The sequence below is a fragment of the Sphingomonas panaciterrae genome, assembly GCF_036890205.1.
GTDB classification, from domain to species: domain Bacteria; phylum Pseudomonadota; class Alphaproteobacteria; order Sphingomonadales; family Sphingomonadaceae; genus Sphingomonas; species Sphingomonas panaciterrae.
Genome location: NZ_JAKNQR010000002.1, coordinates 336,123 through 391,278 on the forward strand (window position 1 = coordinate 336,123; position 55,156 = coordinate 391,278).

The following is a 55,156-nucleotide window of genomic DNA, read 5'->3' on the forward strand; positions in this document are numbered from 1 at the left end:
CGCCCGATTCCTCGGCGAGGTCGGCTTCCGAAATGACGGCCTGGTACCAGGCGGCGAAATCCGCCTCGCGCGTGACGGGGAGTGCATGCTTGATCATCAGGCGCGGATAGCTTCTCGCGCGGTCGCTCGCTAGGGCCTGTTCCAATGGGTCAGGATAACGTTGTTCGCGCCATCGGCCTGCGCCTTACGTCCGTCGCGCTGTTTGCGACGATGAACGCGGTGATCAAGGTGGCGGAGGCTGAGGGTGCGGGGCTGGGCGAGATCCTGTTCTGGCGGCAATTCGGCGCGGCGTTGCTGGTGGTGTCGATCGTCGGGACGGGGCCGGGATTTGCCTCGCTCAAGACGCAGCGGTTCGGGGCGCATGTGCTTCGCTGCGTGATCGGGCTGACGGCGATGACGCTGACCTTCTGGACGTTGCTGCTGCTTCCCTTGGCGGAGGCGACGACGCTGGGGTTCTCGATGCCGATCTTTGCCACGGTGCTGGGCGCGTTGTTGCTGCACGAAGCGACCGGGTGGCGGCGCTGGGCGGCGGTGCTGGCGGGGTTCGTCGGGGTGCTGATCGTGACTCAGCCGGGGGACGGCCATATCCCGCCGCTGGGCATCGCGACGGGCCTTGGCGCGGCGTTCGGCACCGCGTGCATCTCCATCCTGCTGCGGACGCTGGGCAAGTCGGAGGCGGGGCTGACCACCGTGTTCTGGTTTTCCACGCTGTCGCTGGTGCCGCTGTCGGTGGTGTACGCCGTGTCGGTGAAGGCGCATCCGCCGCTGGTGTGGGTGCTGCTGCTTGCGATCGGCCTGCTGGGCGGGGTGGCGCAGATCGCGATGACGCGGTCGCTGCAACTGGGTGACGTCAGCCTGGTGGTGCCGATGGATTATACCGCGCTGCTGTGGGCGACGCTGTTCGGCTGGCTGGTGTTCGGGATGCTGCCGGTGCCGAGCACCTGGCTGGGCGCGCCGATCATCATCGCATCGGGCCTTTACATCGTGTGGCGCGAGCATGTGCGGCGGCAGAAGGAGACGAAGGGCGCGATTTCGATGGAGTGACGGCTTGCGGGGATGGTGATGATCGGACACCTAGCCTGACATGCCCTTCGTCACCTCGCTGGCGCTTGTCGCCGCCGCCGTCGCCCCTGCCCCTGCCGCCACCGCCGCGGATGCCGCCTTTGACGCGATCTGGCGCGCGGAATGGGCGTGGCGACAAAGCGAGGGACTGGCGGATGCTGGTCCGGGCGTGGTGGATGACCGCCTGCCCGACGTGTCCGCCGAGGCGCACGCCAGGCGGCTCGCTTATTGGAAGGGGACGCTGGCGAAGCTCGACGCGGTCGATACCAAGCGGCTGTCGCCCGACACGCTGATCGACTGGCAGGTCTATCGCGCGCAGATCGCCGCGCTGATCGACGAGGAGCAGTTCCGCGAGTGGGAGAAGCCGCTGAACGGCGACAGCGCGTTCTGGAGCGACCTGCATTATACCGCGCGCGGCAGCTTCGCCGGGGGCGAGAAGGATTATCGGCGCTATCTTAGCTGGCTGCGCACCGTGCCGCGCTACCTGGGCCAGCAGACCGACAATATGCGGCTGGGCCTGAAGCGCGGCTTCACCCCGCCCGCCGTCATCATGCAGGGCCGCGACAAGGCGGTGGAGACGATCGCCACGGCGACCGACCCGACGACGGTGGTCTATTACCAGCCGTTCGCCAAGCTGCCCGCCTCCATCCCGGCCGATCGCCGGGCGGCGTTGCAGGCCGAGGCGCGCGCGATCATCGCCGGGGAGATCGTGCCGGCGCACAAGACGCTGCTGACGTTCCTGCGCGGCGAATATTTCCCGGGCATGACCGACGAGCTGGCGGCGACGCGCTATGACAATGGCCAGGCCTATTACCGCAGCCGGATCCGCGCCTTTACCACGCTGGACATGACGCCCGACGCGATCCACGCGCTGGGCCTGGCCGAGATCGCCAAGATCCGCGCCGAGATGGAGCAGGTGAAGAAGGACGCGAAGTTCGACGGCGACCTGCCCGCGTTCCTGAAGTTCCTGCGCACCGACCCGCAATTCTACCCCAAGACCGCCGACGAGCTGATGAAGGAGGCGGCGTGGCACGCGAAGCGTTTCGACGCGATGGCGGGCAAGTGGTTCGGCCGGCTGCCGCGGCAGCGGTTCGCGATCATCGAGGTGCCGCCCGATATCGCGCCCTTCTACACCGCCGGGCGTGGTGGACCGGGAACGTATCTGGTCAACACCTATGACCTGCCGTCACGGCCGCTGTTCCAGCTGCCCGCGCTGACGCTGCATGAAAGTGCGCCCGGCCATGCGTTCCAGATGCCGCTGTCGATCGAGAACACCACGCTGAAGCCGTTCCGACGCAACAGCTATATCTCCGCCTTCGGTGAAGGATGGGCGCTGTACACCGAGCGGCTGGGCGACGAGATGGGTTTCTATCGCACGCCCTATGAGCGGTTCGGGATGCTGTCGTATCAGGCGTGGCGCGCGGCGCGGCTGGTGATCGATACGGGTATCCACGCCAAGGGCTGGACCCGCGACCAGGCGCTGCAATATTTCCGCGAGAATACCGCGCTGAGCGAGCATGAGATCACGACCGAGGTCGATCGCTACATCGGCTGGCCGGGACAGGCGCTGAGCTATTACCTGGGCCAGCTGGCGGTGCAGCGATCGCGCGCCAAGGCGGAGAAGGCGCTGGGCGACCGGTTCGACATCCGCAACTTCCACGATCTGGTGCTGAGCCTTGGCAGCGTGCCGATCCCGGTGCTGGAGGCGCGGGTCGATCGCTTCATCGCGGAAGGGGGACCATCGCCCTACCCCAAGGAACCCGCCGCCTGACGCCGAGCGTTTAGCCCGGCATGGATGACAATCTGGCGCTGGGCCTAAAACGGTCGGCCGAAATGGCCGCGGTGTTCATGATCGGCGACGGCCTGCTCGGGCTGCTGCAGCCCAAGCGGCATGTCGCGCTGTGGCGATCGGAGGTCGACGCGGTCGACGCGCTGGTCCGCCCGTTCGGCGGCCATCCGGGACGGCGGCGGCTGTACGGGATGGCGCAGATCGGCGCGGGGATCGTGCTGGCGGCGTCGCTCAGGCCGAAGCGAAGCAGCGACTGACGGTTGTCCGATCGGCCGGCGTGATCAGGAGATGATCGCGATCAGGCCGGCGAGCGTGACGGCAAGCGCGAGGCCGAACAGGATCAGCCACGGCCGCAAGGACTGCCCCTGCCGGGCGCGGCGAACCATCCCCAAGGTGCCAAGCAGCGCACCGAGCGCCATCGAGATCGGCACCACGCCGCCGAGCATCGCAATGCCGGGCTTGGGATCATCGTTGAGCGGCGGCAGGCGCAGCACATTATGCCACAAATGGACGAAGAGCAGCGAGGCGAGCAGCCCCAGCGCCGCGCCGCCGACAAGGCCGGCGGTGCCCGCCAGCACCGCCCTGCCCGTCATTTACTCGGCCGCCTCGCTGCTGACGACCGGCGCCTTCCACACCAGCTTCGGCTTGCGCGCGGCCAGCGTCTCGTCGAGGCGGCTGCGCGGCGCGAAGTGCGGCGCGGTCTTGAGGCTCTGGTCACCGGCCTTGGCGCGTTCCGCCACCGAGCGCAGCGCGCCGATGAACTGATCGAGCGCGGCCTTTGACTCCGTTTCCGTCGGCTCGACCAGCATCGCGCCATGGACGACCAGCGGGAAATACATGGTCATCGGGTGGAAGCCCTCGTCGATCAGCGCCTTGGCGACGTCGATCGTCGAGAAGCCTTCGGGGAAGCCTTCGTCCGAGAAGATCGCCTCGTGCATGCACGGGCCGGAGAAGGCGAACGGCGCGTCGAGCGTGTCCTCGAGGCTGCGCAGGACGTAATTGGCGTTGAGCACCGCATCCTCGGCGACCTGACGCAGGCCGTCGGCGCCGTGGCTGAGGATATAGGTCAGCGCGCGGGTGAACATGCCCATCTGGCCGTGGAAGGCGGTCATGCGGCCGAACGTGTCGGGGTGATCGTCGCCCGCCGTCTCTTCCTCGATCAGCGCGATATGGCCGTCCTTCATCCGCGCGGTGAAGGGCAGCGGGCCGAACGGCGCCAGCGCCTCCGACAATACGGTCGGGCCGGAGCCGGGGCCGCCGCCGCCATGCGGGGTGGAGAAGGTCTTGTGCAGGTTGATGTGCATCGCATCGACGCCAAGGTCGCCCGGACGCACGCGGCCGACGATCGCGTTGAAGTTCGCGCCGTCGCAATAGACGTAGGCGCCGGCGGCATGGACCGCATCGGAGATCGCCTTCAGATCACGCTCGAACAGGCCGCAAGTGTTGGGGTTGGTGATCATCACCGCCGCGACATCCGGGCCGAGCCGCGCCTTCAGCGCCTCGGTATCGACGCGGCCTTCCGGCGTTGCGGGGATGTCCTCCACGCTGAAGCCGGCGAAGGCGGCCGTCGCGGGGTTGGTGCCGTGGGCGCTTTCGGGGACCAGCACGACCTTGCGATGGCCCTCGCCACGCTTCTCCAGCGCCGCCTTGATGCACAGGATGCCGCACAGCTCGCCATGCGCGCCGGCCTTGGGGCTCATCGCGACGCCGTGCATGCCGGTCAGCTCGATCAGCCACACCGCCAGTTCGTTGATGACGCCGAGCGCGCCCTGCACCGTATCGACCGGCTGGAGCGGGTGGACGTCCGCAAAGCCCGGCAGGCGCGCCATCTTCTCATTGAGGCGCGGGTTGTGCTTCATCGTGCACGAGCCGAGCGGGAAGAGGCCGAGGTCGATGGCGTAATTCTGCCGGCTGAGGCGCGTATAATGGCGCACCGTCTCCGGCTCGCTGAGGCCCGGCAGGCCGATCGGCGCGGTGCGCGCGAGATTGCCGAGGCGCGCGGTGGAAACGTCGCCGCCAGCGAAGTCGACGCCGGTGGTCTGATCATCGCCGATCTCGAAGATCAGCGCCTCTTCGAGCATCAGCGCCTTGTTGCCGGTGAAGGTGGCGGGGGCGCCGCCTTCATTTGCCTGGGGGGACGTGGGCTTCCAGCCGCTCTGGTTGATGGTCATGCCAGCACCTCCTGAAGCGCGGTCGCCAGCGCCTCGATATCCTCGTCGGTCACGGTTTCGGTCACCGCCACGACCAGGCCATTCTCCAATGCGCCTTCGCCCGGATAGAGCCGGCCGAGCGATACGCCGGCGAGCACGCCGCGATCGGCGAGCGTGCGCACCAGCGGGCGCGCCTCCTGGCCGAGATCGAGCGTGAATTCGTTGAAGAAGCTGTCGTTGACGAGCCGCACGCCCGGCACCTTGGCGAGGCGATCGGCGGCGCGGCAGGCCTGGGCGTGGTTGATCCCGGCCAGCCGTCGAAGGCCAGCCTCACCCAGCAGCGTCATGTGGATCGAGAAGGCCAGCGCGCAGAGGCCGGAATTGGTGCAGATATTGCTGGTCGCCTTCTCGCGGCGAATGTGCTGCTCACGCGTGGAAAGCGTCAGCACGAAGCCGCGGCGGCCGTCGGCGTCCACCGTCTCGCCGCACAGTCGGCCGGGCATCTGGCGGACATATTTGTCCTTGCAGCCGAACAGGCCCACGTAGGGCCCGCCGAACTGGAGCCCGACGCCAATCGACTGGCCCTCGCCGACCACGATATCGGCGTCCATCTCACCCGGCGACTTGATCGCGCCGAGTGCCACCGGCTCGGTGACGACGGCGATCAGCAGCGCCTTCTTCGCGTGGCACGCGTCCGCCAGCGGCTGAAGATCGGTGATGCGGCCGAGGATGTCGGGATATTGGACGACGACGCAGCTGGTGTCGTCATCGATGCTGGCGATCAGCGAGTCGACGTCAGTCTCTGCGGTCAGCGCCGGCAGCGAGGTTTCGAGCGAGTCGCCGGTGTATTTCGCCATCGTCTTGGCGACGGAGACGTAATGCGGGTGGAGGCCGCCCGAGAGGATCGCCTTGGCGCGTTTGGTGATGCGGCGCGCCATGCCGATCGCTTCCCAGCAGGCGGTGGAGCCGTCGTACATCGATGCGTTTGCCACATCGGTCCCCAGCATTCGCGCGACCTGCGTCTGGAACTCGAACAGCATCTGCAGCGTGCCCTGCGCGATCTCCGGCTGGTAGGGCGTGTAGGCGGTCAGGAACTCGCCGCGCTGGATCAGGTGATCGACGCTGGCGGGGACATGGTGGCGGTATGCGCCGCAGCCCAGGAAGAACGGCGCCTCGCCCGCGGACAGATTCTGCCGAGCGAGCTTCGTCATGTGGCGTTCGACCGCCAGCTCGCTCGCGTGCGCGGGGAGGTTCGCGATCGGGCCGGACAGGCGCGCGGATTCGGGCACGTCGACGAACAGGTCGTCGATCGAGCCGGCACCGATGACGGCGAGCATCTCGCGGCGGTTATGGTCGGTAAGCGGTAGGTAGCGCATTCGATACACTCCTCCCCTCCCACCAGCGGGAGGGGCTGACAGGGTGTGTCACCCTCACGCGGCACAGCGCCGGCGGAGAGACCCCACCCCAACCCCTCCCCTGAAGGAGAGGGGCTAGTTGCCAATCACAGCTTCGCGACGAAGGCCTGGTAGGCGGCTTCGTCCATCAGGCCGTCGAGCTGCGACGCGTCGGACAGGGTCAGCTTGAAGAACCAGCCCTCGCCTTCCGGATCGGTGTTCACCAGGCCCGGCTCGTCAGCGAGCGCGGCGTTGCCTTCGATCACGGAGCCCGAGACCGGCGAATAGACGTCGCTGGCGGCCTTCACGCTTTCGACCACGGCTGCCTCGTCACCCTTGACGAGCGACTTGCCGGCTTCCGGCACGTCGACGAACACGATGTCGCCAAGCTGGCCCTGCGCATAATCCGAGATGCCGACCGTGCCGACATCACCGTCGACGTCGATCCACTCATGATCCTCGGTGAAATAACGGCTCATCTTACTTCGCTCCTCGGACATAGCGGTGGGGGACGAATGGCATGGGAGTAACGGTGGCGGCGTGGACCTTGCCACGCTGCGAAAGCTGGATGCGGGTGCCCGGCGTCGCCATCGCGAGCGGAACGTACGCCATGGCGATCGGTGCCCCGACGCTGGGAGCGAAGCCGCCGGACGTGACGTTGCCGACGGTGCTGCCGTCTTCATCGAGCACGGTGGCGCCCTCGCGCACCGGCTGGCGCCCTTCCACCAGCAGGCCGACCCGCTTGGTGACGGGGCCGTTCTCGCGCTCGGCCAGGATGCGCTCGGCACCGGGGAAGCCGCCTTCCTCGCGACGGCGCTTGAACAGCGCGAAACCGAGGTCCGCCATCACCGGGGTGATCTCCGGCGAGAGGTCATGACCGTAGAGCGGGAGCCCAGCCTCGAGGCGCAGCGAATCGCGTGCGCCAAGGCCGATCGGCTTCACTTCGGGCTGTTCGAGCAGCGCATCGGCGAACGCCCCGACGCCCTCCGCCGGGATCGAGATCTCGAAGCCATCCTCGCCGGTATAACCCGAGCGGCTGATCCACAGATCATGCCCCTCCCAGGTGAAAAGCGCCGCCTGCATGAACACCAAAGCATCGACGCCCGGCACCAGCCGCACCAGCGCATCCACTGCCTTGGGGCCCTGCAGCGCCAAGAGCGCATGGTCCTCCATCAGGTTCAGCGTGATGTCGTCGGGCAGATGATCGAGCATGTGCGCGATGTCGTCGTACTTGGTCGCGCCGTTGACGACCATGTAGATGCGCTCGCCATCCTCGTCTGCGGGCAGGCGCGTCAGCATCAGATCGTCGAGGATGCCGCCGTTTTCGTCGAGCAGCAGCGAATAGCGCGCGCGGTTGAGCGCGAGGCCGGCGATGTCGGCGGGCATCATCGCCTCGAGCGCGGGCACCAGCCCCTCGCCGCGGAAGGTGATCTGGCCCATGTGGCTGACATCGAACAGGCCGGCGCTTTCGCGTGTCCACAGATGTTCGGCCATGATGCCTTCGAACTGCACCGGCATCCAATAGCCCGCGAATTCGACCATCCGGCCGCCATGGGCACGATGCCACGCGTCGAGCGGCAGCGTCATGGTTTCGATGATTACGTCTTCGTCGTCGTGATCGCTCATCGCGGATCGTCCGTCTTCAAGGGCGATCGTCCCGCCGTGGTGGCGAAACGAACCGGACCCCCTCTGTCACGGAACCTGAGAGCTTTCGCACGGATAACCCGTGCTTACACCTTCGGTGGGCCACGCGTGTCAGCGGGGCCGCTTTCCAGAGCGTCGATGGGTATGCGCGGTCCCTGCTGCCTGAGAGATTCCGGGGTGGTTGCTCCTTCGGCGGCGGATCATGCCTGAAAGGCCATCCGCGCTCTCCCGCGCGCCCACGCCGGTTGCCCGGCATCGACAATTGCGCCTGTGGCGGCGCACGCGGGGCGAGTCAATCGCCCATCAGTGCTGGCGCGGCCTGCGCGCCGGCAGGGCTTAGCGCTGGGCGTTGTAGCGCAGCTGGTCCTGGGTGAGCTGGAAGCCGACCAGCGCCTCGAAGCTGGCAGCGAGCACGGCCTGACGCACCTCCGGAGTCGCCAGCGGGTCGATCGCGGCATCCTGATCGCCGGCCTTGCGCTTCCGCGTCAGTTGCTCACGAACCGAATCGGGCAAGGTCGCGGCGGCGCGGTTCACGTTTGCGCTCGCCTGGCCTGACGTGCTCGCCAGTGCCTGACCCGGCTCGAAATGGACCGAGACCGCGCCCACGCGCTTCGCCACGACCTGAGTCCCGCCGCGCACGATGGAGATGAAATAGGGCAGCGTCACGTCGCGCGGGCCGTCCGTGCGCGTGCGGCGGGCGCGCACGTCGAAGGTCACGTTGCTGACCACCTCCGCCCCGGTATCGTCGCACGTGCCGCGCACGTTGGTGAGCACCGCCGTCACGTCAATCGCGCTGGCATCGCGGCTGGTCGCCGGATCGAACAGCGTGATGTCCCCCGTGCCGACCGGCACGCCCACGACCGGACAGGCCGAGCGAACCGCCGTGATCCCGACGCCGCCGTCGAGCGAGATGTCGCCGCTCTTGGCACAGCCGCCCGCAAGCAGGAGCAGGGCGAGCGGGGCAACGCCGGCGAACCGAACGGCGGGGCGGCGAGCGTGGGTGCGAAAGGACACGTGCGGAGAAACCTCATGCAATCGGGTACGAAGTGCCCGCGCGCTCATAACCGCCTTCCGTGCGGGCAGGCAATCGCGTAAGCGGCAGGGATGACCGACAAGCCATCGCTCGAACTGCTGATCGCCGCCCCGCGCGGCTTCTGCGCCGGCGTGGATCGCGCGATCCGCATCGTCGAACTGGCGATCGAGAAACATGGCGCCCCCGTCTATGTCCGCCACGAGATCGTCCACAACAAGTTCGTCGTCGACACGCTGAAGGCGAAGGGCGCGGTGTTCGTCGAGGAACTGGACGAGGTGCCCGACGACGCGCCGGTGGTCTTTTCCGCGCATGGCGTGCCCAAGTCGGTGCCGGCCAATGCGGAGGCGCGCGGGCTGGAATATCTCGACGCCACCTGCCCGCTGGTATCCAAGGTGCACCGCCAGGCCGAACGGCTGGTCGCCGCCGGGCGCCACATCCTGTTCATCGGCCATGCCGGCCACCCCGAAGTGATCGGGACGTTCGGCCAGGTGCCCGAGGGCGCGATGACGCTGATCGAGGATGCGGCGGATGCCCAGGCGCTGCAGCCGGCCGATCCCGAGAACCTCGCCTTCCTGACGCAGACGACGCTGTCGGTGGACGATACGGCGGAGGTGGTGCGGATCCTGCAAACCCGTTTCCCGACCATGCAGGCGCCGCGCGGCGAGGACATTTGCTATGCCACGTCGAACCGCCAGGCGGCGGTAAAGGCGATCGCCAGCCAGTGCGATGCCATGCTGGTGATCGGCGCGCCCAATTCGTCCAACTCGCTGCGGCTGGTCGAGGTGGCCGAGCGCGAGGGCATCCGCGCGATGCTGGTGCAGCGCGCCGCGGACCTCGACTGGTCGTTCCTCGAAGGCGTCGGCACCCTGGGGCTGACCGCAGGCGCATCCGCCCCCGAGCTGCTGGTGCGCGAGTTGGTCGACCTGCTGTCGACCCGCTATGCCGTGACCGAGCGGGAAGAGGAAACCACCCGCGAGACGATCGCCTTCAAGCTGCCGCGGTCGCTGGAACAGGCAGCGTAGCATTATCGGACGGACGGCCGTAGCCACGGCCGGGAAGGACGCCCTGTCGATCCGCCGGGGCGAAAAGCGGGGTGTGTGTGGCGGTCTATACTCACGTGTCGGCGGAGGCGCTTGCGACGTTCCTCCTCCAGTACGATGTCGGGGAACTGGTGTCGGCCAAGGGCATCGCCGAGGGTGTCGAGAACTCGAACTACCTTGTCGATACCGCGAAGGGCCGTTTCATCCTGACGCTGTACGAGAAGCGGGTGGCGGCGGACGACCTGCCGTTCTTCATGGCGCTGCTCGACCATCTCGATGCCAAGGGGCTGCCGGTGCCGCCCGCGATCAAGGACCGCGACGGGCGCGAGATCAAGGAGCTGGAAGGGCGCCCCGCCTGCCTGATCAAGTTCCTCCCGGGCGTGTCGCTGTCGCACCCCACGCCGGCGCAGGCGCTGGCCGCCGGCGACGCAATGGGGGCGATGCACCGCGCCGTTGCCGATTTTCCGCTGACGCGCGTCAATTCGATGGGCGTGGAGAGCTGGCGCCCGCTGTTCGAGCGGTGCGGCCGCAGCCTCGATGATATCGCGCCGGGATTGTACGACGACCTCGCCTTCGCGCTGGACCACGTCGAGGCGCGCTGGTTCGCGGGGGAGCTGGACCAGAGCGCGATCCACGCAGACCTGTTCCCGGACAATGTGCTGATGCTGGGCGACAAGGTCACCGGGCTGATCGACTTCTATTTCGCGTGCACCGACATCCGCGTCTACGACCTGGCGGTGATGCACACGGCCTGGTCGTTCGACGCGCAGGGTCGTGGCTTTGACGCGCAGGTCGGCGATGCGCTGATTGCCGGCTACGAGCGGCATTTTCCGCTGTCGTCGGTGGAGCGCGCGCAGTTCACGACGCTCGCCAGCGGATCGTGCATCCGCTTCGCTTTGTCCCGCGCCTGGGACTGGCTCAACACCCCGCCCGACGCCCTGGTCGTGCGCAAGGACCCCCTCGCCTATGTCCGTCGCTTGCAACATTACGACCCCTCGCTGGTGACGCGCCTCGCATGAGTGAGATCACCAAGGTCGAGGCGTTCACCGACGGTGCGTGCAAGGGCAATCCCGGTCCCGGCGGCTGGGGCGCGGTGCTGCGCATGGGCCAGCATGAGAAGGAATTGTCGGGCGGCGAGCCGCTGACAACCAACAACCGCATGGAGCTGACCGCGGCGATCGAGGCGCTGAACGCCTTCACCCGGCCGTGCCATGTCACGGTCTATACCGACAGCCGCTATGTCATGGACGGGCTGACCAAGTGGATCCATGGCTGGAAGCGGAACGGCTGGAAGACGGCGGACAAGAAGCCGGTGAAGAATGCGGAATTGTGGCAGGCGCTGCTGGAGGCGGCGGGCCGCCACAAGGTCGAGTGGCAATGGGTGAAGGGCCACGCCGGGCACCCGGAGAATGAGCGCGCCGACCGGCTGGCCAGCGATGCGGCGGTCGAGGCCGGCAAGCGCGGCTGACCGGCGGCTGCGACGAGGCTAGTCCTTGCGGAAGCGCGCGGGGGCGTAGCGGTCCACATCGATGCCGAGCGTCGGGCGCGCTCCCAGCAGGAGCGATGCGCCGATCGATGCCGCGGCGGGGGCGGTCTGGATGCCGAACCCGCCCTGCCCGCCGAACCAGAAGAAGCCGGGCATGACGGGATCGAAGCCATAGACCGGGAGACGGTCCGGCGCGAAGCTGCGCAGGCCCGCCCATTTGCGCTCCACCTGGACGACGCGCCAGTCGACCGCCTGTTCGAACCGGTCGATCGCGATGGCGACGTCGAGCTCCTCCGGCTGCGCGTCGCCGGGCGTCGCCGGCGTCTCGTCATGCGGGCTGAGCCACAGGCGGCCACCAGCCTCCGGCTTGAAATAGAAATCACCGCCAACATGGACGATGTGGGGGATGCCGGCGGGCGGCGCAGGCTGGGTCGCCAGTTGCACCATGGTGCGGCGATAAGGCTGGATGCCGAGCGGCGCCGCGCCTGCCGTTGCAGCGACCGCATCGGCCCAGGCGCCGGCGGCGTTCACCAGCAGCGCCGCCTGATACCGGCCGCCGGGGGTTTCCAACTGCCACCCCCGGGCCGTCCACGTCGCACCGGTGAGCGGCGCGCGTAGCACCAGGCTTGCTCCGGCCCGCCGGGCGCGAGCGAGCATGGCGGCATGCAGGGCAGCCACGTCGATATAGGCGCAGCTCGGCTCCATGATGCCGATCGTCCAGCCGTCCCGCAGACCCGCGACGTGATCGCGCGGGTCGACCGGCGTCAGCGCCACCCCGCTGTTGGCAAATTCGGTCAGGAACGCATCGGCCGCGGGCGCATCGGTTGCGCGCCCGATGTGCAGCGAGCCGAGCGGCTCAAGGAAGCCTCCGCTGCGCAGCGCGTCGCCAGACGCCGTCGTCAGCGGCTGGATGCCGGCGCCGCCATAGGTTTCGGACCAGAAGGCGGCGGAGCGGCCGGTTGCGTGGTAGCCGGGCACCTCCTCCGCCTCGAGCAGCAGCACGCGCGCGCGGTCGCCGATCTCGGCCGCGAGCGAGGCGCCGGCCATGCCGGCACCGACGATCGCGATGTCGTACGTCATCCGCGCTGCCCGTCGAGGAAGGCATCAATCGCTGCCAGCGCGCGGTTACGCACGGGATCGGCCTCGCGAAGGATTTCGTGCGCCGATTCGGCGCCGAAGCGCTGCACCGTCACGTTGGGCAATCTGTCGGCCACACGCAGCGCGGCGCGCGGGTCAACCAGCCGGTCCTGCTCGGCGACCAGCATCAGGATCGGCAGGGTCAGCGTCTTCAGCCGCGGATCATTCTGCTGCGCCAGGGTGGAGGCAAAGGCGCGGGCCAGCCAGCGCCAGCTTGGCGGGCCGAGCTGAAGCTCCGGCACCTGCTGGTACCACCATTGCTCATCGGCATAGCGATCCGCGTCGGCGGTGAGCAATTGCTGTCGGCCGAAGCGGCTGCCGGGCCGTTCATTGGCCTTCCATGCCGCGCGCGCGGGGTTGCCGATCCTGCACATCGCGCGCGCCACCCAGGCCGCGACATGTGCCGGGAACGGCGAGCGAAGGCCGAGCATCGGGGCGATCAACACCGCCGCCGCCGGATCGATCACCCCGTCGAGGAGGGCGCCGAGCACCAGGTGGCCGCCCATCGAATGGCCCATGACGATGCGCGGGCCGGGCGCGTCCCAGCTGCGCCAGAAGGCGGCGAGATCGTCCACCAGCGGCGCGAAATCCTCGACATGCCCGACATGGGGGTTGGGCGACAGGCGCCCCGACCCGCCCTGCCCGCGCCAGTCGAGCGCGGTGACCGACCAGCCGGCACGATGCCAGTGATCGAACGATTCCAGATATTTCTCGAACACGTCGCCGCGACCGGTCTGGAACAGGATGGCGCCGCGCCCGCTGCCGGGCCAGTCGAAGCGCCGCAGCGGCCAGCCGTCGGGCGCGCGCCAGTAAGACACCGTCGCGTCGTCCGGTATCGCCCGGCGGATCGGGGGATGCGTGTTCATGATGAAGCGGCTTGGTTACGGTTTCGCAAGCCATTCCGTCTAGTGGCCCTTTTCCATGGGGTGGGAATTTCTTTCCTGGGCGCTGCCGCTGGGACTCGCGCTGCTGCTGGTTTCGGCCGGCATCGAAGACGCGCGTGTGCGCGAGATCGCCAATTGGAAGAACGCGGCGATCGCCTTGCTCGCGCCGCTGTGGTGGGTGTCGATCGGCATGGCGCCGTGGCCCGACATGGCGATCCAGGTCGGCGTTGCGCTGATCGTGCTCGCCGCCTTCTGCGTCGCCTTTCACTTCGGGTGGATGGGCGGCGGCGACGTGAAGATGATCGCTGCGCTGGCGCTCTGGGTACCGGTACCGGCGCTGATCCAGATCCTGCTGGTCATGTCGATCGTCGGCGGCCTCATCACAGTCGTGATGCTGATCGACCACAGAATTCGTAAGGCCGCGGGCAATCCCGAAGTCCCTTACGGAGTGGCGATCGCAATAGCCGGACTGATGATCCTGCGCGAACCGCTTCTTAACCACTTTACCTTATGATGCCACAGCATGGACAGAACTGGCCAGCGCTGATGCGAAAGGCACGATGATCAATGGATAGTCGCAAGCTCATATTGCTGGTGGGGGCACTCATCGTTGCGGCGGTGACGGCTTTCATGGCGCGCACGCTGATCATGGGCTCGAGCGCGCCGCAGGCCTCCGCCGTTCCCGGCGATCCGGCGATGGTGCCGCAGGGCCCCAAGGTGCTGGTCGCCACCCGCGCGCTGCCGGTGGGCACGATCATCGATCCGGGCGCGGTCAAGTTCCAGCCGTGGCCGGCCGAACTGGTCGAGGGCGCCTATTTCCAGGAAGGCGCCGAGTTCGACATGAAGGCGGTGATCGGCACCGTGGTGCGCAACCCGATCACGGCAGGCCAGCCGGTGACCCAGGGCGCGCTGGTGAAGCCGGGAGATCGCGGCTTCCTGGCGGCGGCGCTCGGGCCTGGCATGCGCGCCGTCACCGTGCCGGTATCGACGCAATCCTCCGTCGCTGGCTTCGTCTTTCCGGGCGACCGGATCGACCTCTTGCTGACACAGGAGGTCGAGGGTGGTGGCGACGGTCCGCCGCTGAAGGCGGCCGAGACGATCATGCGCAACCTGCGCGTGCTGGCCACCGACCAGCGCACGAGCCAGGAAAAGGACGAGGCCGGCAATACCGTCGTGCAGACCTTCTCCACCGTGACGATCGAGGCGACGCCCAAGATCGCGGAGGAAATCGCCGTGGCGCAGACGCTCGGCTCGCTGTCGCTGTCGCTGCGATCGATCGCCGACAATGCCGCCGAGCTGGAACAGGCAATCGCCTCGGGCGACGTGAAGGTGCCGGATGGTTCCGACGCCAAGGCCGAGCGCGCGATGATGCTGCAACTCGCCAGCGCGCCGCAGACGGGCAATCCCACCTATGCGGTCGGCGCCGACGTGTCGCGCTTCCAGCGCCGCACGGTGCCGGGCCGGACCGAACAGCCGGCGGCGATAGTAAGCACCGCAGGGCCGATAGCGGGGTCACCGCCCGCCACCTATCCGGGAGCGCCAGCGCGCGTGTCGGGCCCGGTGGTCCGCATCGCCCGCGGCAACAATGTGACCGAAGTGCCGGTCGGGGGGAAGAACTGAGATGCGTTTCCGCTCATCAGCCATGAAATGGCCGGCCGCCGCCGCGCTCGGCGTGGTCGCCATCGGGGGAACGCCTGCCGCGGCCCCGGCGCAGAATGCCGCCGCACGGGGGCCGTCCTCCGTCCTGCAGATCGCCACCAATCGCGGCCAGCTGATCACCCTGTCGCGACCGATGAGCGACCTATTCGTCGCCAATCCGGAGATTGCCGACGTCCAGGTCCGCTCGCCCACGCAGCTCTATGTGTTCGCCAAGAAGCCGGGTGAGACGACGATCTCCGCCACGGCGAAGGGCGGCGCGGTGGTGTATGCAAGCACGGTTCGCGTCGGCAACAATTTCGACTCGCTCAGCCAGATGCTGTCGCTCGCGATGCCGGAAGCGGCCGTCACGGCCACGACGATGAACGGCATCATCCTGCTGACCGGCACCGTCGCCAATCCCGAGGATGGCGCCGAGGCAGAGCGTCTGGTCCAGGCATTCGTCGGCGAGGAAGTGCGGGTCGTCAGCCGCCTGCGCACCGCGACGCCGCTGCAGGTCAACCTGCAGGTGCGCTTCGCCGAAGTGAGCCGCAGCTTCGTCAAGAACATCGGCAGCAACCTGTCGACGATCGACGGCTCCGGCGGGTTCAAGTTCGGCATCGGCAGCGGCCGTCCGCCGGCAAGCTACGTGACGACCGATCCCAACCTGCCACTCGGCGTCGGCCAGAGTGTTCAGGGCTATACGATCGACCCGATCACCCGCCAGATTGTGCAGCGCCCCGGGACGACGATCACGCCGGGCCGGGAGCGCACCACCATCGGCTATCTGACTAGGCTTCTTGGTCTCGACCTGGTCGGCGCGCTCGATCTGGGCGAACGGATCGGCCAGGTGACGAGCCTCGCCAACCCCAATCTGACCGCGCTTTCCGGTGAGACGGGCACCTTCCTTGCCGGTGGTGAGATCCCGATCCCGATCGCGCAGGGACTGGGCGGCGTCGGCGTCGAATATAAGCAATATGGCGTCAGCCAGGCGTACACGCCGACGGTGCTGTCGGACGGCCGCATCTCTCTGCGGGTTCGGCCGGAGGTTTCGCAGCTCGATTATTCCAACGCCGTGACCGTGGGTGGCGCCCAGGTGCCCGGCCTGACGACGCGGCGTACCGAAACGACGGTCGAACTCGGGTCCGGCCAGAGCTTCATGATCGCGGGGCTGCTGCAGAACAACCACAACAATTCGATCGAAAAGACCCCGGGCGTCGGTGACATTCCGATCCTTGGCGCGCTGTTCCGTTCCAACGGTTTCCAGCGCAACGAGACCGAGCTGGTGATCGTCATCACGCCGTATCTGGTGCAGCCGGTCAACGGCAACGACATCAAGCTGCCGACCGACGGGTACAAATCCCCCACCGATGTGGAGCGCGTGCTGCTGGGGCAATTGTCGGCCGGTACGACGGGCGGCGAGCGGCCCAAGCCGTCGCTGGAAGCCGGCCCGCCGGTCGCACCCGCAATCGGCGCGGTGACGCCGATCACGCCCGCAGCACCGCCGATGCTGCCCGGCGCCGGACCCGAGCCCAAGGCGGTCGCCGGCGACAAGGGCAAGAAGGACCGCAAGAGCAAGGGCGCCGCCCCTGCCCCCGGCTTCTCGTTCAATTGATGATCATGGTCAGGAACAGCATCATGCTCTCGCGCACTATTCTCCCCTGCCTTGCCCCCGCGCTGCTGCTCAGCGCGTGCGGCGGCACGGCCAACCGCGGCCTGGAATCGGTTCACCAGCCGGTCGTCTCGCGCGCCGACTATGCCTTTGACGTCGGGGCGGGCCCCGAGGGGCTGGCGCCCGGCGAGGCGCAACGGCTTGGCGCCTGGATGGGCTCGCTCAAGGTCGGCTACGGCGATCGGATATCGGTCGATGATCCGGCACGCGATCCGGCGACCCGCGCGGATGTGGCCGCGGCCGCAGCCCGATTTGGCCTGCTCATCGCGGACGAGGCGCCGGTCACCGCTGCGCCGATCGCGGCCGGGACGGCGCGCGTCGTCGTCAGCCGCGCGCGCGCCTCTGTGCCGGGCTGTCCGGACCACAGCCGGATGTACCAGCCCGATTTCGAGGGGCACACCGGGTCCAACCACGGCTGCGCAGTGAATTCCAATCTGGCCGCGATGGTCGCGAACCCGACTGATCTGGTGCGCGGAGAAACCACGCGCGGCCTGTCCGATCCGGCGGTCGCGACCAAGGCGATCGACCGCTTCCGCAAGGCCGAGCCGACCGGCGGCGGTGGCACCGCGGTTCGCAGCGAAAGCACGGGAGGCCAAGCGAAATGAACGCGCCATGGAAGCCGGCGGGCGCCGCCGCTCGCGAGGATTTCGTCGCCTATGTCTGCGACGAGGGGACGGCCAATACGCTGCGACCGATCGTCAGCGAACTCGGCTGGTCGGCGGAGAAGGTGCACAAGGGCGGCCTGCGCAATGCGGTGCAATCCCTGTCGGTCACCGCGTCGCCGCACATCCTGTTCGTCGACCTGGCGGAATCGGGCGATCCGCTGAACGACATCAATTCGCTTGCCGAGGTCTGCGAGCCGGGGACGATCGTGATCGCGGCGGGGCAGGTCAATGACGTCCGCCTGTACCGCGATCTCGTCGCGAGCGGCATCCAGGACTATCTGCTGAAGCCGCTGAGCGGCGACGTGCTGCGCGAGGCATTTTCCCAGGCGCAGGCGCTGCTGAACGCGCCCAAGGTGACCGACACGGCGGCGGAGCACCCGCATTGCTCGGTCGCGGTCATTGGCACGCGTGGCGGCGCCGGCGCGTCGACCATCGCGACGTCGCTGGCCTGGTTGATGAGCCAGAAGGAGCGCCGCTCCACCGCGCTGCTCGATCTCGACGTGCATTTCGGCACCGGTGCCCTCGCGCTCGATCTGGAACCCGGCCGCGGGCTGACCGACGCCATCGAGAATCCGAGCCGCATCGACGGGCTGTTCATCGAACGCGCGATGGTGCGCGCGTCGGACAAGCTGGCCGTGCTGTCGGCCGAGGCGCCGATTAATTCCCCGATCATGACCGATGGCGGCGCATTCCATCAATTGCAGGATGAGATGCGCGCCGCGTTCGAATGCACGGTCGTCGACCTGCCGCGATCGATGCTGGTGAACTACCCGCATCTGGTGAAGGATGCGCAGACGATCGTCATGGTGACCGAGTTGACGCTGGCTGCGGCGCGCGACAGCATTCGCCTGCTATCGTGGCTGAAATCCAATGCGCCGGACGCCCAGGTGCTGGTGCTGGCCAACAAGGTGCATCCCGGCCAGCAGCTGGAGATCAGCCGCAAGGATTTCGAAACCTCGATCGAGCGCAAGATCGACTTCGTGGTGCCGTTCGACCAGAAGCTGGCCGCGCAGGCCGCGAAGCTGGGCAAGCCGCTGTACGAGGTGGGCAAGGCCTCCAAGACGGTGGCGCCGATCGTCGATCTGGTGACGCGCCTGTGCTTCATTTCCGACGATAGTGCGCCGGCCAAGGCCAAGGCGCCACGTCGCGCGGGGACGTCGCTGATGGGCAAGTTTGCCGACCTCAAGGGTCTGGTGCCCAAGCGAGCCGCCAAGAAATGATCCTGCGCGGGCACCCTGAAGAGGGGCCTGCCCTGCTGTTGCCAGGAGAACGGACCAAGACATGCCCCTGTTACCGGTGATCCTTCTCGCGATCGGCGCGCTCACCACATTGGGCCTGTTGTTCTTCGCCTTGAGCGGACCGTCGACGCAGCGCGCCGGCGACCGGCGGCTGTCCGCGGTCCGCGACCGCCACTCGCCCAACGCGAACACCGCGGTCGAAGTGCAGATGCGGCGGATCACCGGGCGAACCGCGACCAGAACCGACCAGGCAGCGATGCGCTTCCTGCCCCGGCCCGAGGAGTTGCAGAAGCGCCTGGCGATGACCGGCAAGCCATGGACCGTCGGCCAATATGGCGCGACGACGCTGGGCATCTTCGTGGGAACGCTGCTGCTCCTGCTGCTGCTGGGCTTTCCGCTGCTGCTGGCGCTCTTTCTGGGCCTCGGCATGGGCGCTGGCATCCCGCACTTCGCGGTCGGCTATGTCATCAATAAGCGTGTGAAGGCGTTCAACGCCAAGTTCCCGGATGCGATCGAGCTTCTGGTGCGCGGCCTGCGCTCAGGATTGCCGATCACCGAGACGATGGCGGTCGTGGGTAGCGAGGTGGAGGGCCCCGTCGGGGAGGAGTTCCGCGCCGTCGCCGACAAGATGAAGATCGGCCGTTCGATGGACGTCGCGCTGCAGGAAACGGCAGACCGGCTGGGCACCAAGGAATTCCAGTTCTTCGTCATCACCATCGCGATCCAGCGGGAGACCGGCGGCAACCTCGCCGAAACGCTGCAGAATCTGGCGACCGTGCTGCGTCAGCGCGCGCAGATGAAGCTGAAGATCAAGGCCATGTCGTCGGAATCGAAGGCATCGGCGATGATCATCGGCGCCCTTCCGTTCATCGTGTTCATCCTGATCTGGTTCGTGAACAGCGCGTACATGCAGAACTTCTTCGTCGACCAGCGACTGATCGTCGCCGGTGTCGGGGGGATGATCTGGATGTCGATCGGCGCCTTCATCATGGCCAAGATGGTCAGCTTCGAGATCTGATATGGAACCCACGCAGACCCCAACGCTGCTCGGTGTCGACGTCCTGTGGGTCGCGACCATCCTGGCGGCGATCGCAGCCGGTGCCGTCCTCGTCGCAATCTATGCCGCGCTCAGCGTCCGCGATCCGATGGCGAAGCGCGTCAAGGCGCTGAACGACCGGCGCGAGCAGTTGAAGGCCGGCATCACCGCCTCGACCAGCAAGCGCCGGGCGAAGCTGGTCCAGAAAAGCGAGAGCGCCGACAAGATCCGCGACATCCTGGAATCGCTGAAGGTCCTGCAGGACAGCCAGGTCAAGGAAGCGCAGACCAAGCTGCTGCAGGCGGGCATCCGCAAGAAGGAATGGGCAGTCGGCGTCATCTTTGGCCGCCTTGTCCTGCCGATCGTCCTGGGCGGCTTCATGGTCTTCGTCGTCTATGGCACCGACACGTTCGGCGACTGGAGCCCGCTGAAGCGCTACGGCCTTGTCGCCTGCACCTTCATCCTCAGCTACAAGGCGCCTGACCTTTACCTGAAGAACAAGATCACCAAGCGGTCGGACGCGATCCGCAAGGGCTTGCCCGACGCGCTCGACCTGCTGGTGATCTGCGCCGAAGCGGGCCTGACGGTGGACGCGGCCTTTCACCGCGTGGCGAAGGAACTGGGCAAGGCCTATCCGGAGCTCGGCGACGAATTTGCCCTGACCGCGATCGAGCTCGGCTTCCTCACCGACCGGCGTGCGGCGTTCGAGAACTTCGCCCATCGCGTGGCGCTGGACGAGGTGAAGGGCATCGTCACCACGATGGTCCAGACCGAGAAGTACGGCACGCCGCTGGCCAGCGCGCTGCGCGTCCTCTCCGCCGAATTCCGCAACGAGCGCATGATGCGCGCGGAGGAAAAGGCGGCGCGGCTGCCGGCGATCATGACGGTGCCGTTGATCCTCTTCATCCTGCCGGTGCTGTTCATCGTCATCCTGGGGCCGGCCGCCTGCTCGATCAGCGACTCCTTCGTCAACGGCAACATATAACAGGCGGGAACGCACGATCCGCGGCATCGTTGAACCTGCGTAACAGGAGGTTCGTCATGCTCTTCAGCACCCCCACGCAGTGGCTGGCGCTTGCCGTCGCGTTGATCGCTGGCTGGCTGTTCGGTCTCGCCAGTCATCCCGGCGGGCGCAAGTGGAAGCAGCGTTATGCCGATGAGCGCGACGTCCACAGCCGCAACCGCAAGGATTTCGACAGCCGCCTGGCGGAGCGGGACGCGCGAATCAAGGAACTGGAGCGCGAGAATGCGCGCCTCGCGGCGGCAACGCCGGGCGCACCGGTTGCGCCCAGCGCACCCGTGGTCACCGAGACGCACGTCCGCGAGCCTGTCGCGCCGAACCGCACGGTGGCGCAATCGGCGGCGCGCCCCGCCGGCACGACGCGGGCGCGCTGGTTCGACTGGAACAATCGCCCCACGACGAGCAGCTGAGCGCGGCGTGATCTGCCGCTGCTGAGCTGGACGTAAAAGAGGCCTCGCCGCGAGGGTTTGCGGCAAGGCCTCTTTTTATGTGGACAGCGGAGCGCATCGGACCGGTTCATCCGGCCCGATCGCTCCGTTGGCACCTTACGCCTTGCGGCCGCTCTTCAGCGCCGCCTGCGCCGCGGCGAGGCGGGCGATCGGCACGCGATAGGGCGAGGCCGACACGTAATCGAGCCCGACGCTTTCGCAGAAGGCGATCGATGCCGGATCACCACCATGCTCACCGCAAATGCCGAGCTTCAGGTTCGGCTTGGTCGCGCGGCCACGCTCCGCTGCCAGGCTGATCAATTCGCCGACACCCTCGACGTCGATGCTGACGAACGGGTCCTTCGGGTAGATGCCCTGTTCGACGTAGGAGCCGAGGAAGCGGCCGGCGTCGTCGCGGCTGACGCCGAGCGTGGTCTGCGTCAGATCGTTGGTGCCGAAGGAGAAGAACTCGCCCGCCTCGGCGATCTCACCCGCACGCAGCGCAGCGCGCGGCAGCTCGATCATCGTGCCGACCAGATATTCGACGGTCTTGCCGTGCTCCTCGAACACCGCCTTGGCAGTGCGATCGACGACGGCCTTCATCAGCTCCAGCTCGCGCTTGGTGGCGACCAGCGGGATCATGATCTCCGGGATCGGCGCCTCGCCCGACTTGTCCGCGACGTCGAGCGCCGCCTCGAAGATCGCGCGGGCCTGCATCTCGTAGATTTCGGGATAGGTCACGCCGAGGCGGCAGCCGCGGTGGCCGAGCATCGGGTTGAATTCGTGCAGCTCTGCAGCGCGACGCTTGAGCACGTCGACGTCAACCCCGGCCGCCTTGGCGACCTCGCTGAACTCCGCCTCTTCGTGCGGCAGGAATTCGTGCAGCGGGGGATCGAGCAGGCGCACCGTGACGGGGAGCCCGGCCATGACCTCGAAGATCTCGGCAAAGTCGCTGCGCTGTTCGGGCAGGAGCTTTTCGAGCGCGGCACGGCGGCCGGCCTCGTCCTCGGCGAGGATCATCTGGCGCACCGCGGTGACGCGATCCGCCTCGAAGAACATATGCTCGGTGCGGCACAGGCCGACGCCCTCGGCGCCGAAATCGCGCGCGGTGCGGCAGTCGAGCGGCGTTTCGGCGTTGGCGCGCACCTTCAGGCGGCGGACCGCGTCGGCCCATTCCATCAGCGTGCCGAAATCGCCCGCCAGTTCCGGCTGGATGGTGGCGACTTCACCCGCCATCACTTCGCCCGTCGCGCCGTCGATGGTGAGGAGGTCGCCCTCCTTCACCTCACGGCCGCCGACGCGCGCGATCTTCGCCTTGGCGTCGATCGAGAGCGCACCGGCGCCGGAAACGCAGGGGCGGCCCATGCCGCGCGCCACCACGGCCGCGTGGCTGGTCATGCCACCACGCGCGGTGAGGATGCCCTTTGCCGCGTGCATGCCGTGAATGTCCTCGGGGGAGGTTTCGGTGCGCACGAGGATCACGGCCTTGCCATCCGCGGCCCACTTCTCGGCCGCGTCGGCGGTGAACACCGCCGCACCGCTCGCCGCGCCCGGCGAGGCCGGCAGCCCCTTGGTCAGCACGTCGCGTGCCGCCTCAGGATCAAGCGTCGGGTGTAGCAGCTGATCGAGCGCCTGCGGATCGACGCGCGCGATCGCTTCCTCGCGGGTGATGAGGCCTTCGGCGGCCATGTCGACCGCGATCTTCAGCGCCGCCTTCGCGGTGCGCTTGCCCGAGCGGGTCTGGAGCATCCAGAGCTTGCCCTGCTGCACCGTGAATTCGATGTCCTGCATGTCGCGGTAATGCCGCTCCAGCTGGTCGAACACGGCGGCAAGCTCGGTATAGGCGGCGGGAAGCGCCTCCTCCATGCTGAGCGGCTTGGCGCCGGCCTCTTCACGCGCGGCCTTGGTCAGATATTGCGGGGTGCGGATGCCGGCGACGACGTCCTCGCCCTGCGCATTGATCAGGAATTCGCCGTAATAGGCATTGTGGCCGGTCGAGGGGTCACGCGTGAAGGCGACGCCGGTCGCCGACGTGTCGCCCATGTTGCCGAACACCATCGCCTGCACGTTGACGGCGGTGCCCCAGCTGCCGGGAATGTCGTTGAGGCGGCGATAGACCTTGGCGCGGTCCGACTGCCACGAGCCGAACACGGCGCCGATCGCGCCCCACAGCTGGTCATGCACGTCCTGCGGGAACGGCTTGCCCTGCTGCTGCTCGACCAGGCCCTTGAACTCGGCGACGAGCGCCTTGAGGTCGGCCGCCGACAGCTCGGTATCGAGAGTGAAGCCCTTGTCTTCCTTGGCGATTTCCAGCGCCTCTTCGAACGCGCCGTGATCGAGGCCGAGCACCACGTCCGAATACATCTGGATGAAGCGGCGATAGCTGTCCCAGGCGAAACGCTCATCGCCGCTGGCGCTGGCGAGCCCCTCGACGGTCTGGTCGTTGAGGCCGAGGTTGAGGACGGTGTCCATCATGCCCGGCATCGAGACGCGGGCGCCGGAGCGGACCGAGACCAGCAGCGGGTCGGTGGCGTCGCCGAACGTCTTGCCGGTGATCGCCTCGATATGGGCGATGCCCTGGGCCACTTCGGCGCGCACGCTGTCGGGAAAGGTTTCGCCTTCCTCATAATAGCGGGTGCACATGGCGGTGCTGATGGTGAAGCCAGGAGGGACCGGGAGGCCGATGGAGGCCATTTCGGCGAGGTTCGCGCCCTTGCCGCCCAAGAGGTTCTTGTCCCCGCTACCACCGTCGGAAACGCCGCCACCGAAGCGGTAGACGTACCGTTCATCCGCCTGGGTCTTGACCGCGGTCGCCATGGGTTATCGCCTCCTGAAACTCGTTATGTGCGTCGCAACACACGCCCGGACGCCGGATTGCAAGTACAAAGCGGCACCCAAACAGATGTAACCGTTTACCCCCTCACCCTTCGATGCGGGAGAAGTCAGCGACCGCGTGAACCGCCGCGCGGACCCGCGCCAACAACGCCAGACGGCCGGCACGTTTTCCGGAATCGGCATCGTTTACGGTCACTTGGTCGAAGAATGCGTCGATCGGCGCGCGCAGAGTCGCGAGCGCAGCCATCCCCGCCTCGAAATCCTCGTTGGCGATCGCATCGGCTGAGGCAGGTTCGGCCGCATCCAGCGCGGCGATCAGCGCCGCTTCGGCCGGTTCCCGGTCATAATCGGCCGCGGATGGCGCGGCGTCGGCCAGATAATCTTCCTTCTTCAGGATATTGGCCGCGCGCTTGTAGCCGGCGAGGAGATTGGCGCCATCCTCGGTCCCGACGAACGACTGCAACGCCTTCACCCGCGCGAGCAGGCGGACGAGATCGTCCTCCCCGCCGAGCGCGAACACCGCGTCGATCAGATCGTGGCGAACGCCGGCTTCGCGCTGCTGAACCTTGAGGCGGTCGGCGAAGAAATCGAGCACGTCGCCGCTGACGATGCGTGACAGCGGGAAGCGGAGGCCGTTGTCGAGGATCAGCGCGAGGATGCCCAAGGCGGAGCGGCGAAGCGCGAACGGATCCTTGGAGCCGCTGGGCTTCAGGTCGGCGCCGAAGAACTGGGTGATGCTGTCGAGCTTGTCCGCCAGTGACACGGCAACCGTTACCGGCGCGGTGGGGACGTCGTCGCCCTGCCCGACCGGCTTATAGTGATCGCGGATCGCTTCGGCGACTTCGGCGGGTTCGCCCTGCGCGGCGGCGTAATAGCCGCCCATCAGGCCCTGAAGCTCGGGGAATTCGCCGACCATGCCGGTGACGAGGTCGGCCTTCGCGAGGCGCGCGGCGCGCTCGGCGAGGTCGGGGTTCGCGCCCTTGACGATGCCTTCCTCGGACAGCCAGCGGGCGAGCTTCGCGACGCGGTCGACCTTGTCGGCGACGGTGCCGAGCTTTTCGTGGAAGACGATCTTTTCCAGCTTCTTCGCCTGATCGGCGAGCGGCACCTTGAGATCGGTCTCGTAGAAGAAGCGCGCGTCGGAGAGGCGCGCGGCGAGCACCTTGCGGTTGCCCTCCACGATCCGCTCGCCGCCGTCCGCGGCATCGATGTTCGCGGTGCAGACGAAGGCGTTGGCGAGCGCGCCGCCGGCGTCGCGGCAGACGAAATACTTCTGGTTCACGCGCGCGGTGAGCTGAATCACCTCGGGCGGCACGTCGAGGAACGCCGCGTCGAAGCGGCCGAGCAGCGGCACCGGCCATTCGGTGAGGCCGGCGTTTTCGCTGACCAGCCCCTCATCCTCGACCAGCGTGAGGCCGGCCATGTTGGCGGCGAGCTTCGCACCGAGCGCGATGGTGGCGCGGCGTTCGTTCTGGTCGACGATGACGTGGCAGGCGCGCAGCTTCTCGACATAGTCGGCGGCGCTGCCGATGGTGATGACGCCGGGGTGATGGAAGCGGTGGCCGACGGTGGCCGCGCCGCTTTCGACGCCGGCGATCGCGCAGGGCACCACATCGTCGCCGAACAGCGCGATGATGCCTTGCAGCGGGCGGACCCAGCGCGGGCTTTCGGTGGAGATCGACGCCTCGCCCCAGCGCATCGACTTGGGCCAGGGGAAGGCGCGGATGATCGTCGGGATTGCGTCGGCCAGCACATCGGCGGTGGCGCGGCCCGGCTTGTCGATCACCGCAAACAAGGTGGCGCGGCCCTTCACCTCGCGGGTCTGGAGCGCGTCGCGGGTCAGGCCGGCCTTGCGCAGGAAGCCCTCGACGGCAGCGTCGGGCGCGTCGGCGGGCGGGCCCTTCAGCTCCTCGCTCACCGCCGCAGTCTCAGCCGGCAGGTCGCGCGCGATCAGCGCGAGGCGGCGCGGCGTCGCGTAGGTGACGAGTTCGGCCGCTTTCAGCCCCGCCTTGGCGAGTTCGGCGGTGAAGAGGCGGGCGAGATCCTCGCGCGCCTTGTCCTGCATCCGCGCCGGGATTTCCTCCGAGCGCAGTTCGAGCAGAAAATCGGTCATGCCGCGCTCCAGTTCGGGAAGCGGGCTTTCCAGCCCTCGGCATTCTTTTCCATATACGCCGTGCAGGCACCCTTCGCGAGATCGCGGACGCGGCCGATATAGGCCTGACGCTCGGCGACGGAGATGACGCCGCGCGCGTTCAGCAGGTTGAAGATGTGGCTCGCCTCGATCGCCTGCTCATAGGCCGGGATCGGCAGCTTCGCGGCGAGGCAATTCTCGCACTCGGCCGCCGCCTTGCGGAACAGGTCGAACAAAGTGTCGGTATCGGCGACCTCGAAATTCCAGGTCGACATCTGCCGCTCGTTCTCGAGGAACACGTCGCCGTAGGAGACGCCGGCGTCGTTGAAGCGCAGGTCGTACACATTGTCGACGTTCTGGATGTACATCGCCAGCCGTTCGAGCCCGTAGGTGAGCTCGCCCGCGACGGGCTTGCAGTCAAAGCCGCCCATCTGCTGGAAATAGGTGAACTGGGTCACCTCCATCCCGTCGCACCACACTTCCCAGCCGAGGCCCCAGGCGCCCAAGGTCGGGCTTTCCCAGTCATCCTCGACGAAGCGGATGTCGTGGCGGGTGAAATCGATGCCGATCGCCGCGAGGCTGCCGAGATACAGCTCCTGCAGATCGGGGGGGCTTGGCTTCAGGATCACCTGATATTGGTAATAATGCTGCAGCCGGTTCGGGTTCTCGCCATAGCGGCCGTCGGTGGGGCGGCGGCTGGGCTGGACGAAGGCGGCGTTCCACGGCTCCGGGCCGAGCGCGCGCAGCGTCGTGGCCGGGTGAAAGGTGCCCGCGCCCATGCGCATGTCATAGGGTTGCAGAATGGCGCAGCCCCGCGCTCCCCAATAGGAATGGAGGCGCAGGATCATGTCCTGGAAGCTTAACGGCGCGTCTGTTGAGGTGGCGTTCATCGCGCGCCGGGCAATGGCGGATGGCTCGCCAACAGGCAAGGCCCCCGCTAGGCTGGCTGCGCCCCGACCAAGGAAGGTTGCCAAGACCCGTGTTACGACCCTTCACCTCTTTGTTCGCCGCCCTCGGCCTTGCCTTCACCCTGCCCGCCTGCGCGCAGCCGGCGCCGGTGGTGCAGCAGGACGCCGACCCCGCGCTGTGGGTGGTGCGCGACAAGGATACGACGATCTACCTCTTCGGGACGATCCACGTCCTGAAGCCGGGCCTGTCTTGGTTCGACGAGGCGGTGAAGAAGGCGTTCGACCGGTCCGGCACGCTGGTGCTGGAGATGGTCGAGCCGGACAAGGAGACGCAGGAGCGTGTCGTCGTGTCCAAGGCGTTCGACCCGTCCGGCCAGTCGCTGATCGAGAAGCTGCCCGAGGACAAGCGCCAGCCGTTCCTGAAGGCATTGGAAGACAACAAGCTGCCGCGCGCGACGTTCGAGCGGATGCAGCCGTGGTTCGCCGCGATCAGCCTGTCGGCGCTGCCGGTGCAGAAGCTGGGCTATGACGCCAGCAACGGGCCCGAAGGCGTGCTGACCAAGGCGGCCAAGGCGCAGAAGAAGCAGGTCATCGGGCTGGAGACGTTCGAGGGCCAGATGTCGATTTTTGATTCGCTGTCGCAGAAGGCGCAGCTCGAGCTGCTGACGTCGACGGTGGAGGAGCTGCCCAAGGCCGGCGAGACGATGGACCGGATGGTGTCCGATTGGGCCAAGGGCAATCCCGACGGCCTGGCCAAGACGATGAACGACAGCCTGAAGGATTCGCCGGAGGTGAACAAGGCGCTGCTGGTCGATCGCAACGCCAAATGGGCGGCGTGGATCGCGGAGCGGATGCGCACGCCCGGCCGCGTCTTCATCGCGGTGGGCGCGGGGCACCTCGCCGGGCCCGACAGCGTTCAGGCGCAGCTGGGCAAGTACAGACTGAAGGCGGTGCGGGTTAAGTATTGAGGCCGGGGCGGCGGCGGGTCCGCGCCAGCGGCGGGGAGTGCCGCGAGGATTGCCTTTCGCGCCCCTCCCCGCTATGCGCGCCCGCTTCCGGCCATGGTCATCCCTGGAGGCGTGGCGCGGAAGGACATACATGAGTTTCGGAGAATATTGATGAGCGACCAGCTGACGCTCGCAGCCGAGACGCGTGACCGGGTTGGCAAGGGAGCCTCCCGGGCGCTGCGTCGTGACGGCCGCGTACCCGCCGTGATCTACGGCCAGAACAAGGAACCGACCTCGATCCATCTCGAGGAAAAGGCGCTTGTGAAGGCACTGGGCACCGGCCACTTCATGAACACCGTCGTGATGATCAACGGTGAGCGCACCCTGCCCAAGGACGTGCACTTCCACCCGGTCACCGACCGTCCGGTTCACGTCGACTTCCTGCGCATCAGCGCGCACACGACCGTCACCGTTGCGGTGCCGGTGGTGTTCGTCGACGAGGAAGAAGCCCCGGGCCTCAAGAAGGGCGGCGTGCTGAACGTCGTTCGTCACGAGCTGGAGCTGGTGTGCGACGCGAGCGACATCCCGTCGGAAGTCACGATCTCGCTGAAGGGCCTGGAAGTGGGCGATTCGCTCCACATTTCGGCCGTGACGCTGCCCAAGGGCACGACGTCGGCGATCGACGACCGCGACTTCACCATCGCGACGGTGGTTGCACCGTCGGCGCTGAAGTCGTCCGAGGGCGACACGTCGACCGAGGCGACCGAGGAAGCTGCGGGCGAGTAATATCGTCCTGTGCCGCCCGGGGCGGCACGGATTCGCGGGCGGGTGGCGGCGACGCCCCCCGCCCGTTTTCGTTTGGGCCAAGCGGCACGCCCGTGACAGGGCGCTGACACGCCAGTGAGACGATGGGATCGGTGATGCAGCTATGGGTCGGCCTGGGCAATCCGGGCCCGCAATATGCGATGCAGCGGCACAATGTCGGCTTCATGGCGGTCGATGCGATCGCCGAGGTGCATGATTTCGGCGCGACGGCGAAGAAGTTCCAGGGCTGGGTGCGCGAAGGCCGGCTAGGCAACGAGAAGGTGCTGCTGCTGAAGCCCGCGACCTTCATGAACGAGAGCGGCCGCAGCGTTGCCGAGGCGCTGCGTTTCTACAAGCTGGGCGTCGAGGCGCTGACGGTGTTTCACGACGAGCTGGACCTGGCGCCGATGAAGGTGAAGGTGCGGATGGGCGGCGGGCTGGCGGGGCACAATGGCCTGCGCTCGATCGACCAGCATCTGGGGCCGGAGTTCCGCCGCGTGCGGATCGGCATCGGTCATCCGGGGCACAAGGACCGGGTGACTGGCCATGTGCTGGGCAATTACGCGAAGAGCGAGCTTGATCCGCTGACCGACCTGCTCGGCGCACTGGCCTCGGAGGCGCCCACGCTCGCGGCGGGCGACGACGTGCGCTTCATGAACGATGTTGCGCTGCGGCTTCAGGGCTGACGGGCGCCCTTCCCCATTGCCGTGGCGCGCAGTATCGCGTGGCCGCCATGCTGTTCCCGCCCGACACCTGCCGCCGCCTCGTCGTCAAGATCGGCTCGGCGCTGCTCGTCGACCCGTCGGGCGCGGTGCGGCGCGACTGGCTGGCGGGGATTGCCGCCGATGTCGCGGCGCGCGCCGACGCGGGGCAGCAGGTGGCCATCGTCTCCTCGGGCGCGATCGCGCTGGGGGCGCGCCGGCTGGGGCTGCCGCGTGGCGGGCGGGCGAGCCTGGAGGATGCGCAGGCGGCGGCGGCCACAGGGCAGATCGCGCTCAGCCAGACCTGGGCCGAGGTGCTCGCCGCCAACGGGCTGACCGCGGCGCAGATGCTGGTAACGCTGGACGATCTGGAGGATCGCCGCCGCTACCTGAATGCCGCAGCGACGCTGGGGCGGCTGCTGCAGCTGGGCACGGTGCCGGTCATCAACGAGAATGACAGCGTGGCGACGGCCGAGATCCGCTTTGGCGACAATGACCGGCTGGCGGCGCGGGTGGCGCAGGCGGCGGGGGCGGACGGCGTGGTGCTGCTGTCCGATATCGACGGCCTGTATGATCGCAACCCGGCGCAGCCCGGCGCGGTGCATATTGCGGAAGTGGCGCAGATCGACGCGCGGATCGCGGGGATGGCGGACGATGGCTCGGCATCCGGCATGGGATCGGGCGGGATGGTGTCGAAGATCGCCGCGGCGCGGATCGCGACCGGCGCGGGAGTCGCGCTGGCGATCGCATCGGGGCGGATCGAACGGCCGCTGTCGACCAACGCGCGGCACACGATCTTCCTTCCCGAGAAACGCGCGCGGGCGCGCAAGGCGTGGCTGGCGGGGCGGCTGACGGCGAAGGGCGTGGTGACCGTGGATGCCGGCGCGGCGCAGGCGCTTGCCGGTGGGCGCAGCCTGCTGGCGGCGGGGGCGATCGCAGTGTCGGGCGATTTCGCGCGGGGCGACGTGGTGACGATCGCGGGGCCCGACGGGCCGATCGCGCGCGGGCTGGCGGAATATGATGCCGGCGAGATGCAGCGCCTGCTGGGGCGGCGCAGCGAGGAGCAGGAGGCGCTGCTCGGCTATGCGCCGCGTGCCGCGCTGATCCACCGCAACCATATGGCGCTGCTGTGATCCTGGCGCTGACCGGCGGGACCGGCTTTGTTGGCCGGGCGACGATCGATGCGGCGCTGGCGGCGGGGCATCAAGTTCGTGCGCTGACGCGACGGCCGCAGGCGGCGCGCGACGGCGTCACCTGGGTGGCGGGGGCGCTCGACGATGCCGCGAGCCTCGCCGCGCTGGTCGAGGGCGCCGATGCGGTCATCCATATCGCCGGGGTGGTCAATGCACCTGACAAGGCGGGCTTCGTCGCCGGCAATATCGAGGGCACGCGCGCGGTCGTCAGCGCAACGGGCACGCGGCGGCTGGTGCATGTGTCGTCGCTGTCGGCGCGCGAACCGCAGCTGTCGATGTACGGCTGGTCGAAGCGCGAGGCGGAGACGATCGTCGCCGAGAGCGCCAGCGACTGGACGATCGTTCGCCCGACCGGCGTCTATGGCCCCGGCGATACCGAGATGCGCGACATGTTCCGGCTGGCGCGGCTTGGCCTTGCCTTCCTGCCGCCGCCGGGGCGCGTGTCGCTGATCCATGTCGAGGACCTTGCGCGTTTGCTGGTGCTGCTCGCCGAGCGGCCGGGGGCGCATGAATTGTACGAAGTCGACGATGGCGAGACGCTGACCCATGCCGATCTGGCGGCGGCGATCGGGCGCGCGGTCGGGCGGCGGGTGATGCCGATGCATTTGCCCAAGCCGCTGATGCGGGTCGCGGCGCGGATCGACCGCAAGTTACGCGGTGGTGGGGCGAAGCTGACGCTCGACCGGGTGGAGTATCTCAGCCACCCCGACTGGACCGCGCGCGCCGATCATCGTCCGCCCGCGAGCCTGTGGGCGCCGCAGATCCCGCTGGATCAGGGCATGGCGCAGACCGCGCGGGCGTACGCCATCGCAGGATGACCACGCTTCCGCCGCATTCGATTGGCACCTCGCCCGCTTGCAGCTAAGGACCCGGCATGAGCGAGCGCGACAGCATCTTCGACACCGTCAAGGCCCAGATCGAACCCTTCAACAAGAAGGGCGTGACGGTGACCGAGGCAACAACGTTCCAGGGCGATCTCGAATGGGATTCGCTGACCGTGATGGATTTCGTCGCCGCGATCGAGGACGAATTCGACATCATCATCACGATGAACATGCAGGCGGAAATCGAAACGGTGGGGCAGCTTGCCGATGCCGTCGCCAAGCTGAAGAACTGAACGACGCGTTCCTCGCGACGCTTGTTCTTCGCGACGGATGACCAGGAACGTGGCCGGGTGCGGTGCGCCCGGTGAATGGACACGACCCGATGTGAACGGTTGGGAATTGAACACATGACCGAAACCGGCCTCCAGGCTGAAGCCCTGCCCGTCGAGCCTGCCACCGTGGCTCCGGAACGCGACCTGTTCGACAAGTTCGCGCCGCTGATCGCCGAGCGCCAGGCGCTGCTCGACAGCGGCGTGCGCGATCCGTTCGGCATCGTCATGGAGGAGGTGAAGAGCCCCACGGTCGCGGTCATCAAGGGCCGCGAGACGATCCTGCTGGGCACGTACAATTACATGGGCATGACGTTCGATCCTGACGTCATCGCCGCGGGCAAGGACGCGTTCGACAAGTTCGGCAGCGGCACCAATGGCAGCCGTGCGCTGAACGGCACGTTCCACGACCATATGGAAGTCGAACAGGCGCTGCGCGACTTCTACGGGATGTCGGGCGCGATCGTCTTTTCAACGGGTTATCAGGCGAACCTCGGCGTTATCTCTGCCATTGCGGCGAAGGGCGAGTACATCATCCTGGACGCCGACAGCCATGCGTCGATCTATGACGGATGCGCGATGGGCAATGCGGAGGTCGTGCGTTTCCGCCACAATTCGGTCGAGGATCTCGACAAGCGGCTGGGTCGCCTGCCCAAGGAGCCGGGCAAACTCGTCGTCCTTGAAGGCGTCTATTCGATGCTGGGCGACATCGCACCGCTGAAGGAGATGGTCGCCGTCGCCAAGAAGCATGGCGCGATGGTGCTGGTCGACGAGGCGCATTCGATGGGTTTCTTCGGCCCCAACGGCCGCGGCGTCTATGAAGACCAGGGGCTGCAGGACGAGGTCGATTTCGTGATCGGCACCTTTTCCAAGTCGGTCGGCACGGTCGGCGGCTTCTGCGTGTCGAACCATCCGAAGTTCGAGATCCTGCGCTTCGTCTGTCGCCCCTATATCTTCACCGCCAGCCTGCCGCCCGCGGTGGTCGCGTCCGCAACCGCGTCGATCCGCAAGCTGATGCACGCCAAGGACAAGCGCGAGCGGCTGTGGGCCAATACGCGCCAGCTGCATGGCGGGCTGAAGCAGCTCGGTTTCCGCCTGCCCACCGACGAGCCGGAATCGGCGATCGTCGCGGTGATCCTGGACGACCAGGAGCAGGCCGTCCGGATGTGGCACGGGCTGCTGGAGGCCGGCCTCTACGTCAATGTCGCGCGTCCGCCCGCGACACCGGCCGGCATGTTCCTGCTGCGCTGCTCGGTCTGCGCAGAACATACGCCCGAGCAGATGGCCAAGGTGGTCGCGATGTTCGAGGCCGCTGGGCGGGCGACCGGCGTGATCGCCTGATCGCCATCGCATCGCTTCCGCCAGACGTGCAGCTTTGATAGACCGTGAGGCCGTGGCTGCCGCGGGCATAGGATCGGCTTTCAAAAGCGTGGCTTCGGCCTGGCGCCTCATCACCTTTGTCGTGATGGGGGTGGCCGGGGTTGGCGTGCTGGTCGCGCTGATCCTGACGCTGGGCGAGGCCAACAACCAGCGCAACCGCGCTTCCTCGCTCCAATCGCACAGCTATGACGTGATGATCCTGGCGCGGACGCTATCGGGCACGATCGCACGGTCCGAGGCGGCGCTGGGGCGATACGTCATCTCCGGCGACAAGCAGCTGGGGCGGCTGTACTTCGAGGATTGGCGCCGCGCGGGCGACCAGTTGCAGCGGCTGTCGTCACTGACGCGCGACAATGTGGCGCAACGCCCGTTGATCGGCCGGTTGCAGGCAGCGTTCAATGAGCGCGGCGAGCAATTGTCGATGACCGCGCTGGCGACCAATTACGGCAAGAACCAACAGGCGCTGTCGCGCTATTACGAAGCGCGGCAGGCCTCGGCACTGACCGAGATCAACCGGCTGCTGGACGAAGTGATCGCCAGCGAGCGCACGCTGCTGATCACCCGCACCGAAGCGACGATGGCGCTGGTCGAACGATCGACCCGCGCGGCGTTCGTGCTGTCGGCATTTGGCGTGCTGCTGCTGATCGGGGCGATCATCCTCGGCTGGTTGACGATGCGGGCGTCGACCGATCGCGCACTGGCCCGTGCCGAGGCCGATGCCGCGCGCGCTCGCGCCGACGAACTGGCGGTGGCGGTGGCGGAGGCAACCGAGGAATTGCGTGCGCAGGAAGCGCGGTTGCGGCAGGCGCAGAAGATGGATGCGATCGGCCAGCTGACCGGCGGTATCGCACACGATTTCAACAACATGCTGGCAGTTGTGATCGGCGGGCTCGAACTGGCGCAGCGCGCGATTGCCAATGGCGGGGCGGACGCCGCGCGCCATGTCGAAAGCGCGCGTGAGGGGGCGGTCCGGGCGGCGGAGCTGACCCGCCGGCTGCTCGCCTTTGCCCGCGAGGGGGCGATCGCGCCGGAGCGCATCCATGTCGGCGCCTTGCTCAACGGGATGCGCGACCTGCTCGACCGGACGCTCGGCGATGCGATCCAGGTCGAGATCGCCTGCCATGGCGAGGATGCCTATGTCCGCGCCGATCGGGTGCAGTTCGAGAATTGCATCCTGAACCTCGCGGTCAATGCGCGCGATGCGATGGACGGGCGCGGGCGGGTCAGCATCACCTCGGGCGTGGAGCGGTCAACCAACGGCACCTTCGTCACCATCACGGTGCGCGACGACGGATGCGGCATGACGCCGGACATCGTCGAGCGCGTGTTCGAGCCGTTCTTCACCACCAAGCCGGTCGGCAAGGGCACAGGCCTGGGGCTTAGCCAGATCTTCTCCTTTGCGCGCCAGCTGGACGGCGAAGTGGCGATCGATTCCACGCCTGGCGTCGGGACGAGCGTGATCATGCGGCTGCCGCACGACAGCGAGGCGGAAACGCCGGAACGCGCCGACGAGGAAGCCGCCATCGCCACCGCGGCGCCGGAAGAGCTGACCATCCTGGTGGTGGAGGATGACCAGCGCGTGCTGCGCGCCACCGTCGGCGCGCTGGAGGAACTGGGCCATCGCGTGATCGCATGCGACGATCCGCTGCGCGCCCCCGCCCTGCTCGACGAGCACGCGCCCGTCGACCTCATCATGAGCGATGTGCTGATGCCGGTGCAGACCGGCCCGGAAATGATCGAGGCGCTGCCCGAACGCCACGCGCGTACCGCCGTGCTCTTCGTCACCGGCTTTGCCGGCGAGGCGAGCGACGCGGCGATGTTCAACGGCCATCATGTGCTGCGCAAGCCCTTCACCCTCGCCGCGCTGGCGCGCGCACTGGCCGATGCCTTTGCGCGCAGCCCGGCCGCCGCACCTGACCGGATGGCGGCGGAATAAGGCGAAGCGAGAGGAAAGCGTCGCGGCGCTGGACCGAAAAGGGCTGGCGCTCGTTACCTTCTCGCCTATACCGGCGCACCCATCCGCAAGATCGAGCCCCTTAGCCGCGCCTCATGAAATCGATCGACCGCTACATGGCCCGGCTGATCGCGCTGCCGCTGTTCTCGACGCTCGTCATTGCGGCGATGCTGCTGCTCCTCGATCGCATGCTGCGCCTGTTCGACTTTGTCGCCACCGAAGGCGGGCCCGTCAGCGTGGTGTGGCAATTGCTGGCCAACCTGCTGCCGGAATATCTCGGCCTTGGCATTCCGATCGGCCTGATGCTCGGCGTCCTGCTCGCCTTCCGGCGCCTCGCCACCTCGTCCGAGCTGGACGTTATGCGCGGCGTTGGAATGAGTTACGGGCGATTGCTGCGGGTCCCTTACATGTATGCGGTGGGGCTGGCGCTGGTCAATCTGGCCATCGTTGGTTTCATCCAGCCGCGCGCGCGTTATGCCTACGAAGGCCTGCGGTTCGAGCTGCGCACCGGAGCGCTGGGGGCGTCGATCAAGGTCGGCGAATTCACCCATCTGGGCGATCGCATGACGATGCGGATCGAGCGCAGCCGGGACAAGGGCCGCGAGCTGTCCGGCATCTTCGTCCATGCGCAGACACCCAAGGGTGACTGGATCGGCGTGACCGCGGAGCGCGGCCAGTTCTTCGCCACCGACGATCCCAACACGATCATCTTCCGCCTGACCAACGGCACGCTGATCCACAACCGGCCCGATTTTCCGAGCCCGCGCGTGCTGACCTTCAGCGCGCATGACCTACCGATCGACCTGCCCAAGTTCGAGCAGTTCCGCGCGCGCGGCGGCCGTAACCTGGAATATACGCTGCCTGAGCTGGTGAAGATCGGCACGACGAGCGGGAGCGAGGAAGCGCGCGATTCCAGCCAGGCGGAATTGTATTTCCGGCTGGCGGAGGTGCTGATGATGTTCCTGCTGCCGCTGCTGGCGGTGGCGCTGGGCGTGCCACCGAAGCGATCGACATCGGCGCTGGGCGTGTTCCTGTCGATCGTGATGGTCGTCGCCTATCACAAGGTGAACCAATATGCCGCGTCGATCGGCGAGCTTGGCCGCGTCGACCCGTTCATCGCGCTGTGGACGCCGTTCGCGATCTTCGCGGCGCTGATCATCTGGATGTATTACACGCTGGCCTATGTTCCGGGCGGACAGCCGATCGGCGCGCTGGAACGGGTGGCCAGCAAGACCCTGAAAGCGATCACGCGTCGCCTGCCCGGCCGCCGTGCGCGAGAGGCACGGGCATGACGTCTTTCTTCCCGTCCAAGACGGTGGCGCTGTACATGGGCCGGATGTTCCTGGTCCGCACGTTCGGCATTCTTGCCGGGCTGGTGCTGGTGCTCCAGGCGCTCGACCTCTTGGGGGAATCCGGCAAGATCCTGGCCGTTCCGGGCAATACCGACGCGCAGGTGTGGCAGTATATGTCGCTGCGCGTGCCGCAGATAATCGCGCGCTTCCTGCCCTTCTCCGTCCTTCTCGGCACCATCCTGACGCTGATCACGATGAACCAGAACAGCGAGATCGTGGCGCTGAAATCGTCGGGCATGTCGGCGCACCAGGTGCTGGCGCCGCTGATCACCGCAAGCCTGGCGATCGCCGCGATCAGCTTCGTGTTCAACGACCGGGTGGTGTCGCGCGCGACGGCGACGCTGAGCCAGTGGCAGAAGGTGAATTACGGCACGCTGCCGATCGACCGGGGTGACCGGTCCAACGTCTGGGTCAGGACCGGCGACGACCTGATCGAGGTGGACCAGATCCGCGGCCGGGGCGATGCCGCGCGGCTGGGCGGCGTGACGCTGTACGAACGTGACGGCGGCAAGCTGCGCACGATCATCACCGCGCCCGCCGGACGGCGCAGCGGCGATGGCTGGGCGATCGGACCGGCCAAACGCTTTGACGTCGCGACCGGCCAGCAGCGCGATGTCGGCACGATCGTGATCGCGCGCGGCGTGACGCCGGACCAGTTCACCCTGTCGTCGGTGAATGCCGATGGACTGTCGTTCCGCGCGCTGAACGAGGCGATCGACGACCTGGCCGCGGCCGGGCGGCCGACCGCGGCGCTCGAGGGATCGCTGTGGCACAAACTCTCCGGGCCGCTGTCGTCGGTGCTGATGCCGCTGCTGGGCGCGGTGGCCGCGTTCGGCATCGCACGGTCGGGCAAATTGTTCGTCCGCGCCGTGATCGGCATGGCGCTGGGCTTCGCCTATTTCGTGGCGGACAATTTCGCGCTGGCGATGGGCAATCTGGGCGCCTACCCGCCCTTCCTCGCCGCCTGGGCGCCGTTCCTGCTGTTCCTGCTGATCGGCGAAGCGGTGCTGCTGCGCACCGAGGAATAAGCCGGCGGCGGCCGGGATGCTCCCGGCTGTAGCGGGAGCCAGATGCGAACTTATGGATCGATGGCCGGGGCGGCGGTGACCGCCCCCGGCCGATATCAGCGCGGCAGCATCGTGCTGCGCGCGATCTTGGCGATGAGGCCCGGCATGCCGACGTAATTGGCCTTGTAATAGGGCGATTCGCGATCGAGCACGGCGCTCAGCCGGCGATGAGCCTCGCCCAGCGCGTGATAGGGGACACCCGGCAGCAGATGGTGCAGCGCGTGGTAGCGCAGGCCAACCGGCGCCCAGAGCGCCGGCAGCGTGGCCGGCGGCGGCACATTGACCGAGTCGAGATACTGGGCGGTGACGGTCATCACCTCGCCCTCATTCTCCCACAGGTGGGCGACCAGGGTCCGCAGCTGATTGATGACCGCAACGCCCGACGCGACCGCCATCATGATGGCAAAGGCGCGCAGCGGCAGCGTGCCGGTGGCAACCAGGGCGATCAGCGACATCGCCCAGACGGCGCATGCGGTCTCGATCGCGATCCACTGGCGACGGAAATCCCCCTCCGGCAGGCGGCGGCGGAATTGCGGGTTGATCGCCAGCGCCGAGAAACGCTCCACCACGATGCGGCGCAGCGACGGCGACAGCAGCGACAGCGGCGACAGCACGCCGTAGCGGAAAATCAGCGCGAACGGCGCGAGCGCGGCGACCAGCACGAACACCGGCAGCGACCACGGCTTCATCAGCGCGAGCGGCAGGTATTCGGGATCGTCGCTGGTACCGTAGCGGGTGCGCGCGTGGTGAAGATTGTGGACGCCCTCATACATGAACGAGGGCACCAGCATCGGCACGCCGATGAAGATGTTATAGCCCAGCCGGAAATGCGGCAGCGACGCATGCTTCACATGGGTGAGTTCATGGATGAAGCTCATCCCGCGATAGAGCGCGAACATCGCCACCACGCCGGCGACGATCGTCAGCCACAGCGGGGTCGCGGCGATCGCCACGGCAAGACCGGCATAGCCGATCGCCACCGAGCCGAGGAAGTCAGCCCAATAGACGGCGGGCCGCGGCGCGTTCAGATCCCGCGTCAGTTCAGCCGCCGCCTTCAGCATCGCACGGTCATCGGCGATGCGCACACGCGCGGTCGGGGTGGCTGCTGCTCGTGACAGAGTCGTGGTCGTCATGGGGGTGTCCATTGGCCCAAGATAGTGGCGATACGGTGGCTGGAACAGGTGCGCGCCGCGCGGAAAGGCCGCTCGCCATGATCGCTTCGGGCGATTACACGCAGCGTCATGACCGGCTCTCTCACCATCCGCCCCGTGACGGGCAAGCGCGACCGCAAAACGTTCATCGACCTGCCGTTCCGCCTGTACAAGGATGATCCGAACTGGGTTCCGCCGCTGAAGCGCGAGGCGCTGGGGCTGCTCGATCCCGAGAAGAACGGATGGTACAGCCACGCCAAGGCGCAGCTGTTCCTGGCCGAGCGCGACGGGCGCGTGGTGGGGCGTATCTCCGCGCATATCGACCTTCTGGCGCTGGACATGCCGGCCGCGCAGGGCTTTGGCCCCGGCACCGGGCAATGGGGGCTGATGGAGGCGGAGGACGACGGCGTGTTCCGCGCGCTGATCGAACGCGCCGAGCAGTGGCTGCGCGAACAGGGCATGACCCGCGTGCTGGGGCCGATCTCGCAATCGATCTGGGAAGAACCGGGGCTGCTGATTACCGGCTACGACCATCCGCCGTCCGTGATGATGGGCCATGCCAAGCCGGAATATCGCGGGTGGATCGAGGCGGCCGGCTATGCCCCGGTCAAGCAAATGATGACCTATGAGCTGGATATCACGCAGGAATTCCCGCCGATCGTCCAGCGGATCATCAAATCGGGCGAGAAGAACCCGCGCATCAACGTGCGCCCGGTCGACAAGTCGCGGTTCGACGAGGAAGCGGCGATCATCCTGGGCATCCTGAACGATGCGTGGAGCGACAATTGGGGGTTCGTTCCCCTCACTCCGCCCGAAATCCGCGACGTTGGCGTGAAGCTGAAGCCGATCGTCTTCAATGACCTGATCCGCATCGCCGAGGTGGATGGCGTGCCGGTCGCCTTCATGATCACCCTCCCCGACCTGAACGAACCGCTGAAGGGCCTGAGCGGGTCGCTGCTGCCGTTCGGCTGGGCGAAACTGCTGCTGTGGCTGCGCAAGCCGAAGGTGCGTACGATGCGCGTGCCGCTGATGGGGGTGGTGAAGAGCCTGCAATCGTCACGCATGGCGAGCCAATTGGCGTTCATGATGATCGAATATATCCGTCGCGCGGCGGTGCAGGATTATGGTGCCTCGCGCGGCGAGATCGGCTGGATCCTCGACGACAACCAGGGGATGCGGTCGATCGCCGAGACGATCGAGAGCCACGTCAACAAGGTCTATCAGGTGTACGAAAAGGCGCTGTGAGCGCCGGTAAACCGCGGGGTCTCGCGCAGCGGCCAGACCGGCCGTGCGCGAGCCCGGTAAGCGGCACTTAACGGCGCGCGAGCGGGTCAGTGCCCTGTGCGACCCAGGTCGCGCGCGTCTGGCAGTAGCGACGGGCGATGCCCGGACCACTGAGCGTGTCGATCACGCAGACGCGGCGCTGGTCGGTTTCGGGGTCGAACGAGCGCGCGCCATATTGATCGGCGGGGATGGTCGGCGCAGGTGCCGGCGCAGGTGCCGGGCGCGGCGCGGGTTCGGGGGCGGCGCCCAGCATGAGGGCGGCGGTGGCGATGGCGGTGATGGTCATGGCGTATCCTCTCAGGTTCCGAACAGCGCCCCTTTCGCGCTGTCACCTGAGACTTTGCATTGACCGTGCCAATTGTCTCACGGACGCCATTTCAATGACTTAGCAGAAGCATCAATGTGCATGTTGCCGATGATGAGCGCCGTGCACCAAGTGGCGGCGCGTTTTACCATCCAAGCGATGTGCGCTGACGGACGCACGGGCGCCCCCTGTCCGACAGTGAACGATTGAGAAGCCAGCGGACCGCCGTGGCCGCCGCCCGCCGCCCCGGGGCTCAGTCGCGCAGGCGAACCCAGGTGGGCGCGTGATCGCTGGCCTTGTCCCGGCCACGATAGTCCTTGTCGACACCGGCCTCGACCAGCCGATCGGCAACGGCGGGTGACAGCAGCAGGTGATCGATGCGGAAGCCCGCGTCGCGGCGCCACGCGCCCGCCTGATAATCCCAGAAGGTCCAAACGCCACCGGCGGGATGACGCACGCGCAGCGAATCGGTCCACCCTTGCGCCAGCAGCGCGCGATAGGCGGCGCGGCTTTCCGGCTGCATCAGCGCATCATCGGCCATGGCGCGGGTGGAGAAGGTATCATCGTCATTGGGGATGACGTTGTAATCGCCCGCCAGCACGGTCGGAATTTCAGCGGCAAGCAAGGCGCGCGCACGGGCGGCGAGCCGGTCCATCCAGCGCAGCTTATAGTCGAACTTCGGCCCCGGCTGCGGATTGCCATTGGGCAGATAGATGGACGCGACGGTCAGGCCGTCCACATCGCATTCCAGATAGCGGCTGTGATCATCGTCGGGCTCACCATCCAGGCCCCGCTGGCGCTCGACCGGGTCAGTGCCGCGAGCGAGCACGGCGACGCCGTTGAACCCCTTCTGCCCATGCCACACCGCGCCATAACCGGCGGCGCGGATGTCATCGATCGGGAAGGTATCGTCAGCGGTCTTGAGCTCCTGCAGGCAGACGATGTCCGGCTGCTGCTCGGCGAGATATTCCAGCAGGCGCGGCAGGCGCGCCTTGATGCCGTTGACGTTGTAGCTGACGATTTTCACGAGGACGGCTTACACCGAGAAGCTGGTGCCGCAACCGCATCCTGATGCTGCAATCGGATTGTCGACCTTGAACGCCGCGCCGCCGAGCGATTCGACGAAGTCGACCGAGGCACCGCGCACGAGATCGAGGCTAATTTCGTCCACGACGAGCTTGACGCCATCCGTCTCGGCGACCTGATCACCCGGCTCCGGCGCGTCGGCCAGACCGAAACGATATTGGAACCCGGAACAGCCGCCCCCCTCCACCGAGAGGCGCAGGATGGCAGGCTTTTGCTGCTTTTCCGCAATCGCCGCCACACGGGCGGCAGCGGAGGGCGTCAAGGCGATATCGGGTGCGAGCGTTGCCATGAGAGCGAAATAGGATCGCCGCGGCGCGCCCGCAACCGGATCAGTGACCCAGGCCGTCCTGTGCCGCCGGGCCGCTGGTCGACACCGGAATCTGGCCGACCGAGCGATCCTGCGCCGCGAGCAGATAATCCGCCGTGGTCAGGAAGGGGATCGGGTTCACGGCGCGGCCGTCAATACGCACTTCATAATGGAGGTGCGGGCCGGTCGAACGGCCGGTGGAGCCCATCAGGCCGATCATCTGACCGCGGCGCACGCGCGCATTGTTGCTGATCAGGATCTTCGACAGGTGGCCGTAGCGGGTGGTAATGCCCTTGCCGTGATTCAGCTCGATCATGTTGCCATAGCCGCCCTGACGCGCGGCATGGTTCACGACGCCATCGGCGGTCGCATAGATCGGCGTGCCGGTCGGACCGGGGATATCGACACCAGCATGCATCGCGGCGGTGCCGCGGAACGGATCGCTGCGCACGCCGAAATTGCTGGTGAAGGTGAGGTGCTGGACCGGCTGGACCGACGGGATCGAGATAACCCCCTGCTCCAGCGTGTCGAGCTTCTTCCAGGTCATGAACAGCGAGCGGAATTGCGCATCGGCGTTCAGATCAGCCGTCGCCTCGGCGCTGGCGGCCGGGATCAGCGGGCCGCCCATGCCGGTGTTCTTGCCGCCCTTGGCGACACGCTCCGGCCGCAAGCCGCGCTCACGCAGCGCCTCCGCTGCCGACTGATAACGGTCGTTGAGGTGATCGAGCGCGAGTTCGGCCAGGATCTCCTGGCGACGCTCGATCTTGGCGAAGGGAGCGACCGCATAGGCGGCCAGGCGGTCACCCGCCGGATCGATCTTCAGCGTGGCAAGCGCCAGCTTCTTTTCGTCACCCACGCCAGTCAGCGCGGCAGCGAGCAGTGCCTGGCGGTTTTCGAGCTGAGCAGCACGCGCCTCCGCAGCCTTGCGGACATTCGCCACGCGCTGGTGCATGTGGACGAGCTTGCGCTCCATCGTCTCGATCCGCTCGGCCTGCGGCGCAGCGGCGCCGGCCTGACCGGCGGCAGCGGCGGCGCCGTAGCCCGCGAAGGCGACCACGACCGCGGCGGTCCCGGCCAGCGCGCCCTGCGAGAGGCGGCCCAGGCGGATCCGGCGCACAGCGCGGCCATCATGGAAGATCACGTTGCGTGGGGAGAAGAGCAGGCGGGCGCCAGCAGCGATGCGGTTGGCCGGCGCGGAAGAAATCTTGGACATCGAACCCCGAGCAAGATTGTTGAAGCGCGCGCGACCAGGACGAGCCCACGCACGACGCATGTTCAAAAAACTGGTCTGGATTGCGGCCCCCCGCTCACCGGACACCGTCAACTGCCCTTCTTTTGAGCAGTTAAGCAATAGCGCCGTAGTAATCCCGCGTCAGGCCGGCAGACTCGCGCGCTGAGTCGTTGAACGGACCTTTCACGACGCCCCGAAAACGGCCTCCAATGAGGGATTTCCAGTGGGTCGCGGGGTGCAAACCGGCCGCCGCGCACCGCTCCTCGAACCACCGCGTACCGACCGAAACGTGCCGGATTTCATCGGTGTAGATGCGGTGGAGGATGCGCGCGCTGGCCGCATCGCCGGCGGCGTGGAAGCGGTCGACGGTGGCCGGCGTCACGTCGAGCCCCCGCGCCTCCAACGCCATCGGGACGACGGCGAGCCGGGCGAGAACGTCGTCGGCAGTCGCATCCGCCGCCTCCCACAGCCCGGCATGGGCCGGGAGCGCGCCATAATGGCTGCCCATCGCGCGCAGCCGGCGATCGAGCAGTGCGAAGTGCATCGCCTCGTCCGCGCCGACGCCGATCCAGTCGTCCACGAATTCCCGCGGGAAGGCCGCGCCAAAACGCCCGGCCATGTCGAACGCCAGGTCGATCGCGACAAATTCGATATGCGCCAGTGCATGAAGCAGCGCGATGCGGCCCCGTTCCGACCCGCCCTTCCCCCGTTTCGGCATTCGGCCCGGGGGCAGCAATTCGGGCTGCTCGGGCCGTGCCGGTGCATCGGGCATGACGACGTCGAAGCTGTGGGTGAGCCGCCCCGCCCGCCACGCGCGGGCAGCCTGACGCGCGGCCTTCACCTTGGTGGCGGGATCCGCCGCGTTGAGCACGTCGCGCGCAACGGCGGCGATGGTTGTCACAGAGCGCGCGCCGCGGCCAGCACCTCCGCCGCATGTCCGGGGACCTTAACCTTGCGCCAGGCGCGGGCGAGCTGGCCGTCGCGGCCGAACAGGAACGTTGCGCGCTCGATGCCCATGTAGCGGCGGCCGTACATGGATTTTTCCACCCAGGTGCCGAACGCCTCGCAGGCGGAGCCATCCTCATCGCTGGCGAGCGCCACGGCGAGATCGTATTTCGCGGCGAACTTCTCATGCTTGGCCGGCGGATCCTTGGACACGCCGATCACGACGACGCCTGCGGACGCAAACTCCCCGGCCAGGGCGGAGAAATCCTGCGCCTCGCGCGTGCAGCCGGCAGTATCGTCCTTGGGATAGAAATAGACGACCAGCGGCAGCGGCTGATCCTTCAGGCGGAGCGGCTGACCATCAATCGCGGTCAGCGTCACGTCCGGCAGTGTGTCCATCGGTCAATCCTTTCCACGCCGCCGTAACCTGCTGCCGGGCGGTGTCAAAGCCGGCGAGCACCGCGTCCCAATCATCGAGATGGAGCACCCGCGCGACCAAGGCGCGCGTTGCTTCCGAGGGTGGCTCGGCCGCATCCGGCGCGACCAGGCGAAGCGTGACGATAAGGCGGGTCAGCAGGTCGTGTGCGTGGTGGAGGTCCACACCGAGCCCGAGCAGATCGATCGCGCGGCCGAGATTGGTGTCGAAGCCCTCCCGCCGGGTCAGTTGCGCGACATGGACGGTGAATTCCAGATCGACCAGCCCGCCGGGCAGCAGCTTGGCGTCGAGCGGCCCGGCGGGCGGCTTGTGCGCCGCCATCTCGGCCCGCATCGTTATGGCATCGGCCACGACGTCGCGCTGCGGCCTGTCGCCGTTGAGCACGCCGTCGATGATCGCCTGCAATTCGGCGCGCGCCTTTGCCGAGCCGAACACCGGCCGGGCGCGGGTGAGCGCCATATGCTCCCACGTCCAGGCGCTCTCGCGCTGGTAGCGGGCGAAGGAATCGACATTCACCACCAGCGGCCCCTGTGTCCCCGACGGGCGCAGGCGCGTGTCGATTTCGTAGAGCGGGCCCGCGGCGGTAGGAACGGAGAGCGCGGCGGAAACGCGCTGCGCAAGGCGATTATAATAAAGCGTCGCGCCCAACGGCTTGGGGCCGTCGGACTCCGCCGCGAAATCACCAGTGAACAGGTAGATCAGGTCGAGGTCGGAGGCATGGGTCAGCGCCCCTCCCCCGAGCCGCCCGAGCGCGAGGATGACGAATTCGCTGTCCGGTACCCGGCCATGCGCCTGCGCGAATTCCGCCACCGTCTCGCTCGCCAGCACCTCGATCGCGGCCTCTGCCACGCGCGAATAGCCCGCCGCGACGTCGAGCGGATCGGCCACCGCGGAGATGATCTGCGCGCCCAGGGCGAAGCGGTGTTCGTTGACGATGCGGCGGACGTGATCGAGCTTGGCCTGGAAATCCGCGCGCCGTTCATTGCTGCGCATCATCGCGGCGATGGCGGGCACGTCTGGCACGGGATCGAAGGCGGAGGCGTCGATCAGCCCGTCGAGCAGGTCAGGCCGACGCGCGAGTTCCTCGGCCAGGGTCGGCGTGTGGCTGAGCAACCGAACAAGGAGGGCGATGAGCGCGGGCCGCGCCTCCAGCAAGCGGAAGATGTTCACCGCGCTGGGCAAGCGTTCGAACAGCCGGTCGAGGCGGTTGAGCGCGGCCTCCGGCGCGGGTGCCTCCCCCAGCGCCGCGACGAGGCCGGGCAATACGGCCTCAAGCGCGGCTTGGGCGGCGGCACTGCGCAGCGCGGGATAGCGCGCGGCACGCCATGCCGCGATCCGCGTTGCCGCAACGTCGGGATCTGCGAACCCCGCCGCGACAAGCTGGGCGGAAAGGGCATCGCTGTTGGCGGACAAATTGTCCCCGGTGGTAGGCGCGAGCTGCCCGAAGATGGCGCCGACGCGCGTGACGTGCGGTTCGAGATGGGCGAGCAAAGCCGCGCCGTCGGGGCGCCCGTCCAGCCGTGCCACGCGCTCCAACGCGTCGCCGGTCGGAAGCGCATGCGTCTGGCGATCATCGATCATCTGGACGCGGTGCTCCGCCGTGCGCAGCGCGACATAGGCGTCACAGAGCGCCTGTGCGTCATCCCGGGCGATCCGGCCAGCGGCGGCCAGTGCGGCGAGCGCCCCGCGGGTATCGCCGGTGCGCAGCGCGGGATCACGCCCGCCGTGGATAAGCTGATGGATCTGCGCGAAGAATTCGATCTCACGGATCCCGCCCCGCCCCCGCTTCAGATCATAGCCCCGGCCGAAAGTCTGCCCCTGCGAGTGATGATCCCGGATCCGGCGGGTGATCTCCAATATCTCCCCGACCGCGCCGAAATCGAGGCTGCGGCGCCAGATGAAGGGGCGGATCGCGTCGAGGAACTGCTCGCCCAAGGCGATATCGCCGGCAGCCGGGCGTGCGCGGATGAAGGCTGCCCGCTCCCACGGCAGTGCCTGCGATTCATAGTAAGTGATCGCGGGGTCGATCGGCAGCGCGATGGGCGTGACCTCGGGCGTCGGACGGAGCCGCATGTCGACGCGCAGGACATAGCCGTCAGCGTCGCGGGCCTGGAGCAGCTCGATCACGCGCCGGCCGATGCGCACCGCTGCGTCGACCGGCTCCTCGTTGCGGCGCGTGGGCAGCGTCCGGGGATCGAACAGGAAGATGGGGTCGATGTCGGAGGAATAATTCAGCTCGCGGCTGCCCTGCTTGCCAAGCGCCAACGCAACAAAGCCCTCTGGCCCCGCCCCTGGGCTGCGCTCCGCGATCGCAGTGCGGATCGCCTGGTCGAGTGCGAAATCGGCAAAATCGGTCAGTCGGTGCGTGACCGCGGTCAGATCGAAGATGCCGGACAAGTCGCCGATCGCGACCTGAAGCGCCAACTGACGACGGGCAAGACGCAGCGCCCGGCCTATCGGCACATCGGGGTCGAGCGTGACCGGCCGGTCGAGCGATGCCGCGGAAAAATGGTCGCCGCGGTCGAGCAAGTTCGCGAGAAATGGCGAGAATCCGTGCGCCCGGCCGACCGCATCCGCGACCAGCAGCTCGACATTTTTTTCGCTTGACAAGGGGAAATCCGTAGCCTGGACCATGAAACCAACGCGTCTCCTGATCCGTTCTATCGCGCATGACGACCCATGAACATCATCATCGCGAAGGAGGCAGTGACGGTTACTATGTCCGGTATCCGCGGGCTACCGACGCTATCGGCGAATCGCTGCGTTTCGCATTCAATGATGCGCGCAGCACCCCTGACGACCTCAAGACACTGGTAGAGGCGCTTTATGGCGTTCCAAGAAACTAGGTCCGAAAGGCAGGTTTAGCAGCCGCGCCCTGACAGGGTCGGTGGCAAGCCCGCTCACGATCAGCGATCGCGGCTGAGCTCGTCCACCTCGTCCATGATCTCGTCGAGCGTCGGTTTCAGGCTGGGGATCATGTGATCGGTCCGCGACGTCATGTCGCTACCGCTCATGAGCGCCTCCAGCGCGACACGGCCGCGCGCCACGCGGCTCTTGATCGTGCCGACCGCCACGCCGCAGATCTCCGCCGCCTCTTCATAGGCGAAGCCGCCCGCACCGACGAGGATCAGCGCCTCGCGCTGTGGCTGCGGCAGATGAAGCAGCGCGCGCTGCATGTCGGCAAGCTCGACATGCTTGTCCTGGCTGGCGGGTGCCGCCAGCAGGCGATCAGCCACGAGATCGTCCCACTCACCCTTGAAGCGCGCGCGCCGCATCTGCGAGAGATACAGGTTGCGCAGGATGATGAAGGTCCAGGCGCGCATGTTGGTGCCAGCCTGGAACCGCTTGCGCGCGGCCCAGGCCTTCAACAGCGTTTCCTGCACCAGATCGTCGGCGAGATCGCGGTTACCCGACAGCGAGCGTCCGAAGGCGCGCAAATGCGGGATTACCTGAGCAAGCTGCTTCTTGAATTCCGGATCGGATAGCGAAACGTGCTCGACCGATGCTCCATCGGCCGCGGCATCATCACGCGGTTCAGCTTCGGTCATAATATGTCGTTCGGTCCCCGCACCGGAATGAACCGGCATCCTCTCCGTAAGATAGATAGTACCGGCGTCGTTTGCCACCCGTCCGGTCAACATGGTGATCGCGTCTACAACCGCGTGAACAGCAGAAACGCGAATATCGCGATCACCAGCACCAGCGAAACGGGCAGGATATATCGGGTCATGTGCGGCGTAGTGCCAGCGCGAGCCTCGTCAGTGCTCAGCTCGACCTTGTGATTTTCGTCAGCCATACAGCTTTAACGATCCTGCACCGTTTTGGGTCCGTATCGTTTTTACGAAACCGGCGCGGTTGATTGATCGAAGAACAGCGCCTGGCTGATCGCCGCCTTCACCGTCGACCGCTGGAACGGCTTGGTGATGAGGAAGGTCGGCTCGGGACGCTCACCGGTCAGCAATCGTTCCGGAAAGGCGGTGATGAAGATCACCGGCACCTGGAATTCACCCAGGATGTCCTTCACCGCATCGATGCCCGATGAATCGTCGGCGAGCTGGATGTCGGCGAGCACGAGGCCGGGACGATCGTCCATCGCCAGCGCAACCGCTTCGTCACGGGTCACGGCGACACCGGTCACTTCATGGCCGAGATCGCGCACGATCGTCTCGATATCCATGGCGATGATCGGTTCGTCCTCGATGATGAGGACGCGGGCGCGGGTCTGATTCTCGATCTCCGACAGCGCGTCGGCGACGAGCGATTCGACCTCGCTGGGCGAGACGTTGATGAGATAGGCCGTGTCCTCGACCGTGAACCCCTCCATCGCGGTGAGGAGCAGCGCCTGGCGCGACAGCGGCGTCATCCGTGCGAGGCGCGCGCGGGCCACCGCCTCCTGATCGTCCACATCCCCCGGATCAGCCTGCTGATCGTCGTTGGTCGATCCCCAGATCGCCTGGAACGTACGGTACAGGCCAAGGCGCGGATCGACGTCGCGCGGAAATTCCTCGGGAGCGGCGACGATCGCTTCGAGCGTGGCGCGGACATATTTGTCGCCGTGCGACTGGCTGCCGGTGAGCGCCCGCCCATAACGACGCAGGAAGGGCAGATGTGGGGCGAGCTGTTGTCCAAGCGACATGAGGCGGAACGACTCCCAATAGATTAGGGTTTCGGCTTTGCGCGCCAAACCCGGATTGATCAACTTCGACAAACCCCCGCAGGCGCGCGGCGCCCAACGACGCAATTCGTCGTCGAGCGGTGGAACCAACGAACCGGTATTTTGTTTCCATGACGCGAGCCTTGATGAACAGGCTGGTGCCAAGGCCCGTAAGCGGCCAAGGAATCGTCACAGCATGCCAGACAGGTGTTTCGGGGGGTAAGCGTTGGTTTCGGACAAGGAAGCGCCAAAAAAGCCGGTCAAGAAGAAGGGCAGTACTGCGGTGCAGTCCAAGGACCGGGACATGGGTGCGGCGCTGCGATCAATCTATCAGAAGACGATCGACGAGCCGGTCCCGGACGAGTTCGTTTCCCTCCTGGGCAAGCTAGACTAAGCACAGACATGGCAACGACGGCGGACGATTCGCGCGTTGGCGCGACGACGCCGACGTTCATGATGCGCTGGCCCACGGGCGCGAAGCTTCTGGTGATCCTGTCGATCGCTCTGCTGCCGCTCGCGATCATCGCCGTGTTTGCGACGCTTCGCATCACCCAGATTGCCGATACCGAGGCACGCGCGGGCCTGCGCGTCGCGGCGGCCGAGAGCAGCCGCGCGATCGCGATCGAGCTGATCGGCGACATGACCGCGCTGCGGGCGGCGGTGGATGCGCTGGAGGCGGACCCCGGCGACACGCCCAGCTGCGCGCGCGTTCAGGGCGTTTTCGCGCAACAGGCATTCAACGGCGCGCGATTCGCGGTGTTCGGCCCCAAGGGTCGGCTGCTGTGTGGCAGCAGCTTCCCCGGGGCGCTGGAGGTGGCGCGAACCGCCCGCGACGCGGCCGTGGCAGCGCAAATCCTGCCCCAGCGCGGCCTGCTGCTCGGAGTGGTCGGTCGTTCGGGGCAGGTCACCGCAGCGGCATACTTCCCGACCGACTTCCTGGCGGAGCTGAGCCGCCCGAGCGGATTCACGCCGGCCTATGCCGCGACCCTGATCCACGGCGCGAACGAGCTGGTGCTGCAGTCGCTGGCGCGCGAGAACGCATTTGAGCGGCGCGAGAACAACCTCACCGACCTTGGCATCGGCGACCTGAAGCTGGCGATGGAGGTGCGCACCGCGCCGATCACCTCGCCGCTGGTCATCGCGCTGCTGCTGCCGCTGGTCATGTGGGCGGCCGCCGCCGGCATCGCCTGGTTCGTCGTCGATCGCCTGCTGATAAGGCCGATGCGCCAGCTGCGCGCGCGCGTCGCGGCCTTCACGCCGGGCGAAGAAACCGATTCGCAAGTAATCCGCGCGCTGCCGGCGCAGGAATTGCGCGAATTGGGCGATACGTTTCGCGCGCTGACCAAGACGGTGGCAATCCACGAGGCGGGACTTGCCGAAGGGCTGGTGCGCCAGACGAAGCTGACGCGCGAAGTGCATCACCGGGTGAAGAACAACCTCCAGGTGATTTCCTCCCTCATCAACTTTCACGCGCGTGGCGCGAAGTCGCCCGAGGCGTCGCAGGCCTATGCGTCGATTCAACGCCGGGTCGATGCGCTCGCGGTGGTGCATCGCAACCATTACGCCGAGATGGAGGAAAATCGCGGGCTCTCGCTGCGGCCGATGCTGGGCGAGCTGGCGTCCAACATTCGCGCGACGGCGGCCGAGGGCACACAGCTGCGCATTCAGCTCGACATCGATCCCTATCTGGTGACGCAGGACGTCGCAGTCGCGGTGGCCTTCCTCGCCACCGAGTTGATCGAACTGGCCGTCACCTGCGATCCCGCGGCGCAATTGCGCGTGTCGGTCAAGGAAGCGGCGACGCCGGATCGCGCGACGCTGCGCGTCTCGTCGCGGGCGCTGATCGAAAGCCCGGAACTTCGCGACGGCCTCGCCACCCGCTTCGGGCGCGTGATCGAAGGCCTGTCGCGCCAGCTGCGCGCGCCGCTTCACCACGATCCACTGGCTGGCGCGTACGAAATTTCGATCGCGGTGCTCGGCCGGGATTGAGGCTGGGCCGGCGGCAGCGCCGCGGCTCAACTTTTTTCCACGATTGGCGCGAAAGCCTAGGAACCCCCGCCGCCGATCGACGTTCTACACTTCGGATAGCGACCTTATGCCCCCCCGCTCTCGCTATCCGCGACATAGGCCCGGAAGCGTCAACCCTCCCCCCCCGGTGACGCTTTCGGGCCTTATTTCATTTCCTTGAGATCGATGGCGCGAAGGAACGAAGTTCCTCACCACGCATTTTCCCGAATGCGAAATGACTGCGCGCAGGAGGGCTTGATGAAAAAGTTGTTCGGAATGGTTGTGGTGGCTGGCGCCCTGATGGTTTCGGCGTGCAACACGGTCGAAGGTGTCGGGCGCGACGTATCGTCGGCGGGCAACACCGTCGCCAAGACGGCGGACGACGCCAAGTAACCACGGCTTCATTGTCAGGAGACGGGCGGCGTCGAGGAGACACTCGACGCCGCCCTTCTTTTATTCGCTGGCGGCGGCGGCCGTTTTCTCTCGCGCGCGGCGGCGCTCGGTAAACCAGATGCCGATCAGCGCGAGTTCGTAGAGGATGCACAGCGGGATTGCGAGGAGCAGCTGCGACCCGACGTCGGGTGGGGTCAGCACCGCGGCAATCGCAAAGGCGGCGACAATCGCGTAGCGGCGTGCCGACACAAGCTGCTGGCGAGTCACCACGCCACCGCGTTCGAGCAGCATCAGCAGCACCGGCAGCAGGAACGACAGGCCGAAGCCGAACAGGAACTGCATGATGAAGGACAGGTAATTGCCGATCGACGGCAATGCGTCCTGGCTTACCCCGCCGATCTCCCCTTGGAAGCCGAGCAGGAAGTGCAGCGCCACGGGAACGGCGATATAATAGGCCATCGCGGCACCGGCGAGGAACAGGATCGGCGTCGCGAGCAGGAAGGGCAGCAGCGCACGCCGCTCATTGCGGTAGAGGCCCGGGGCAACGAACTGCCACAATTGGTTGGCGATCACCGGGAACGACACCATCATCGCGGCGAAGAAGGCCACCTTGATCTGGACGAAGAAGGCCTCGAAAATCTGGGTGTAGATCAGCCGCTTCTGGCCGGCCGCGAGGAGCGGCTGCACCAGGAAGGCGAAGATCGCCTCCGCGAAATAATAGCAGACAGCAAAGGCCAGCAGCAGCGCGCCGATGCAATATAAAAGACGGCGGCGCAGCTCGATCAGATGGTCGAGCAGCGGGGCGCGCGTGTCATCGAGTTCGTCGGCCGGGTTCATGACGGGGCCTTGCCATTGGCGTCAGGAAGGGCCGTCTCGTTCGCCGGGCGCAGCACAGGCTGTTCGACCATCACTGGTTCATCGGGCTGGGACGCGTCCTGCGGGGCGACATCACCACTTGGTGCGGTCGCCTTCGGCTCCTGGGCAGCAGGCAGCTGCTCGGCGGCGGGCTCTTCCGGCGCAAGCATCGGATGCTCGCGCATGATCCGCTCATTTTCCGCCTTCCACTTCTTTTCCATCTCGGCGAGCTCGGCCTCGCGCACCATCTCGTCAAAGCCGGCGCGGAACTGGCGGGCAACGCCACGCGCCTTGCCGACCCAATAGCCGAGCACCCGAAGCGCCTTGGGCAGGTCCTTCGGGCCGATGACGAGCAACGCCACCACGGCCACGACGGCCATTTCGGAAATGTTGAAGTCGAGCATGGCGGACGATGGCGACGCGGATCAGATCAGCGCGCGACCTTGTCTTCCTCGACGATCGTCTCCGAGGCGGGACGCGCCGTCTGCTGCGCCTCGATCCGCTGCGCGGGCTTCGCAGACGCTTCCTCGTCTTCTTCCGACATGCCCTTCTTGAAGTTCTTAACGCCCTTGGCGACGTCACCCATCATGCTCGAGAAGCGGCCGCCACCCAGCAGAAGGATGGCAACGATCGCGAGAATAAGGATGTGCGGGAGGCTGAAGCTACCCATGGGGATTCTCCTGAAGTCCCGACCATCTAGTGCTCATCGTCGTTCTTTTCCACCGCGAGTTGTTCGACTGCCAGATCGACCGGATCGAGCAGGCCGGCGGCGCGCAGATCCTCGATCCCGGGCAAGTCGCGGCGCGATTTCAGGCCGAAATGCGAGAGGAACGCCGGTGTCGTGACGAACGTGAGCGGCCGGCCCGGCACCTCGCGCCGGCCAGCCGGGCGAACCCAGCCCGCCTCCATCAACACGTCGAGCGTGCCCTTGGAGATCTGGACGCCGCGAATCGCCTCGATCTCGGCGCGGGTCACCGGTTCGTGATAGGCGATGATGGCCAGCGTCTCGATCCCGGCGCGGCTGAGGCGGCGAACCTCCTCCCGGTCACGGCGCAGCACATGCGCCATGTCGGCCGCGGTCTGGAAATGCCAGGCGTCGCCGCGCTGCACAAGATTGATGCCGCGCCCGGCATAGTCGCGGGCGAGTTGCTCCACCGCGGCGCGCACGTCGCCGCCCCCGACATAGGCGCGGATCGAATCGATCGTCATCGGATCAGCTGCCGCGAACAGAACCGCCTCCACTGCCCGCACCACGTCATTGGGCGGGGTCACGCGGGCAGCCTCAGGTACAATGGCGCAAAGGTGCCGTCCTGCCGCAGTTCCACCCTGCCCTGCCGCGCCAGTTCAAGCGCGGCGAGAAAACTGGAGGCGAGCGCGGAGCGGCGAAAGGCACCGTCCGCGCCGTCGGGCAGGAAGCGGTGCAACATCGACCAGTCGATCGCCGTGCCGAGCAGGGCGGAAATGCGCGCGATCGCCGCCTCCAGCGTCATCACCTGTCGATCCTGCACGACATGCATGACCGGGCGGGTGCGCGCGCTGATCCGGCCATAGGCCGAGATGAGATCATAGATTTCCGCCGACCAGCGCGCCTTGCGGATGGTGCGTAGCCCGTCGGGCGCGGGGCGGCGGAACACGTCGCGGCCCAGCCGATCACGCGCCATCAGCCGCGCCCCCGCCTCTCGCATGGCGGCGAGCCGCTCGAGCCGCAATTGCAGCCGCAGCGCCAGTTCCTCCGGATCAGGCTCCACCTCAGGGTCGCGCGGCAAGAGGAGCGCCGATTTGAGATAGGCCAGCCACGCCGCCATGACGAGATAGTCGGCGGCCAGTTCCAGCTGCAGCGTGCGGGCGCGTTCGACATAGGCCAGATACTGTTCGACCAGCGAGAGAATCGAAATCTGCTTCAGGTCGACTTTCTGCGAGCGGGCGAGATTGAGCAGCAGGTCGAGCGGGCCTTCCCACCCGTCGAGATCAAGCGTCAGCTGCTCCCCACTCACGCGCCGATCGCGAGGAATTCGTCGCGCTTGGCGACCAAATCCGCGAACACGCCCTCGGCTGGCCGCAGCGTCGCCATCGCTCGGTCGAGCCGGTCGCGTGATGGCTGGGCGATATCGTCCAACCGATCGGCAATCGCGACCATTTCATCGAGCCGCGCCCAGCAGTCGAGCACGATGTCGCAGCCAGCGGCGATCGCCCCCGATGCCTTGTCCGCCGGCGTGCCGGACAGTGCCTTCATGTCGATATCATCGGTCATGAGCAGGCCATCAAAGCCGATCTTGCCGCGGATCACATCGTTGATGATGGTCGGAGACATGGTGGCGGCTCGCTCAGCATCCCACGCCTCAAACACGATGTGGCTGGTCATGCCCATCGGCGCATGGGCCAGCGCGCGGAACGGCGCGAGATCATCCTCCAGCTCCGCCGCGGTCGCCGTGACGGTGGGGAGCAGATGGTGCGAATCTACCTTGGCCCGGCCGTGGCCCGGCATGTGCTTGACCACGCCGACGACGCCGCCGGCCGCCAGCCCTTCGAGCGTCGCGCGGCCGAGCGCGGCGACACGCTTTGGCTCGCTGCCGAAAGCGCGGATCGAGATCGCCTCAGTGGTGCCGGGGCCGATCACGTCGAGGATCGGGTGGCAATCGACGGTAATCCCGACCTCCGCCATCATCAGCCCGAGCGCCTGCGCATTGGCGCGCGCTGCCTCGATCGCGGACATAGGCGCGATGTCATACAGGCGGTCGAAATCGGGGCCGGCGGGAAAGGCGGG

At 67.1% G+C, this 55,156-nt stretch carries 57 protein-coding genes and 2 riboswitches (2 of these 59 only partly in view); of the genes, 28 read left to right on the plus strand and 29 right to left on the minus strand.

What is annotated here, in order from left to right:
• Nucleotides 1-97, minus strand: the beginning of a protein-coding gene (gene proS / locus L8F96_RS08555; protein ID WP_334655769.1) for a proline--tRNA ligase. The gene continues 1,439 nt to the left of window position 1, outside the view; 97 of the gene's 1,536 nt are visible here — the first part of the coding sequence; its start codon is at nucleotides 95-97; its stop codon lies beyond the left edge, outside the window.
• Nucleotides 98-144: 47 nt separating this feature from the next.
• Here proS and L8F96_RS08560 point away from each other — a divergent pair, with 47 nt between their 5' ends.
• The 3 genes from L8F96_RS08560 to L8F96_RS08570 are packed head-to-tail and all read left to right on the plus strand — an operon-like array spanning nucleotide 145 to nucleotide 3,108.
• Complete coding sequence (locus L8F96_RS08560; protein ID WP_046410901.1) at nucleotides 145-1,044, plus strand: DMT family transporter; 900 nt, start codon at nucleotides 145-147, stop codon at nucleotides 1,042-1,044.
• Between the two features lie 40 nt (nucleotides 1,045-1,084).
• Entirely contained in the window at nucleotides 1,085-2,833 is a 1,749-nt protein-coding gene (locus L8F96_RS08565; RefSeq protein ID WP_334655770.1) for a DUF885 domain-containing protein, read from the plus strand.
• Between the two features lie 20 nt (nucleotides 2,834-2,853).
• Nucleotides 2,854-3,108: a hypothetical protein gene (locus L8F96_RS08570; protein WP_334655771.1), complete on the plus strand. Its 255-nt coding sequence runs from the start codon at nucleotides 2,854-2,856 to the stop codon at nucleotides 3,106-3,108.
• Nucleotides 3,109-3,132: 24 nt separating this feature from the next.
• Here the strand turns inward: L8F96_RS08570 and L8F96_RS08575 are convergent, their stop codons facing one another.
• The 6 genes from L8F96_RS08575 to L8F96_RS08600 form a co-directional block, all read right to left on the minus strand.
• A complete protein-coding gene (locus L8F96_RS08575; RefSeq protein WP_334655772.1) occupies nucleotides 3,133-3,444 on the minus strand; it encodes a hypothetical protein in 312 nt (103 codons plus the stop codon).
• Nucleotides 3,445-5,022, minus strand: a complete 1,578-nt coding sequence (gene gcvPB / locus L8F96_RS08580) for an aminomethyl-transferring glycine dehydrogenase subunit GcvPB (RefSeq protein WP_334655773.1) — start codon at nucleotides 5,020-5,022, stop codon at nucleotides 3,445-3,447.
• On the minus strand, nucleotides 5,019-6,377 hold the full coding sequence (gcvPA, locus tag L8F96_RS08585) for an aminomethyl-transferring glycine dehydrogenase subunit GcvPA (protein WP_334655774.1): 1,359 nt from the start codon (nucleotides 6,375-6,377) through the stop codon (nucleotides 5,019-5,021). The genes gcvPB and gcvPA overlap by 4 nt, the downstream gene beginning before the upstream one ends.
• A gap of 125 nt (nucleotides 6,378-6,502) precedes the next feature.
• Complete coding sequence (gene gcvH, locus L8F96_RS08590) at nucleotides 6,503-6,874, minus strand: glycine cleavage system protein GcvH (RefSeq protein WP_334655775.1); 372 nt, start codon at nucleotides 6,872-6,874, stop codon at nucleotides 6,503-6,505.
• Nucleotide 6,875: 1 nt separating this feature from the next.
• Nucleotides 6,876-8,021: a glycine cleavage system aminomethyltransferase GcvT gene (gene gcvT, locus L8F96_RS08595; protein WP_334655776.1), complete on the minus strand. Its 1,146-nt coding sequence runs from the start codon at nucleotides 8,019-8,021 to the stop codon at nucleotides 6,876-6,878.
• A gap of 53 nt (nucleotides 8,022-8,074) precedes the next feature.
• Nucleotides 8,075-8,178: riboswitch (glycine riboswitch) on the minus strand.
• Nucleotides 8,179-8,280, minus strand: a riboswitch (glycine riboswitch).
• Nucleotides 8,281-8,375: 95 nt separating this feature from the next.
• On the minus strand, nucleotides 8,376-8,984 hold the full coding sequence (locus L8F96_RS08600; RefSeq protein WP_046411818.1) for a hypothetical protein: 609 nt from the start codon (nucleotides 8,982-8,984) through the stop codon (nucleotides 8,376-8,378).
• A 159-nt stretch (nucleotides 8,985-9,143) separates the two neighbouring features.
• Here L8F96_RS08600 and ispH point away from each other — a divergent pair, with 159 nt between their 5' ends.
• The 3 genes from ispH (at nucleotide 9,144) to rnhA (ending at nucleotide 11,580) form a co-directional block, all read left to right on the plus strand.
• Complete coding sequence (gene ispH / locus L8F96_RS08605) at nucleotides 9,144-10,094, plus strand: 4-hydroxy-3-methylbut-2-enyl diphosphate reductase (RefSeq protein WP_046410911.1); 951 nt, start codon at nucleotides 9,144-9,146, stop codon at nucleotides 10,092-10,094.
• A gap of 77 nt (nucleotides 10,095-10,171) precedes the next feature.
• On the plus strand, nucleotides 10,172-11,131 hold the full coding sequence (thrB, locus tag L8F96_RS08610; protein ID WP_334655777.1) for a homoserine kinase: 960 nt from the start codon (nucleotides 10,172-10,174) through the stop codon (nucleotides 11,129-11,131).
• Nucleotides 11,128-11,580 (plus strand): ribonuclease HI, encoded by a 453-nt coding sequence (gene rnhA / locus L8F96_RS08615; protein ID WP_301089882.1) that lies wholly within the window; start codon nucleotides 11,128-11,130, stop codon nucleotides 11,578-11,580. Before thrB ends, rnhA begins: the two co-directional genes overlap by 4 nt.
• Nucleotides 11,581-11,598: 18 nt before the next feature.
• Here the strand turns inward: rnhA and L8F96_RS08620 are convergent, their stop codons facing one another.
• Both L8F96_RS08620 and L8F96_RS08625 read right to left on the minus strand, forming a co-directional pair.
• Nucleotides 11,599-12,678 carry an NAD(P)/FAD-dependent oxidoreductase gene (locus L8F96_RS08620; RefSeq protein ID WP_046410916.1) on the minus strand — a complete coding sequence of 360 codons (1,080 nt, stop codon included), beginning with the start codon at nucleotides 12,676-12,678 and terminating at the stop codon, nucleotides 11,599-11,601.
• Entirely contained in the window at nucleotides 12,675-13,601 is a 927-nt protein-coding gene (locus tag L8F96_RS08625; RefSeq protein ID WP_334655778.1) for an alpha/beta hydrolase, read from the minus strand. The genes L8F96_RS08620 and L8F96_RS08625 overlap by 4 nt, the downstream gene beginning before the upstream one ends.
• Before the next feature lie 55 nt (nucleotides 13,602-13,656).
• On the opposite strand from L8F96_RS08625, the gene L8F96_RS08630 reads away from it, so the two are divergent.
• The 8 genes from L8F96_RS08630 to L8F96_RS08665 all read left to right on the plus strand — a co-directional run bounded on the left by L8F96_RS08630 (nucleotide 13,657) and on the right by L8F96_RS08665 (nucleotide 21,296).
• Complete coding sequence (locus tag L8F96_RS08630) at nucleotides 13,657-14,133, plus strand: A24 family peptidase (RefSeq protein ID WP_334655779.1); 477 nt, start codon at nucleotides 13,657-13,659, stop codon at nucleotides 14,131-14,133.
• A gap of 53 nt (nucleotides 14,134-14,186) precedes the next feature.
• Nucleotides 14,187-15,239, plus strand: a complete 1,053-nt coding sequence (cpaB, locus tag L8F96_RS08635; RefSeq protein ID WP_125945754.1) for a Flp pilus assembly protein CpaB — start codon at nucleotides 14,187-14,189, stop codon at nucleotides 15,237-15,239.
• Between the two features lies 1 nt (nucleotide 15,240).
• Nucleotides 15,241-16,869, plus strand: a complete 1,629-nt coding sequence (locus tag L8F96_RS08640) for a type II and III secretion system protein family protein (protein WP_334655780.1) — start codon at nucleotides 15,241-15,243, stop codon at nucleotides 16,867-16,869.
• 23 nt (nucleotides 16,870-16,892) lie between these two features.
• Complete coding sequence (locus L8F96_RS08645; protein ID WP_082103256.1) at nucleotides 16,893-17,531, plus strand: CpaD family pilus assembly lipoprotein; 639 nt, start codon at nucleotides 16,893-16,895, stop codon at nucleotides 17,529-17,531.
• Entirely contained in the window at nucleotides 17,528-18,811 is a 1,284-nt protein-coding gene (locus L8F96_RS08650; RefSeq protein ID WP_334655781.1) for a pilus assembly protein CpaE, read from the plus strand. The genes L8F96_RS08645 and L8F96_RS08650 overlap by 4 nt, the downstream gene beginning before the upstream one ends.
• Nucleotides 18,812-18,872: 61 nt before the next feature.
• The gene (locus L8F96_RS08655) at nucleotides 18,873-19,847 is read left to right on the plus strand and encodes a type II secretion system F family protein (RefSeq protein ID WP_046410928.1); all 975 of its coding nucleotides are present in this window, start codon (nucleotides 18,873-18,875) and stop codon (nucleotides 19,845-19,847) included.
• Between the two features lies 1 nt (nucleotide 19,848).
• Nucleotides 19,849-20,850 carry a type II secretion system F family protein gene (locus L8F96_RS08660; RefSeq protein ID WP_046410929.1) on the plus strand — a complete coding sequence of 334 codons (1,002 nt, stop codon included), beginning with the start codon at nucleotides 19,849-19,851 and terminating at the stop codon, nucleotides 20,848-20,850.
• A gap of 56 nt (nucleotides 20,851-20,906) precedes the next feature.
• Nucleotides 20,907-21,296, plus strand: a complete 390-nt coding sequence (locus tag L8F96_RS08665; RefSeq protein WP_334655782.1) for a hypothetical protein — start codon at nucleotides 20,907-20,909, stop codon at nucleotides 21,294-21,296.
• A 135-nt stretch (nucleotides 21,297-21,431) separates the two neighbouring features.
• On the opposite strand, the gene ppdK is transcribed toward L8F96_RS08665, so the two are convergent.
• The 3 genes from ppdK to L8F96_RS08680 all read right to left on the minus strand — a co-directional run bounded on the left by ppdK (nucleotide 21,432) and on the right by L8F96_RS08680 (nucleotide 27,128).
• Nucleotides 21,432-24,131, minus strand: coding sequence for a pyruvate, phosphate dikinase (gene ppdK / locus L8F96_RS08670; RefSeq protein WP_334655783.1), 2,700 nt, complete (start codon nucleotides 24,129-24,131; stop codon nucleotides 21,432-21,434).
• A gap of 103 nt (nucleotides 24,132-24,234) precedes the next feature.
• Nucleotides 24,235-26,262 (minus strand): glycine--tRNA ligase subunit beta, encoded by a 2,028-nt coding sequence (glyS, locus tag L8F96_RS08675; RefSeq protein WP_334655784.1) that lies wholly within the window; start codon nucleotides 26,260-26,262, stop codon nucleotides 24,235-24,237.
• Entirely contained in the window at nucleotides 26,259-27,128 is an 870-nt protein-coding gene (locus L8F96_RS08680; protein ID WP_046410936.1) for a glycine--tRNA ligase subunit alpha, read from the minus strand. Before L8F96_RS08680 ends, glyS begins: the two co-directional genes overlap by 4 nt.
• Before the next feature lie 131 nt (nucleotides 27,129-27,259).
• Between L8F96_RS08680 and L8F96_RS08685 the strand changes: the two genes are divergently transcribed.
• The 10 genes from L8F96_RS08685 to lptG all read left to right on the plus strand — a co-directional run bounded on the left by L8F96_RS08685 (nucleotide 27,260) and on the right by lptG (nucleotide 37,700).
• Nucleotides 27,260-28,156, plus strand: coding sequence for a TraB/GumN family protein (locus tag L8F96_RS08685; protein WP_046410937.1), 897 nt, complete (start codon nucleotides 27,260-27,262; stop codon nucleotides 28,154-28,156).
• 150 nt (nucleotides 28,157-28,306) lie between these two features.
• On the plus strand, nucleotides 28,307-28,921 hold the full coding sequence (locus L8F96_RS08690; protein WP_046410939.1) for a 50S ribosomal protein L25/general stress protein Ctc: 615 nt from the start codon (nucleotides 28,307-28,309) through the stop codon (nucleotides 28,919-28,921).
• Between the two features lie 134 nt (nucleotides 28,922-29,055).
• Nucleotides 29,056-29,625, plus strand: a complete 570-nt coding sequence (gene pth, locus L8F96_RS08695) for an aminoacyl-tRNA hydrolase (RefSeq protein ID WP_334655785.1) — start codon at nucleotides 29,056-29,058, stop codon at nucleotides 29,623-29,625.
• Between the two features lie 47 nt (nucleotides 29,626-29,672).
• Nucleotides 29,673-30,773, plus strand: coding sequence for a glutamate 5-kinase (proB, locus tag L8F96_RS08700; RefSeq protein WP_334655912.1), 1,101 nt, complete (start codon nucleotides 29,673-29,675; stop codon nucleotides 30,771-30,773).
• Nucleotides 30,770-31,651: an NAD-dependent epimerase/dehydratase family protein gene (locus L8F96_RS08705; protein WP_334655786.1), complete on the plus strand. Its 882-nt coding sequence runs from the start codon at nucleotides 30,770-30,772 to the stop codon at nucleotides 31,649-31,651. The genes proB and L8F96_RS08705 overlap by 4 nt, the downstream gene beginning before the upstream one ends.
• A 56-nt stretch (nucleotides 31,652-31,707) precedes the next feature.
• Entirely contained in the window at nucleotides 31,708-31,950 is a 243-nt protein-coding gene (locus L8F96_RS08710; RefSeq protein ID WP_145119356.1) for an acyl carrier protein, read from the plus strand.
• A 114-nt stretch (nucleotides 31,951-32,064) separates the two neighbouring features.
• A complete protein-coding gene (gene spt / locus L8F96_RS08715) occupies nucleotides 32,065-33,327 on the plus strand; it encodes a serine palmitoyltransferase (protein ID WP_145119358.1) in 1,263 nt (420 codons plus the stop codon).
• An 88-nt stretch (nucleotides 33,328-33,415) separates the two neighbouring features.
• The gene (locus L8F96_RS08720; RefSeq protein WP_334655787.1) at nucleotides 33,416-35,302 is read left to right on the plus strand and encodes an ATP-binding protein; all 1,887 of its coding nucleotides are present in this window, start codon (nucleotides 33,416-33,418) and stop codon (nucleotides 35,300-35,302) included.
• Between the two features lie 113 nt (nucleotides 35,303-35,415).
• Nucleotides 35,416-36,612 (plus strand): LPS export ABC transporter permease LptF, encoded by a 1,197-nt coding sequence (lptF, locus tag L8F96_RS08725; protein ID WP_197075567.1) that lies wholly within the window; start codon nucleotides 35,416-35,418, stop codon nucleotides 36,610-36,612.
• Entirely contained in the window at nucleotides 36,609-37,700 is a 1,092-nt protein-coding gene (lptG, locus tag L8F96_RS08730) for an LPS export ABC transporter permease LptG (protein ID WP_046410948.1), read from the plus strand. Before lptF ends, lptG begins: the two co-directional genes overlap by 4 nt.
• Nucleotides 37,701-37,795: 95 nt before the next feature.
• On the opposite strand, the gene L8F96_RS08735 is transcribed toward lptG, so the two are convergent.
• Nucleotides 37,796-38,872, minus strand: a complete 1,077-nt coding sequence (locus tag L8F96_RS08735; RefSeq protein WP_241212629.1) for a fatty acid desaturase family protein — start codon at nucleotides 38,870-38,872, stop codon at nucleotides 37,796-37,798.
• A gap of 108 nt (nucleotides 38,873-38,980) precedes the next feature.
• Between L8F96_RS08735 and L8F96_RS08740 the strand changes: the two genes are divergently transcribed.
• The gene (locus L8F96_RS08740; RefSeq protein WP_334655788.1) at nucleotides 38,981-40,135 is read left to right on the plus strand and encodes a GNAT family N-acetyltransferase; all 1,155 of its coding nucleotides are present in this window, start codon (nucleotides 38,981-38,983) and stop codon (nucleotides 40,133-40,135) included.
• Nucleotides 40,136-40,202: 67 nt separating this feature from the next.
• On the opposite strand, the gene L8F96_RS08745 is transcribed toward L8F96_RS08740, so the two are convergent.
• The 10 genes from L8F96_RS08745 to L8F96_RS08790 form a co-directional block, all read right to left on the minus strand.
• Nucleotides 40,203-40,460, minus strand: a complete 258-nt coding sequence (locus L8F96_RS08745; RefSeq protein ID WP_046410952.1) for a hypothetical protein — start codon at nucleotides 40,458-40,460, stop codon at nucleotides 40,203-40,205.
• A 271-nt stretch (nucleotides 40,461-40,731) separates the two neighbouring features.
• A complete protein-coding gene (gene xth / locus L8F96_RS08750) occupies nucleotides 40,732-41,505 on the minus strand; it encodes an exodeoxyribonuclease III (RefSeq protein WP_334655789.1) in 774 nt (257 codons plus the stop codon).
• Nucleotides 41,506-41,514: 9 nt separating this feature from the next.
• A complete protein-coding gene (locus tag L8F96_RS08755; protein ID WP_046410956.1) occupies nucleotides 41,515-41,853 on the minus strand; it encodes a HesB/IscA family protein in 339 nt (112 codons plus the stop codon).
• A gap of 40 nt (nucleotides 41,854-41,893) precedes the next feature.
• Nucleotides 41,894-43,084, minus strand: a complete 1,191-nt coding sequence (locus L8F96_RS08760; RefSeq protein WP_052742607.1) for a M23 family metallopeptidase — start codon at nucleotides 43,082-43,084, stop codon at nucleotides 41,894-41,896.
• 130 nt (nucleotides 43,085-43,214) lie between these two features.
• Complete coding sequence (locus L8F96_RS08765; protein ID WP_334655790.1) at nucleotides 43,215-44,003, minus strand: ferritin-like domain-containing protein; 789 nt, start codon at nucleotides 44,001-44,003, stop codon at nucleotides 43,215-43,217.
• Nucleotides 44,000-44,446 (minus strand): peroxiredoxin, encoded by a 447-nt coding sequence (locus L8F96_RS08770; protein ID WP_334655791.1) that lies wholly within the window; start codon nucleotides 44,444-44,446, stop codon nucleotides 44,000-44,002. Before L8F96_RS08770 ends, L8F96_RS08765 begins: the two co-directional genes overlap by 4 nt.
• Entirely contained in the window at nucleotides 44,409-47,093 is a 2,685-nt protein-coding gene (locus tag L8F96_RS08775; RefSeq protein ID WP_334655792.1) for a bifunctional [glutamine synthetase] adenylyltransferase/[glutamine synthetase]-adenylyl-L-tyrosine phosphorylase, read from the minus strand. Before L8F96_RS08775 ends, L8F96_RS08770 begins: the two co-directional genes overlap by 38 nt.
• A gap of 296 nt (nucleotides 47,094-47,389) precedes the next feature.
• Entirely contained in the window at nucleotides 47,390-48,031 is a 642-nt protein-coding gene (locus L8F96_RS08780) for a sigma-70 family RNA polymerase sigma factor (RefSeq protein WP_046410961.1), read from the minus strand.
• A 104-nt stretch (nucleotides 48,032-48,135) separates the two neighbouring features.
• Nucleotides 48,136-48,279: a hypothetical protein gene (locus L8F96_RS08785; protein ID WP_046410963.1), complete on the minus strand. Its 144-nt coding sequence runs from the start codon at nucleotides 48,277-48,279 to the stop codon at nucleotides 48,136-48,138.
• A 42-nt stretch (nucleotides 48,280-48,321) separates the two neighbouring features.
• On the minus strand, nucleotides 48,322-49,119 hold the full coding sequence (locus L8F96_RS08790) for a response regulator (protein WP_046411827.1): 798 nt from the start codon (nucleotides 49,117-49,119) through the stop codon (nucleotides 48,322-48,324).
• A gap of 244 nt (nucleotides 49,120-49,363) precedes the next feature.
• Here L8F96_RS08790 and L8F96_RS08795 point away from each other — a divergent pair, with 244 nt between their 5' ends.
• The 3 genes from L8F96_RS08795 (at nucleotide 49,364) to L8F96_RS08805 (ending at nucleotide 51,537) form a co-directional block, all read left to right on the plus strand.
• Nucleotides 49,364-49,531, plus strand: coding sequence for a NepR family anti-sigma factor (locus tag L8F96_RS08795; protein WP_231622004.1), 168 nt, complete (start codon nucleotides 49,364-49,366; stop codon nucleotides 49,529-49,531).
• Between the two features lie 8 nt (nucleotides 49,532-49,539).
• Nucleotides 49,540-51,126: a sensor histidine kinase gene (locus L8F96_RS08800; RefSeq protein WP_136451509.1), complete on the plus strand. Its 1,587-nt coding sequence runs from the start codon at nucleotides 49,540-49,542 to the stop codon at nucleotides 51,124-51,126.
• A 276-nt stretch (nucleotides 51,127-51,402) separates the two neighbouring features.
• Nucleotides 51,403-51,537, plus strand: coding sequence for an entericidin A/B family lipoprotein (locus L8F96_RS08805; protein WP_046411830.1), 135 nt, complete (start codon nucleotides 51,403-51,405; stop codon nucleotides 51,535-51,537).
• 60 nt (nucleotides 51,538-51,597) lie between these two features.
• Here the strand turns inward: L8F96_RS08805 and tatC are convergent, their stop codons facing one another.
• The 6 genes in view from tatC to L8F96_RS08835 are tightly spaced (at most 26 nt apart) and all read right to left on the minus strand, a layout consistent with a single transcriptional unit that may run on beyond the window.
• Nucleotides 51,598-52,374 carry a twin-arginine translocase subunit TatC gene (gene tatC, locus L8F96_RS08810; RefSeq protein ID WP_046410964.1) on the minus strand — a complete coding sequence of 259 codons (777 nt, stop codon included), beginning with the start codon at nucleotides 52,372-52,374 and terminating at the stop codon, nucleotides 51,598-51,600.
• A complete protein-coding gene (tatB, locus tag L8F96_RS08815; protein ID WP_296219773.1) occupies nucleotides 52,371-52,796 on the minus strand; it encodes a Sec-independent protein translocase protein TatB in 426 nt (141 codons plus the stop codon). The genes tatC and tatB overlap by 4 nt, the downstream gene beginning before the upstream one ends.
• A gap of 26 nt (nucleotides 52,797-52,822) precedes the next feature.
• A complete protein-coding gene (locus L8F96_RS08820; RefSeq protein WP_046410967.1) occupies nucleotides 52,823-53,062 on the minus strand; it encodes a Sec-independent protein translocase subunit TatA in 240 nt (79 codons plus the stop codon).
• Nucleotides 53,063-53,088: 26 nt separating this feature from the next.
• Nucleotides 53,089-53,664 carry an SMC-Scp complex subunit ScpB gene (scpB, locus tag L8F96_RS08825; RefSeq protein WP_125945775.1) on the minus strand — a complete coding sequence of 192 codons (576 nt, stop codon included), beginning with the start codon at nucleotides 53,662-53,664 and terminating at the stop codon, nucleotides 53,089-53,091.
• The gene (locus tag L8F96_RS08830; RefSeq protein WP_296221767.1) at nucleotides 53,661-54,386 is read right to left on the minus strand and encodes a segregation and condensation protein A; all 726 of its coding nucleotides are present in this window, start codon (nucleotides 54,384-54,386) and stop codon (nucleotides 53,661-53,663) included. Before L8F96_RS08830 ends, scpB begins: the two co-directional genes overlap by 4 nt.
• Nucleotides 54,383-55,156: the 3' portion of a glycoside hydrolase family 3 N-terminal domain-containing protein gene (locus L8F96_RS08835; RefSeq protein WP_334655793.1), read on the minus strand. The gene runs 231 nt beyond the window's last position; only the last 774 of its 1,005 coding nucleotides appear in the window; its start codon lies off the right edge, out of view; the stop codon is at nucleotides 54,383-54,385. The genes L8F96_RS08830 and L8F96_RS08835 overlap by 4 nt, the downstream gene beginning before the upstream one ends.

Excerpts from the sequence above, each read along its gene's own strand:
- gcvH (WP_334655775.1), bottom strand. The coding sequence starts at position 6,874 with ATGAGCCGTTATTTCACCGAGGATCATGAGTGGATCGACGTCGACGGT.
- L8F96_RS08650 (WP_334655781.1), top strand. The coding sequence starts at position 17,528 with ATGAACGCGCCATGGAAGCCGGCGGGCGCCGCCGCTCGCGAGGATTTC.
- L8F96_RS08640 (WP_334655780.1), top strand. The coding sequence starts at position 15,241 with ATGCGTTTCCGCTCATCAGCCATGAAATGGCCGGCCGCCGCCGCGCTC.
- gcvPB (WP_334655773.1), bottom strand. The coding sequence starts at position 5,022 with ATGACCATCAACCAGAGCGGCTGGAAGCCCACGTCCCCCCAGGCAAAT.
- rnhA (WP_301089882.1), top strand. The coding sequence starts at position 11,128 with ATGAGTGAGATCACCAAGGTCGAGGCGTTCACCGACGGTGCGTGCAAG.
- L8F96_RS08620 (WP_046410916.1), bottom strand. The coding sequence starts at position 12,678 with ATGACGTACGACATCGCGATCGTCGGTGCCGGCATGGCCGGCGCCTCG.
- L8F96_RS08570 (WP_334655771.1), top strand. The coding sequence starts at position 2,854 with ATGGATGACAATCTGGCGCTGGGCCTAAAACGGTCGGCCGAAATGGCC.
- proB (WP_334655912.1), top strand. The coding sequence starts at position 29,673 with ATGCTGTTCCCGCCCGACACCTGCCGCCGCCTCGTCGTCAAGATCGGC.
- L8F96_RS08770 (WP_334655791.1), bottom strand. The coding sequence starts at position 44,446 with ATGGACACACTGCCGGACGTGACGCTGACCGCGATTGATGGTCAGCCG.
- gcvPA (WP_334655774.1), bottom strand. The coding sequence starts at position 6,377 with ATGCGCTACCTACCGCTTACCGACCATAACCGCCGCGAGATGCTCGCC.
- L8F96_RS08645 (WP_082103256.1), top strand. The coding sequence starts at position 16,893 with ATGCTCTCGCGCACTATTCTCCCCTGCCTTGCCCCCGCGCTGCTGCTC.
- L8F96_RS08680 (WP_046410936.1), bottom strand. The coding sequence starts at position 27,128 with ATGATCCTGCGCCTCCATTCCTATTGGGGAGCGCGGGGCTGCGCCATT.
- ppdK (WP_334655783.1), bottom strand. The coding sequence starts at position 24,131 with ATGGCGACCGCGGTCAAGACCCAGGCGGATGAACGGTACGTCTACCGC.
- ispH (WP_046410911.1), top strand. The coding sequence starts at position 9,144 with ATGACCGACAAGCCATCGCTCGAACTGCTGATCGCCGCCCCGCGCGGC.
- tatC (WP_046410964.1), bottom strand. The coding sequence starts at position 52,374 with ATGAACCCGGCCGACGAACTCGATGACACGCGCGCCCCGCTGCTCGAC.
- cpaB (WP_125945754.1), top strand. The coding sequence starts at position 14,187 with ATGGATAGTCGCAAGCTCATATTGCTGGTGGGGGCACTCATCGTTGCG.
- L8F96_RS08625 (WP_334655778.1), bottom strand. The coding sequence starts at position 13,601 with ATGAACACGCATCCCCCGATCCGCCGGGCGATACCGGACGACGCGACG.
- L8F96_RS08565 (WP_334655770.1), top strand. The coding sequence starts at position 1,085 with ATGCCCTTCGTCACCTCGCTGGCGCTTGTCGCCGCCGCCGTCGCCCCT.
- L8F96_RS08780 (WP_046410961.1), bottom strand. The coding sequence starts at position 48,031 with ATGACCGAAGCTGAACCGCGTGATGATGCCGCGGCCGATGGAGCATCG.
- lptG (WP_046410948.1), top strand. The coding sequence starts at position 36,609 with ATGACGTCTTTCTTCCCGTCCAAGACGGTGGCGCTGTACATGGGCCGG.
- glyS (WP_334655784.1), bottom strand. The coding sequence starts at position 26,262 with ATGACCGATTTTCTGCTCGAACTGCGCTCGGAGGAAATCCCGGCGCGG.
- L8F96_RS08760 (WP_052742607.1), bottom strand. The coding sequence starts at position 43,084 with ATGTCCAAGATTTCTTCCGCGCCGGCCAACCGCATCGCTGCTGGCGCC.
- L8F96_RS08710 (WP_145119356.1), top strand. The coding sequence starts at position 31,708 with ATGAGCGAGCGCGACAGCATCTTCGACACCGTCAAGGCCCAGATCGAA.
- L8F96_RS08745 (WP_046410952.1), bottom strand. The coding sequence starts at position 40,460 with ATGACCATCACCGCCATCGCCACCGCCGCCCTCATGCTGGGCGCCGCC.
- L8F96_RS08560 (WP_046410901.1), top strand. The coding sequence starts at position 145 with ATGGGTCAGGATAACGTTGTTCGCGCCATCGGCCTGCGCCTTACGTCC.
- tatB (WP_296219773.1), bottom strand. The coding sequence starts at position 52,796 with ATGCTCGACTTCAACATTTCCGAAATGGCCGTCGTGGCCGTGGTGGCG.
- L8F96_RS08575 (WP_334655772.1), bottom strand. The coding sequence starts at position 3,444 with ATGACGGGCAGGGCGGTGCTGGCGGGCACCGCCGGCCTTGTCGGCGGC.
- gcvT (WP_334655776.1), bottom strand. The coding sequence starts at position 8,021 with ATGAGCGATCACGACGACGAAGACGTAATCATCGAAACCATGACGCTG.
- L8F96_RS08660 (WP_046410929.1), top strand. The coding sequence starts at position 19,849 with ATGGAACCCACGCAGACCCCAACGCTGCTCGGTGTCGACGTCCTGTGG.
- lptF (WP_197075567.1), top strand. The coding sequence starts at position 35,416 with ATGAAATCGATCGACCGCTACATGGCCCGGCTGATCGCGCTGCCGCTG.
- L8F96_RS08820 (WP_046410967.1), bottom strand. The coding sequence starts at position 53,062 with ATGGGTAGCTTCAGCCTCCCGCACATCCTTATTCTCGCGATCGTTGCC.
- L8F96_RS08740 (WP_334655788.1), top strand. The coding sequence starts at position 38,981 with ATGACCGGCTCTCTCACCATCCGCCCCGTGACGGGCAAGCGCGACCGC.
- L8F96_RS08630 (WP_334655779.1), top strand. The coding sequence starts at position 13,657 with ATGGGGTGGGAATTTCTTTCCTGGGCGCTGCCGCTGGGACTCGCGCTG.
- pth (WP_334655785.1), top strand. The coding sequence starts at position 29,056 with ATGCAGCTATGGGTCGGCCTGGGCAATCCGGGCCCGCAATATGCGATG.
- L8F96_RS08690 (WP_046410939.1), top strand. The coding sequence starts at position 28,307 with ATGAGCGACCAGCTGACGCTCGCAGCCGAGACGCGTGACCGGGTTGGC.
- L8F96_RS08805 (WP_046411830.1), top strand. The coding sequence starts at position 51,403 with ATGAAAAAGTTGTTCGGAATGGTTGTGGTGGCTGGCGCCCTGATGGTT.
- L8F96_RS08755 (WP_046410956.1), bottom strand. The coding sequence starts at position 41,853 with ATGGCAACGCTCGCACCCGATATCGCCTTGACGCCCTCCGCTGCCGCC.
- L8F96_RS08735 (WP_241212629.1), bottom strand. The coding sequence starts at position 38,872 with ATGACGACCACGACTCTGTCACGAGCAGCAGCCACCCCGACCGCGCGT.
- L8F96_RS08790 (WP_046411827.1), bottom strand. The coding sequence starts at position 49,119 with ATGTCGCTTGGACAACAGCTCGCCCCACATCTGCCCTTCCTGCGTCGT.
- L8F96_RS08665 (WP_334655782.1), top strand. The coding sequence starts at position 20,907 with ATGCTCTTCAGCACCCCCACGCAGTGGCTGGCGCTTGCCGTCGCGTTG.
- L8F96_RS08655 (WP_046410928.1), top strand. The coding sequence starts at position 18,873 with ATGCCCCTGTTACCGGTGATCCTTCTCGCGATCGGCGCGCTCACCACA.
- L8F96_RS08785 (WP_046410963.1), bottom strand. The coding sequence starts at position 48,279 with ATGGCTGACGAAAATCACAAGGTCGAGCTGAGCACTGACGAGGCTCGC.
- L8F96_RS08800 (WP_136451509.1), top strand. The coding sequence starts at position 49,540 with ATGGCAACGACGGCGGACGATTCGCGCGTTGGCGCGACGACGCCGACG.
- spt (WP_145119358.1), top strand. The coding sequence starts at position 32,065 with ATGACCGAAACCGGCCTCCAGGCTGAAGCCCTGCCCGTCGAGCCTGCC.